The 56,409-nt window shown below is 74.0% G+C and carries 48 protein-coding genes, 2 tRNA genes, 2 pseudogenes and 1 riboswitch (2 of these 53 running past the window's edge); of the genes and pseudogenes, 26 read left to right on the forward strand and 26 right to left on the reverse strand.

Translation table 11 applies throughout. The features are described from left to right. The 4 genes from ACVUH9_RS15665 to ACVUH9_RS15680 all read left to right on the forward strand — a co-directional run. Positions 1–242, forward strand: partial view of a peptidoglycan-binding protein gene (locus ACVUH9_RS15665; RefSeq protein WP_475758530.1) — the final stretch only. 1,024 nt of this gene lie to the left of the window's left edge; 242 of the gene's 1,266 nt are visible here — the last part of the coding sequence; its start codon lies off the left edge, out of view; it ends in the stop codon at positions 240–242. Then, positions 232–915, forward strand: coding sequence for an ABC transporter ATP-binding protein (locus tag ACVUH9_RS15670; protein WP_475758532.1), 684 nt, complete (start codon positions 232–234; stop codon positions 913–915). The genes ACVUH9_RS15665 and ACVUH9_RS15670 overlap by 11 nt, the downstream gene beginning before the upstream one ends. Then, positions 912–2,108 carry an ABC transporter permease gene (locus ACVUH9_RS15675; RefSeq protein ID WP_475758534.1) on the forward strand — a complete coding sequence of 399 codons (1,197 nt, stop codon included), beginning with the start codon at positions 912–914 and terminating at the stop codon, positions 2,106–2,108. Before ACVUH9_RS15670 ends, ACVUH9_RS15675 begins: the two co-directional genes overlap by 4 nt. A 365-nt stretch (positions 2,109–2,473) precedes the next feature. Beyond that, positions 2,474–2,627: riboswitch (cyclic di-AMP (ydaO/yuaA leader) on the forward strand. Positions 2,628–2,632: 5 nt separating this feature from the next. After that, positions 2,633–4,849 carry a peptidoglycan DD-metalloendopeptidase family protein gene (locus tag ACVUH9_RS15680; RefSeq protein ID WP_475758536.1) on the forward strand — a complete coding sequence of 739 codons (2,217 nt, stop codon included), beginning with the start codon at positions 2,633–2,635 and terminating at the stop codon, positions 4,847–4,849. 12 nt (positions 4,850–4,861) lie between these two features. Here ACVUH9_RS15680 and ACVUH9_RS15685 read toward each other — a convergent pair whose 3' ends face one another. The 3 genes from ACVUH9_RS15685 to ACVUH9_RS15695 form a co-directional block, all read right to left on the reverse strand. After that, positions 4,862–6,433 (reverse strand): metallophosphoesterase family protein, encoded by a 1,572-nt coding sequence (locus ACVUH9_RS15685; protein ID WP_475758538.1) that lies wholly within the window; start codon positions 6,431–6,433, stop codon positions 4,862–4,864. 3 nt (positions 6,434–6,436) lie between these two features. Next, positions 6,437–8,743 (reverse strand): FtsX-like permease family protein, encoded by a 2,307-nt coding sequence (locus ACVUH9_RS15690; RefSeq protein WP_475758540.1) that lies wholly within the window; start codon positions 8,741–8,743, stop codon positions 6,437–6,439. A 105-nt stretch (positions 8,744–8,848) separates the two neighbouring features. Further along, complete coding sequence (locus ACVUH9_RS15695) at positions 8,849–9,511, reverse strand: ABC transporter ATP-binding protein (RefSeq protein ID WP_475758542.1); 663 nt, start codon at positions 9,509–9,511, stop codon at positions 8,849–8,851. 167 nt (positions 9,512–9,678) lie between these two features. Here ACVUH9_RS15695 and ACVUH9_RS15700 point away from each other — a divergent pair, with 167 nt between their 5' ends. Continuing rightward, positions 9,679–10,710 carry a zinc-dependent alcohol dehydrogenase family protein gene (locus tag ACVUH9_RS15700; RefSeq protein WP_475758544.1) on the forward strand — a complete coding sequence of 344 codons (1,032 nt, stop codon included), beginning with the start codon at positions 9,679–9,681 and terminating at the stop codon, positions 10,708–10,710. A gap of 280 nt (positions 10,711–10,990) precedes the next feature. Here the strand turns inward: ACVUH9_RS15700 and ACVUH9_RS15705 are convergent. Both ACVUH9_RS15705 and trhA read right to left on the reverse strand, forming a co-directional pair. Beyond that, positions 10,991–11,080: transfer RNA gene (locus ACVUH9_RS15705), tRNA-Ser, on the reverse strand. Positions 11,081–11,206: 126 nt separating this feature from the next. Then, positions 11,207–11,890, reverse strand: coding sequence for a PAQR family membrane homeostasis protein TrhA (trhA, locus tag ACVUH9_RS15710; RefSeq protein WP_475758546.1), 684 nt, complete (start codon positions 11,888–11,890; stop codon positions 11,207–11,209). Between the two features lie 153 nt (positions 11,891–12,043). Here trhA and msrA point away from each other — a divergent pair, with 153 nt between their 5' ends. Then, positions 12,044–12,751: a peptide-methionine (S)-S-oxide reductase MsrA gene (gene msrA, locus ACVUH9_RS15715; protein ID WP_475758548.1), complete on the forward strand. Its 708-nt coding sequence runs from the start codon at positions 12,044–12,046 to the stop codon at positions 12,749–12,751. Positions 12,752–13,135: 384 nt separating this feature from the next. Here msrA and ACVUH9_RS15720 read toward each other — a convergent pair whose 3' ends face one another. The 5 genes and pseudogenes from ACVUH9_RS15720 to ACVUH9_RS15740 form a co-directional block, all read right to left on the reverse strand. Further along, positions 13,136–13,705 carry a DUF559 domain-containing protein gene (locus tag ACVUH9_RS15720; RefSeq protein WP_475758665.1) on the reverse strand — a complete coding sequence of 190 codons (570 nt, stop codon included), beginning with the start codon at positions 13,703–13,705 and terminating at the stop codon, positions 13,136–13,138. 183 nt (positions 13,706–13,888) lie between these two features. Continuing rightward, positions 13,889–14,272: pseudogene (locus ACVUH9_RS15725) on the reverse strand (type IV toxin-antitoxin system AbiEi family antitoxin domain-containing protein); the annotation flags it as partial. Positions 14,273–14,679: 407 nt separating this feature from the next. Further along, entirely contained in the window at positions 14,680–17,694 is a 3,015-nt protein-coding gene (locus ACVUH9_RS15730; RefSeq protein WP_475758550.1) for an AAA family ATPase, read from the reverse strand. Between the two features lies 1 nt (position 17,695). Then, entirely contained in the window at positions 17,696–18,385 is a 690-nt protein-coding gene (locus tag ACVUH9_RS15735) for an exonuclease SbcCD subunit D C-terminal domain-containing protein (protein WP_475758657.1), read from the reverse strand. Positions 18,386–18,523: 138 nt separating this feature from the next. Further along, positions 18,524–19,183, reverse strand: a pseudogene (locus ACVUH9_RS15740) (metallophosphoesterase family protein); the annotation flags it as partial. 268 nt (positions 19,184–19,451) lie between these two features. Between ACVUH9_RS15740 and ACVUH9_RS15745 the strand changes: the two are divergent. The 3 genes from ACVUH9_RS15745 to ACVUH9_RS15755 all read left to right on the forward strand — a co-directional run bounded on the left by ACVUH9_RS15745 (position 19,452) and on the right by ACVUH9_RS15755 (position 21,939). After that, positions 19,452–20,264 (forward strand): DUF4393 domain-containing protein, encoded by an 813-nt coding sequence (locus tag ACVUH9_RS15745; RefSeq protein ID WP_475758552.1) that lies wholly within the window; start codon positions 19,452–19,454, stop codon positions 20,262–20,264. Next, a complete protein-coding gene (locus tag ACVUH9_RS15750) occupies positions 20,261–21,571 on the forward strand; it encodes a DUF445 domain-containing protein (protein ID WP_475758554.1) in 1,311 nt (436 codons plus the stop codon). Before ACVUH9_RS15745 ends, ACVUH9_RS15750 begins: the two co-directional genes overlap by 4 nt. A gap of 280 nt (positions 21,572–21,851) precedes the next feature. Beyond that, positions 21,852–21,939 (forward strand) — tRNA-Ser (locus ACVUH9_RS15755). A gap of 39 nt (positions 21,940–21,978) precedes the next feature. Here ACVUH9_RS15755 and ACVUH9_RS15760 read toward each other — a convergent pair. From ACVUH9_RS15760 to ACVUH9_RS15770, 3 genes are all read right to left on the reverse strand, one after another. Next, entirely contained in the window at positions 21,979–22,347 is a 369-nt protein-coding gene (locus ACVUH9_RS15760; protein ID WP_475758556.1) for a hypothetical protein, read from the reverse strand. Between the two features lie 302 nt (positions 22,348–22,649). Next, a complete protein-coding gene (locus ACVUH9_RS15765) occupies positions 22,650–23,549 on the reverse strand; it encodes a lipase family protein (protein ID WP_475758558.1) in 900 nt (299 codons plus the stop codon). Positions 23,550–23,975: 426 nt separating this feature from the next. Beyond that, positions 23,976–24,599 (reverse strand): TetR/AcrR family transcriptional regulator, encoded by a 624-nt coding sequence (locus ACVUH9_RS15770; protein ID WP_475758560.1) that lies wholly within the window; start codon positions 24,597–24,599, stop codon positions 23,976–23,978. A 109-nt stretch (positions 24,600–24,708) separates the two neighbouring features. On the opposite strand from ACVUH9_RS15770, the gene ACVUH9_RS15775 reads away from it, so the two are divergent. Next, a complete protein-coding gene (locus tag ACVUH9_RS15775) occupies positions 24,709–26,343 on the forward strand; it encodes a lamin tail domain-containing protein (RefSeq protein WP_475758562.1) in 1,635 nt (544 codons plus the stop codon). An 88-nt stretch (positions 26,344–26,431) separates the two neighbouring features. Here ACVUH9_RS15775 and ACVUH9_RS15780 read toward each other — a convergent pair whose 3' ends face one another. From ACVUH9_RS15780 to ACVUH9_RS15815, 8 genes are all read right to left on the reverse strand, one after another. Beyond that, positions 26,432–28,021 (reverse strand): class I adenylate-forming enzyme family protein, encoded by a 1,590-nt coding sequence (locus ACVUH9_RS15780; protein WP_475758564.1) that lies wholly within the window; start codon positions 28,019–28,021, stop codon positions 26,432–26,434. 20 nt (positions 28,022–28,041) lie between these two features. Continuing rightward, positions 28,042–29,637, reverse strand: coding sequence for an acetate--CoA ligase (locus tag ACVUH9_RS15785; RefSeq protein WP_475758566.1), 1,596 nt, complete (start codon positions 29,635–29,637; stop codon positions 28,042–28,044). An 11-nt stretch (positions 29,638–29,648) separates the two neighbouring features. After that, entirely contained in the window at positions 29,649–30,194 is a 546-nt protein-coding gene (locus ACVUH9_RS15790; RefSeq protein WP_475758568.1) for a GlcG/HbpS family heme-binding protein, read from the reverse strand. After that, entirely contained in the window at positions 30,191–30,607 is a 417-nt protein-coding gene (locus tag ACVUH9_RS15795; protein WP_475758570.1) for a glycerol dehydratase reactivase beta/small subunit family protein, read from the reverse strand. Before ACVUH9_RS15795 ends, ACVUH9_RS15790 begins: the two co-directional genes overlap by 4 nt. Further along, the gene (locus ACVUH9_RS15800) at positions 30,604–32,568 is read right to left on the reverse strand and encodes a diol dehydratase reactivase subunit alpha (RefSeq protein ID WP_475758659.1); all 1,965 of its coding nucleotides are present in this window, start codon (positions 32,566–32,568) and stop codon (positions 30,604–30,606) included. The genes ACVUH9_RS15795 and ACVUH9_RS15800 overlap by 4 nt, the downstream gene beginning before the upstream one ends. Before the next feature lie 64 nt (positions 32,569–32,632). After that, positions 32,633–33,229: a propanediol/glycerol family dehydratase medium subunit gene (locus ACVUH9_RS15805; RefSeq protein WP_475758572.1), complete on the reverse strand. Its 597-nt coding sequence runs from the start codon at positions 33,227–33,229 to the stop codon at positions 32,633–32,635. A gap of 23 nt (positions 33,230–33,252) precedes the next feature. Next, positions 33,253–34,971, reverse strand: coding sequence for a propanediol/glycerol family dehydratase large subunit (locus ACVUH9_RS15810; protein WP_475758574.1), 1,719 nt, complete (start codon positions 34,969–34,971; stop codon positions 33,253–33,255). A gap of 27 nt (positions 34,972–34,998) precedes the next feature. Continuing rightward, positions 34,999–35,430 carry a diol dehydratase small subunit gene (locus ACVUH9_RS15815; protein WP_475758661.1) on the reverse strand — a complete coding sequence of 144 codons (432 nt, stop codon included), beginning with the start codon at positions 35,428–35,430 and terminating at the stop codon, positions 34,999–35,001. A gap of 187 nt (positions 35,431–35,617) precedes the next feature. Between ACVUH9_RS15815 and ACVUH9_RS15820 the strand changes: the two genes are divergently transcribed. The 5 genes from ACVUH9_RS15820 (at position 35,618) to ACVUH9_RS15840 (ending at position 40,902) form a co-directional block, all read left to right on the forward strand. After that, complete coding sequence (locus tag ACVUH9_RS15820; RefSeq protein WP_475758576.1) at positions 35,618–36,991, forward strand: GAF domain-containing protein; 1,374 nt, start codon at positions 35,618–35,620, stop codon at positions 36,989–36,991. Between the two features lie 140 nt (positions 36,992–37,131). Further along, positions 37,132–38,208, forward strand: a complete 1,077-nt coding sequence (locus ACVUH9_RS15825) for an MIP/aquaporin family protein (protein ID WP_475758578.1) — start codon at positions 37,132–37,134, stop codon at positions 38,206–38,208. Positions 38,209–38,299: 91 nt separating this feature from the next. Continuing rightward, complete coding sequence (locus ACVUH9_RS15830) at positions 38,300–38,653, forward strand: DUF3817 domain-containing protein (RefSeq protein ID WP_475758580.1); 354 nt, start codon at positions 38,300–38,302, stop codon at positions 38,651–38,653. 82 nt (positions 38,654–38,735) lie between these two features. Then, positions 38,736–39,425 (forward strand): response regulator transcription factor, encoded by a 690-nt coding sequence (locus tag ACVUH9_RS15835; RefSeq protein ID WP_475758582.1) that lies wholly within the window; start codon positions 38,736–38,738, stop codon positions 39,423–39,425. Positions 39,426–39,489: 64 nt separating this feature from the next. Then, a complete protein-coding gene (locus tag ACVUH9_RS15840) occupies positions 39,490–40,902 on the forward strand; it encodes a sensor histidine kinase (protein ID WP_475758584.1) in 1,413 nt (470 codons plus the stop codon). Positions 40,903–40,919: 17 nt separating this feature from the next. Here ACVUH9_RS15840 and ACVUH9_RS15845 read toward each other — a convergent pair whose 3' ends face one another. From ACVUH9_RS15845 to serS, 3 genes are all read right to left on the reverse strand, one after another. Beyond that, positions 40,920–41,516, reverse strand: coding sequence for a phosphatase PAP2 family protein (locus ACVUH9_RS15845; RefSeq protein ID WP_475758586.1), 597 nt, complete (start codon positions 41,514–41,516; stop codon positions 40,920–40,922). Between the two features lie 106 nt (positions 41,517–41,622). Beyond that, on the reverse strand, positions 41,623–42,459 hold the full coding sequence (locus tag ACVUH9_RS15850; RefSeq protein WP_475758588.1) for a DMT family transporter: 837 nt from the start codon (positions 42,457–42,459) through the stop codon (positions 41,623–41,625). Between the two features lie 52 nt (positions 42,460–42,511). Next, entirely contained in the window at positions 42,512–43,879 is a 1,368-nt protein-coding gene (serS, locus tag ACVUH9_RS15855; RefSeq protein ID WP_475758590.1) for a serine--tRNA ligase, read from the reverse strand. Between the two features lie 178 nt (positions 43,880–44,057). On the opposite strand from serS, the gene ACVUH9_RS15860 reads away from it, so the two are divergent. Beyond that, positions 44,058–44,828 (forward strand): TrmH family RNA methyltransferase, encoded by a 771-nt coding sequence (locus ACVUH9_RS15860; RefSeq protein ID WP_475758592.1) that lies wholly within the window; start codon positions 44,058–44,060, stop codon positions 44,826–44,828. Positions 44,829–44,957: 129 nt separating this feature from the next. On the opposite strand, the gene ACVUH9_RS15865 is transcribed toward ACVUH9_RS15860, so the two are convergent. Beyond that, complete coding sequence (locus tag ACVUH9_RS15865; RefSeq protein WP_475758594.1) at positions 44,958–45,440, reverse strand: c-type cytochrome; 483 nt, start codon at positions 45,438–45,440, stop codon at positions 44,958–44,960. Between the two features lie 625 nt (positions 45,441–46,065). Between ACVUH9_RS15865 and ACVUH9_RS15870 the strand changes: the two genes are divergently transcribed. Beyond that, positions 46,066–46,575 (forward strand): flavin reductase family protein, encoded by a 510-nt coding sequence (locus ACVUH9_RS15870; RefSeq protein WP_475758596.1) that lies wholly within the window; start codon positions 46,066–46,068, stop codon positions 46,573–46,575. Positions 46,576–46,704: 129 nt separating this feature from the next. On the opposite strand, the gene ACVUH9_RS15875 is transcribed toward ACVUH9_RS15870, so the two are convergent. Next, the gene (locus ACVUH9_RS15875; RefSeq protein ID WP_475758598.1) at positions 46,705–47,157 is read right to left on the reverse strand and encodes a hypothetical protein; all 453 of its coding nucleotides are present in this window, start codon (positions 47,155–47,157) and stop codon (positions 46,705–46,707) included. A gap of 223 nt (positions 47,158–47,380) precedes the next feature. Here ACVUH9_RS15875 and ACVUH9_RS15880 point away from each other — a divergent pair, with 223 nt between their 5' ends. The 9 genes from ACVUH9_RS15880 to nuoI form a co-directional block, all read left to right on the forward strand. Beyond that, entirely contained in the window at positions 47,381–47,713 is a 333-nt protein-coding gene (locus ACVUH9_RS15880) for an NADH-quinone oxidoreductase subunit A (RefSeq protein WP_475758600.1), read from the forward strand. Then, entirely contained in the window at positions 47,704–48,432 is a 729-nt protein-coding gene (locus tag ACVUH9_RS15885) for an NADH-quinone oxidoreductase subunit B (RefSeq protein ID WP_475758602.1), read from the forward strand. The genes ACVUH9_RS15880 and ACVUH9_RS15885 overlap by 10 nt, the downstream gene beginning before the upstream one ends. Then, positions 48,425–48,934 carry an NADH-quinone oxidoreductase subunit C gene (locus ACVUH9_RS15890; protein ID WP_475758604.1) on the forward strand — a complete coding sequence of 170 codons (510 nt, stop codon included), beginning with the start codon at positions 48,425–48,427 and terminating at the stop codon, positions 48,932–48,934. Before ACVUH9_RS15885 ends, ACVUH9_RS15890 begins: the two co-directional genes overlap by 8 nt. Before the next feature lie 215 nt (positions 48,935–49,149). Continuing rightward, positions 49,150–50,415, forward strand: coding sequence for an NADH dehydrogenase (quinone) subunit D (gene nuoD, locus ACVUH9_RS15895; protein WP_475758663.1), 1,266 nt, complete (start codon positions 49,150–49,152; stop codon positions 50,413–50,415). Continuing rightward, a complete protein-coding gene (locus ACVUH9_RS15900) occupies positions 50,412–51,278 on the forward strand; it encodes an NADH-quinone oxidoreductase subunit NuoE family protein (protein ID WP_475758606.1) in 867 nt (288 codons plus the stop codon). Before nuoD ends, ACVUH9_RS15900 begins: the two co-directional genes overlap by 4 nt. Then, positions 51,275–52,606, forward strand: a complete 1,332-nt coding sequence (nuoF, locus tag ACVUH9_RS15905; protein ID WP_475758608.1) for an NADH-quinone oxidoreductase subunit NuoF — start codon at positions 51,275–51,277, stop codon at positions 52,604–52,606. Before ACVUH9_RS15900 ends, nuoF begins: the two co-directional genes overlap by 4 nt. Then, on the forward strand, positions 52,606–55,134 hold the full coding sequence (nuoG, locus tag ACVUH9_RS15910) for an NADH-quinone oxidoreductase subunit NuoG (RefSeq protein ID WP_475758610.1): 2,529 nt from the start codon (positions 52,606–52,608) through the stop codon (positions 55,132–55,134). Before nuoF ends, nuoG begins: the two co-directional genes overlap by 1 nt. Continuing rightward, a complete protein-coding gene (gene nuoH, locus ACVUH9_RS15915; RefSeq protein ID WP_475758612.1) occupies positions 55,131–56,183 on the forward strand; it encodes an NADH-quinone oxidoreductase subunit NuoH in 1,053 nt (350 codons plus the stop codon). Before nuoG ends, nuoH begins: the two co-directional genes overlap by 4 nt. 21 nt (positions 56,184–56,204) lie before the next feature. Beyond that, positions 56,205–56,409, forward strand: the 5' portion of a protein-coding gene (gene nuoI / locus ACVUH9_RS15920; protein WP_475758614.1) for an NADH-quinone oxidoreductase subunit NuoI. 329 nt of this gene lie beyond the right edge of the window; only the first 205 of its 534 coding nucleotides appear in the window; it begins with the start codon at positions 56,205–56,207; its stop codon lies beyond the right edge, outside the window.

Below are 56,409 nucleotides of genomic sequence, written 5' to 3' on the forward strand. Positions count from 1 at the left end.
GGCGGCTCGACCACGCGCCGGTCAGCGTTGCGCTCACGCGCGAGATCCGGCGGCGGGCGCTCGCGGTCCCCGTGACCGCGCTGGTCGCACACCGTGGCGGGGAGTACGCGCTACGCGTGGTCCGCGGGGCCACGACCACGGTCGTGCCGGTCCGCGTCGGGATGTTCTCCGATGGCCTCGCCGAGGTCTCCGGGCCCGGAGTCCACGAGGGCGACCGGGTGGCGGTGCCGGATGTCGCATGACGACGAGCTGCTGCTCCTGTGCGGCGTGACCAAGACCTACGGCGGCGACACGACGGTGCTCGACCGGCTCGACCTGACCGTCGGCCGCGGCGAGCTGCTGGCGATCGTCGGCCCGTCGGGCTCGGGCAAGTCGACGCTGCTGCACGTGATGGGGACGCTCGACCGGCCGACCAGCGGCACGGTCCGGATCGCCGGCCACGACGTGACCACGATGCGCGACCGCCAGCTGGCCGGTCTCCGCGCGCGAGAGATCGGCTTCGTGTTCCAGCAGTTCCACCTGCTGCCCGGGATCAGCGCGACCGACAACGTCGCCCAGGGACTGCTCTACGCCGGGGTCGTGCGCCGCGAGCGGCGACGGCGAGCCGCCGCGGCCCTGGCTGACGTCGGCCTCGGGCACCGGACCAGCCACCGGGCCAACGAGCTCTCCGGCGGTGAGCGCCAACGGGTGGCGATCGCCCGCGCGCTGCTCGCGCGGCCGAGCATCGTCTTCGCCGACGAGCCGACCGGCAACCTCGACACCCGCTCCGGCGAGCGGATCGTGGCGCTCCTGCGCGAGCTGCACGAGCGCGGGACGACCGTGGTCGTGATCACCCACGATCGCGAGCTGGCCGGGGCGATGCCGCGGCAGGTCGAGATCCGCGACGGCCGGATCGTCGGGGACGAGCGGCGATGAGCGTCGTCACCGAGGGCTCGCGGCTGCGGCCGCTCGACGTCCTCCGCGTCGGTACCGAGGGCCTGCGCAGCCGGCGGCTGCGGACCGCGTTGGCGGGGCTCGGGATCGCGATCGGGATCGCGGCGATCGTGACGATCCTCGGCCTCAGCGCGTCGAGCCAGGCGAACCTGCTCGCGCGGCTGGACCGGATCGGCACCAACCTGCTCACGGTGCAGCCGGGGCAGGACATGTTCGGGAGCGAGGCGCGGCTGCCGTCGACCGCGCGGGCCGGTGCGGCCGGGATCGAGAGCGTGACCGGCGCGTCGGCCGTCGCCCTGATCGACGACGCGGTCGTCCGCAGCTCGCCCTACGTCCCGAGCACCGACACCGGTGGGCTCGCGGTCGCGGCGGCGGATCCGAACCTGGCCCGGACGCTCGGCGTCGACCTGGCGGCGGGTCGGTTCCTCGACCCGGCCAGCGCGCGCACGCCGTCGGTGGTGCTCGGCGTGACCGCCGCGCGTCGGCTGGGGGTGACGGCGCCCGGCGCCCAGGTCTACGCCGCCGACCGCTGGCTGACGGTCGTCGGGATCATGCGACCGGTCCTGCTCGATCCCGCCCTCGACGCGACCGCGCTGATCGGCTATCCGTTCGCGCGGACCTTCACGCGCGTGGTGCGATCGCCGACGACGGTCTACGTCCGGACCGTCGCCGACGACGTCGCGCAGGTTCGGGAGCTGCTGGCGCCGTCGGTCAAGCCGCAGGCACCGGACGAGGTCCAGATCAGTCGGCCGTCCGACGCGATCGCGGCCCGGGCCGAGGCCAAGAGCGCGTTCACGGGGCTGTTCCTCGGGCTCGGGGCGGTCGCGCTGCTCGTCGGCGGGGTCGGGATCGCCAACGTGATGGTGATCTCGGTGCTCGAGCGCCGGGGCGAGATCGGCCTGCGACGAGCGATCGGGGCGACCCGTCGCCATATCGCCGTCCAGTTCGTCTGCGAGTCACTGCTGCTGTCGCTGCTCGGCGGCCTCGCCGGGAGCGCACTGGGGGCGGCGGGAACGGTCGCCTTCGCGGTCAGTCGCGGCTGGGGGATCGTGATCCCGGTCGACGCGCTGGCGGCCGGGGTCGGGGCGTCGGTCGCGATCGGCGCGATCGCCGGGGCCTATCCGGCGCTGCGGGCGGCACGCCTGCCGCCGACCGAGGCGCTGCGGAGCGCGTAGGTGGGGGAGGTCGGTGGGTGGGGGCCGGGGCCGGGGCCGGGCGGGGTGGCCGGCGGAGGCGGGGGCGAGGTGGGCCGGGTGGCCGGCGGGCGCGCGGGGGTGGCCGAGGTCCGCCGGTCGGGCGCGCGGCGGAGGCCGGCGGGGGTGGCGCTGGGAGCGCGATGTGTTGTCCACCTCCACGGTGGCGAACACATCGCGGAGCGGCGCCGGTCGCCCTGCGCCTCCGTCCGACCTCCGCTCGGTCCGACCTCCGCCTCGTCACGGGCCTCCGCCCGACCCCTCCCTGCACCCCTCCTCGCGCGCCCCGGGCAGGGCGACATAACCCACCGGCGCCGCCGACGGTGGGCGTTCGCTACGGTGTTCTGCGGAGTACAAGGCCGAGCCCTGCGTCAGATGCGCGGGGGCGGGGGAACCACTTGCGGCCGGAAGGTCGCCGGGGCGAATCGCCGGTACCGGCGTAGCGCAACTCCTGAAGCGCGAGCCCGTCAGCTCACCTCGTAGGCCTCCAACAGGAGGTAGCCGGTATGTCCGGACAGCACCGTGATCACGGGGTCGGCGACGCGTCGCCGCTCGTGCGATCTTTCCCGTACACCACTGGCGTCAGTGGTCGGGACCTGGCCGATCCGTCGATCTGGCAGCGCTCGACCGCCTGGGCGAGCGAGCGTCGGATCAGCGTCCCCGTCCAGCGCGCCCGCGACCGTCGCCGTCGCAAGATGGCGATGGCGATGAGCGTGGCGATGGTCGGCGGTAGCGCCGCGCCGATCGCTAGCAGCGCCTCTGCCGCGAGCAGCGGCGACACCGCGACGACGACCGACGACGGGTCCACCGGCGCCGGCGTGACCGCGAGCTTCGCCGCCGTCAGCGACGACGCGCGCTCGCACGCGATGCTGGCCGCCGGGGCGACCGGCGAGGACGTCCGCAACGTCCAGGGCCGGCTCGGGATCACCGTCGACGGCACCTACGGCGGCCGGACCCAGAGCGCCGTCGAGCGCTTCCAGCGCCAGCGTCAGCTGGTCGTCGACGGGGTCGTCGGTCCGGAGACCTGGACCGCGCTGCTCGCGACCCAGGGCGCGACGACCCGCGGGGTCTCGCTCTCCGGCAACGGCAGCGTGCCGAAGCTGAAGGTGGTCTCGGCCAAGACCCGCACCGACGGCAGCCAGGACCTGGTGCTGGTCGGGGCGAAGGCCGCCAGCGACCGGACCGCGGCAGCCGGGAGCGGACAGGGCGGCGCCGAGACGACCTCCGCGCGCACCACCCAGGTGTCCACGGGGGCGGACGAGGGCGGCGACGCCACGACCGACCCGGGCTCCGCCACGAGCGACAACGGCAGCGCGACCGGCGACGGTGCGGCCGGCGACGCGTCGGCGGCCGCGGGCAGCTCCTCCGGCTCGTCCTCCTCCGGCTCGTCCTCCTCCTCCGGCTCGTCCTCGGCCGGCGGCGCTTCGGCGCCGGCCCCGGCGCTGACCCCGACCCCGGAGCCCGACACGGGCACGTCGGATTCGGGCACGGCCAAGCCGATCAGCGGGACGATGAGCTCGCCGTACGGTCCGCGCGGCGGCCGGATCCACGCGGGGATGGACATCGCTGCGCCGATCGGGACGGCGATCAAGTCGTACGCGGCCGGGACCGTCGCGTTCTCGGGCAGCCAGAGTGGCTACGGCAACCTGGTCTGCGTCGATCACGCCAACGGTCTCCAGACGTGTTACGCCCACATGTCGCGCAACGCGGTCCAGAAGGGCGCCAAGGTCAAGGCCGGCGACGTCGTCGGCTACGTCGGGATGACCGGTCGGACGTCCGGTCCGCACCTCCACTTCGAGGTCCGCCGCAACGGCAAGGCGATCAACCCGGCGCCCTACTACAGCGGTGCGGGCAAGGCGAGCGCCTCGACCCGGTCGCTGGCCACGACGGCGAAGAAGGTCACGAAGACGACGAAGGCGACGACGAAGGCCAAGGCCACGTCCCGCAGCAGCAGCCTGTCGACCAGCGGGGCCAGCGTCGGGACGGCGTCGGCCCAGGCCGGCGCCGCCGTCGCGGCGGCGCCCGAAGCAGTTGCGACCCCGGCTGCGGTCCCGGTCGAGCCGGCTCCGGAGCAGGCCCCGACCCCGGTTGCGGAGCAGTCGGCCGCACCCGAGCAGGCCCCGGCGACGACCAGCGCACCGGTCGAGTCGACCGCGGCGGCCACGCCTGAGACGTCGGCCGGCGAATCCGCATCGACGGCCGAGACCGCCGCGCCCGAGGCCACGACGACCGAGCAGGCTCCGGTCAGCGAGGCCCCGGCCACGGAGGAGACCTCCGCGACTGAGGCGACCGCCGAGGCCGCGAGCAGCGAGCCGTCGACGGAGGCCGAGCAGGCCCCGGCGAGCGAGACGGCCAGCCCCGATCCGGAGCCGGTCGCCGAGGCTCCCGCACCGGATCCGGAGCCGACCCCGGAGGCGAGCGCCGAGCCCGCCGCGGAGGAGGCCCCGGTCGCCGAGGCTCCGGCACCGGATCCCGAGCCCACCCCCGAGCCCGTCGCGGAGGAGGCCCCGGTCGCCGAGGCCCCGGCACCGGATCCGGAGCCGACCCCCGAGCCCACCCCCGAGGCGAGCGCCGAGCCTGCCGCGGAGGAGGCCCCGGCGGCGGACACGAGCAGCGCGCCGACGCCCGACGAGACGCCGGCTGCCGACGTCAGCGCGGGGTCGTCCTCTGACGACGGCGCGGCCGCCGACACCGGCTCCGAGTCGTCCGGCGACGCCGGCTGAGCGGGGCGCCGTTCACCGCAGCGGCGGCTTGAACAGCCGCACGTTGCGGTCCCGCGCGGTCCCGCCGTTGCCGCCCGGCCGGCCGCCCTGCGCGTCGAGGTAGGCCAGCTCACGGGCGCGGTCGGCGAGCGGATCCGGGGCGGTGTCGAGCTTCCAGGTCTCGAGCACCGCGCCGCCGCCGGCGGTCGCCCGGACCCGCAGCGCGCGTCCCTGCTGCGGCCAGTCGGCGAGCGCGGTCGTGGTCAGGCTCCAGTAGCCGCCGGCCGGGGTCGGCACCGGCGCGATCCGGTCGCGGTGGGTGTCGCCGCCGATCGTGGCCAGGACCCGGGGGGCACGGGCCAGCCGCGCCCGGATCGCGCGCCCGTTGGCGGTCCGGGCGAGCGGGTCGTGGAAGCCGACCAGGATCCAGCGGGAGCCGGCGGTGGTCAGCGCCCGATCGAGGAACGCCTGCTGGGCGGGATCGACCGCGCCGACGTCGGCCCCGCCGCGGGGGACGTCGTCGAGCAGGACCACCCGCACCCCGGAGCCGAGATCGCGGACGCTGTCGGCCCGCCCGTCGCGGTCGTCGGCGAGGCCGGCGGCGTGCAGACGGGCGACGACCGCCCGGGCGTCGAGCAGCCGCCGCGACGGGTCGGCGCGGACCGGCGCGGTGGTGCCGGGGAGGCGGCCGGACGCCAGCAGCCGGTGGACCGCCGCCTGGGCCGCGGCCCCCTCGCGCGGGATCGTGCGGGCGAAGGCGGGATCGGGGGCGACCAGCCGCCGGCCGCCGATCGCGACCGCCTGGAGGGCCGGGGTCGCGAGCACCTCGCCGCCGACCAGCAGGTCGTGGTTGCCGGGCACGACCGCGACCGGCCCCGGCAGACCGGGGGCGACGAACGGCCGCGCGGCGCGCTCCAGCAGCCCCGGAACGCGCGGGGGATCGACGTCGGGCCGGTAGTAGAACGGGTCGGGGTTGCTCGCGCCCTGGAGCAGGCGAGCGTCGAATGGCCGCACCCGGCCGCCGCGCAGGACCGCGATCGCGGCGTCGAGCTCGTTCTGCTGGTCGTTGTCGGCGAGGTCGCCGGTGACCACGGTCAGGTCGGGCCGCAGCGCGGCGACCGAGCGGGTGGCCGCAGCCAGCACCGCCAGCGTCAGCGGCTCCTGGGGCCGGAAGACGGGGGTGAAGGGTGGGCCGAGCCGGTCGAGGAACGGGATCCGCGCGGGGGAGGCGGTGTCGCGCACGTGGCTGTCGGTCAGCTGGGCGACGGTCGCCAACGTCGTGCCCGGGGCCGGCGCCCGACCGCCGCCGAGCAGCTCGGTGCGGTCGCGCAGCGGGGCCGCGGGGCCCCGCGTCAGGATGCCGCTGCCGGTCGGATCGCCGATCGTGGCGACGAGCGTCGACCCGCTCCCGGAGGCCGTCGCGGAACCGGAGTCGCCGTCCCCGCGCCCGACGAGGACCCCGACGGCCAACGTGACCAGCGCCAGCAGCGTGAGCGCTCCGGCCCGGCAGCGGACGTTGCGGGCGCGTCGGTCGCCCGCGGGAGTCCTGTGGTCCAGCGCGTCCGGGATCGCGCCGGGTACCACGCGCTCGTGACCGTTGCGCACCCGTCAGCCCTCCCGCAGCCCGTCGACCGGCGGCTCGGCCACCACGCGCCGCGCGACCCAGGCCGCAGCCAGGGCCGCGAAGGCCGCGAAGCCGACCGAGACCGCGAGCACCGCGCCGGTCGAAGCGGCGGTGTCGAGCTCGGCGTAGCCGGCGGCGAGCCCGGAGACCAGCGGCGCGAAGACGAGCCGCTCGACCACGATCGCCAGCAGCGCCCCGGGCACCGCCAGCACCAGCCCGGCCCCGAGCAGGACCGCGACGACCGTGCCGGTGCCCGCTCCCTGGGCCCGCAGCAGCGCCAGCGTCGGCCGGCGTTCGCGGGCGGTCAGGGCGAGGGCCTGGATCAGCGCGTAGAGGCAGACCAGCGCGTCGAGCGCGGCGACCACCTGGAGCACGGTCGCGAGCGTGCCGAGGAAGGCCCGGTTGCTGGTCGTCGCCCCGCCGACCGCGGTCGGCGGGGCCCCGATCTCCGCCAGCCGCTGGCCGACCCGGTCGCGGTCGCCGGCGTCGTCGAGCCGCACGGCGACGTCCGAGGGCAGGCCCGGAGCCGCCGCCAGCAGCCGCTCCGGCCGCGTGTAGGCAACGCGCCCGTCGGCCTCCAGCGCCCGGACGGTGCCGACGACCCGGAAGCGAGCCTCGCCGCCGCTCGGGAGCTGGACGGCGAGCGTGCCGCCGACCCCGATCCCGAGCGCGGTCGCGAGGCCGGTCCCGATCTCGGCCTCGTCCGGCGCCCGGACCCGCCGGCCGGCGTCGAGAGGCGGATCGACGAAGGTCGCCGGGTCGCCGGCGAAGGCGGTGATCGAGACCGGCTCGCCGAGCGCGAACGAGTCCGCGGCCCGGACCTTGTACCGCCGCGCGGCCGCCGCGACCCCCGGCACCGCCTGGACGGCGGCGACCCCACCGGCGGGCTCGCCGACGGTCAGCTGGTAGCGGGTGCCGACGGCGCTCGGGTCGCTGCGCAGCGCGGTCAGCAGCGAGGCGAGCCCGAGCATCAGCAGGATCACCGCGCCGGACGCGGTCAGGACCGTGATCGTCGCGGCGGCGCGACCCGGCCGGGCCAGCGAGAGCCGGGCGCCGAGGCCGACGAAGCCTGCCCGCGGCGACCGGCGGCGAACGCCCCGGCGGCCGCCGCGGCGACGGACGAGCCCGCCCCCGCGCAGCAGCGCGACCGGCGAGCGTCCGGCGGCCCGCCAGGCCGGCCACCCCGCGGCGGTGGCGGCGATCAGCGCGAGCAGCAGCACGAGCCCGACCAGCGGCAGCACCAGCGCGGCTCCCGGCGGCTGGCCGTTGAGGGCGGCGAGCAGGTCGCCGCTCGGGCCACGCACGACCAGCGCCCCGGCGGCGACCCCGATCCCGCCCGCGATCAGGCCGATCAGCCCCGCCGCCAGCGCCTGCTCTCCGGCCACCATCCCGCGGGGCACGCCGATCGCCCGTTGGACCCCGATCACCGGCAGCCGCCGCCCGACCTCCGACGCCGACTGCGCGACCAGCATCGTCGTCGCCGCGATCAGGGCCACCAACGAGAACGCGACCAGCAGCGCGACGACCACGCCCGCCGCCTGGTCGATCAGGACCCGGACGCCGGTGCGGGTGATGAAGCGCAGGTCCCCGATCCCGTAGGTCGTCGCCCGTGCCTGCTGCAGGGTCACGTCGGTGCGCGAGCGGTCGTGGGTCCAGACGAGCGCCTGGTTGACCCGCAGCGGCCGTCCGATCCGGCGGGCCAGGGCGGTCCCCGAGAGCGAGACCCGGGGTGCGCTCGCGAGCGGGAAGGCGACGTTGTCGGGTGCGACCGAGATCCCCACGATCGGCAGCGAGGGGCCGCCGCCGACCTCGATCCGGTCGCCGACGTCGAGCTCCCACTCGCGCGCCAGCCCCTGCTCGACCAGCACCTCGTCCGGCCCTTCGAGGTCGCGTCCGGCCACGATCGCGTAGCCGCGGCGGGCGTCGGTGTCGACCAACTGGACGGCGCCCTTGCCGCTGGTGCGGTCGCCCGCCCGCAACGGGACGTTGCCGATCTCGGTCCGCGGGGCGTAGGCGGCGACGTTCGGCAGCGCGAGGATCCGTTCGCGGATCTGCTCCGGCGGCTGCTCGGAGAAGCGCGCGACGATGTCGGGCAGGTCGGCCCGCGCCGCCGAGCGGTCGAAGCCGGTCGAGAGCCCGAGCGAGACGGTCAGCGCCGCGCCCGCCATCGCCCCGGCGACGAGCACGCCGAGCGCGGCGAGCAGGGTCCGGCGGCGTCCGCTCCGCAGCAGCGACGCGGCCCCGCGCAGCAGGGTCGCCACGACCGTCCCGGTCCGGCCGCCGCGGCTCACCGGACCGGCCGGGCTCGCCCTCGCGACCCGGTCCCGGATCACCGGCCCCGCCGATCGCTGGACCGGACCAGGGGCCGCCGGCCGCTCACGTGGGCCGCCGATCGCTCATGCGGCGACCAGCTGGCCGTCGCGGAGGGCCAGGACCCGGTCGGCGGTCGCGCTGGTCCGCGGCTCGTGCGTGACGACCACGACCGCGCGGTCGGCCGTCGCCGCCGCCCGCAGCAGCTCCAGCACGATCAGGCCGGACTGCTCGTCGAGGTTGCCGGTCGGCTCGTCGGCGAGCAGGACCGGGGGATCGAGGATCAGGGCGCGGGCGACGGCGAGCCGCTGCTGCTCGCCGCCCGACAGCTCGTGCGGGCGGCGGCGGGCGGCCTCGGTCAGCCCGAGCCGCTCGATCAGCGCCCGGCCGTGCGCGACCGCGCTGCGCGGGACGCCCGGCAGGCGGGCCGGGAGCAGCACGTTCTCCTCGCCGGTCAGCTCGGGCACGAGGTGGAAGAACTGGAAGACGAAGCCGATCCGCTGGCGGCGGAAGCGGCTCAGCTCGCGCTCGTGGCGACCGTCGATCCGCTCCCCGGCGACCTCGATCGTCCCCGCCTCGGGCCGGTCGAGCGCGCCGACGAGGTGCAGCAGCGTGCTCTTGCCGGTCCCGGACCGGCCGACGATCGCGACCACCTCGCCGGCGGCAACGTCGAGGTCGGTGCCGTCGAGGACCCGCCGCGCCGCACGGCCGACGCCGTAGGTCTTGACGAGTCCCCGCGCGACGATCATCGCCACGCACGCTAGGCGACGTATGTCGTGTAAGCGTCAGGTCGCCGGCGGGGCGGACGGATCGACGAGGGACGTCCGGCCAGCCGCTTCCGCGCGGCGCCCGGTTCGTGATGAACTGGGCCGCGGCCCGCAGTGGCGGGCTTCCATCCCCACCAGGAGGCAGCACCGTGCGCGCGACGCTCATGCACCAGGCCGGCGACGTCCGGATCGAGGAGGTCCCCGACCCGACGATCGTCGAGCCGACCGACGCGCTCGTGCGGGTCACCCACGCCTGCATCTGCGGCAGCGACCTCTGGCCGTACAAGCAGCTGGGGCCGGTCGAGGGCGGGCAGCGGATGGGCCACGAGTTCCTCGGCGTGATCGAGGACGTCGGCGCCGAGGTGCAGCGGCTGAAGCGCGGCGACGTCGTGATCGCTCCGTTCGTCGTCTCCGACGGCACCTGCGAGTTCTGCCAGGAGGGGCTCCAGACCTCCTGCCGCAACGGGGCGATGTGGGGCGGACCGGGGATCGACGGCGGCCAGGGCGAGGCGGTCCGGGTGCCGCAGGCCGACGGGACCCTGTTCGCGCTGCCGTTCGCGGCCGACGAGGCGCTGATGCCGTCGCTGCTGACGCTCTCCGACGTCTTCGGCACCGGCCACCACGCGGCGGTCTCGGCCCGGGTCCGGCCCGGCCACACCGTCGCGGTGATCGGCGACGGCGCCGTCGGCCTCTGCGGCGTGATGGCCGCCAAGCGGCTGGGCGCGGAGCAGATCGTGCTGCTCGGGCGGCACCAGGACCGGACCGACCTGGGCCGCGAGTTCGGGGCCACCGACGTCGTCGCCGAGCGCGGCAAGGAGGGGGTCCAGCGGGTCCGCGAGCTGACCGGCGACGGCGCGCACTCGGTGCTGGAGTGCGTCGGGACGGAGGACTCGGCGCGGATGGCGGTCTCGCTCGCCCGTCCCGGCGGCACCGTGGGCCGGGTCGGGGTGCCGCAGGAGGCGTCGATCCCCAGCAGCCGCAACGCCTTCATGCGCAACGTGACGATCAGCGGCGGCGTCGCCCCGGTCCGTGCCTACATCGAGGAGCTGCTGCCCGACGTCCTCGAGGGGCGGCTCGAGCCGGGCCGGGTGCTCGACCGGACCGTCGATCTCGACGGCGTCCCGGACGGCTACCGCGCGATGAACGACCGCGAGGCGATCAAGGTGATGATCCGGCCGTAGGTCTGGAGGCCGGCTGAGGCCGGCTGAGGCCGGCGGAGGTCGGCTGAGGCTCGAGGCCGGCCGAGGCCCGCCGGGGCCAGGCGCAGGGGTTCCGAGGCCTGTCGGGACCCGCGCCGTGGGGACAGAGCCCGACGAGACCGGGCCGTCACCGGGCGGGGCGCAACGGGCGGCGACGTGGGCCAGGACGGCTGCGTGCCGCCCGCCGGTGTCGAGGACCCAGCCCGCTGGAGATCGCCCTCGAAACGACGAAACCCCCGCGGTGGCGGGGGTTCCGTTGAGGCGGAGCGAGGGGGATTCGAACCCCCGAGGGAGCTATCAACCCCCAACTCGCTTAGCAGGCGAGCGCCTTAAGCCTCTCGGCCATCGCTCCGTGAGCGGCGAGTCTAGCGAGCCGCGCGCAGGTCCGAGGTGCCGCCTGTCCCGGGCATCGACCGGACGTCCGGACGCGGTGTGTCCCGAACGCGCTTCGAGCAGCGTCCGAGCGCCGCGAAACGGCTCAGCCCTGAGGGACGACGGCGAGCGCGACGACGAGGAAGTGGGCCAGCGCGGCGACGATCACCAGCGCGTGGAAGATCTCGTGGTAGCCGAAGATCCGGGGCAGCGGATCGGGCTTCTTGGTCGCGTAGATGACCGCGCCGGCGGTGTAGAGGATGCCGCCGCCGATCAGGCCGACGGCGGGCCAGGGGCCGAGGTCGCCGACGAGCTTCGGGAAGATCGCCATCCCGGCCCAGCCCATGCCGACGTAGATCGCGGCGCTCAGCCACTTCGGCGCGCCGATCCAGAGCAGCTTGATCGTGATCCCGATCCCGGCCATGCCCCAGGCGACGCTGAGCACGATCGTGCGCCAGCTGCCGTCAAGCACGAGCGCGGCGATCGGGGTGACGGTCCCGGCGACCATCACGAAGATCATCGAGTGGTCGAGCCGCCGCATCCACTGGCGGGCGCTGGGCTTCGTCCAGTTGACGCGGTGGTAGATCGCGCTGACCGTGAACAGGCCGACGATCGAGACCGCGTAGATCGCGCAGGCGAGCCGGGCGTTGCCGGTCGGGGCGGAGGCGATCAGGTAGCCGCCCGCGAGCGCGGCGACCAAGGCGGCCCACTGGTGGAGCACGCCGCGGAGCCGCGGTTTGAGCGCAGGGATCGGGGCCACCAGGGAGGAGGTCGATGCGCCGTTGCTCACAGGCGCATGGTACGCCTTCAGACGATCAGTGACCACCTGTTCACCGAGGAGCCACGCGCGGGACCGACGGAGCCGGGCGAACGCCGCCCCTGCGGAACGGATCCCGCCGGTCGCTACGCTCGATGGAGTCCCCGCGACGCGAAGGCTCCCACGATGCTGTTCCGCCAGAACCCCCCTGCCCTGCTCGACCCGAGCGAGACCCTGCCCGGCCGCGACAGCCTGATGCCGATCGACGGCGTCCACCCGGTGCTCGCGCGGCCGATCGTTCCGCCGTTCCCGGAGGGCAGCCAGCACGCCTTCGTCGGGATGGGCTGCTTCTGGGGCGCCGAGCGCGGCTTCTGGCAGACCCCGGGCGTGCTCGTGACCGCCGTCGGCTACCAGGGCGGCGAGACCCCGAATCCGACCTACGGCGAGGTCTGCAGCGGTCAGACGAACCACACCGAGGCCGTGCTCGTCGTATGGGATCCCGCCCACCCGAGCGCGATCGACTTCGAGGCGATCCTGCGGATCTTCTGGGAGGGCCACGACCCGACCCAGGGGATGCGCCAGGGCAACGACGTCGGCACCCAGTACCGGTCGGCGATCTACACGACCAGCGACGAGCAGCTGGCGCAGGCGGAGATGTCGCGCGTCAACTACCAGCGGTCGCTGAGCGCGGCCGGGCACGGCGAGATCACGACCGAGATCCGCCCCGCCAGCGACGGCCCCGGCGTCTTCGGCGGCGCCCTGGTCGGCGGCACGATCCCGTTCTTCTACGCCGAGCCGGACCACCAGGCGTACCTGCACAAGGTCCCCAACGGCTACTGCGGCCACGGCGAGACCGGCGTCAGCTGCCCGATCGGGCTGGTCAGCGCGGGGTAGGCGGCGGCCCCGGGTCTTCGTCGCTCGTCAGCTCGGCGATGTCGGCGAGGTCCTTGGGGCGCGCGCTCGCGCGTTGGTAGGCGGGCTGGACGGGGTCGGGCGGGCGGCGGTGCCGAGTGGCGGGGCCGGCGGACGGTAGGTGGTCGTTTCTCCACCGTGGGGGTGGAGAACACATCGCGAAGCACGGCGAGCTACGCCGCCCAGACAGCGTCGTCGTTTCTCCACCGTGGAGGTGGCGAACACATCGCGAAGCGGGGAAGGTACGTCGGCGGCAGTCGAACAGGCACCTTGGTGCGTGTCGGCTCGCCCCGTCCTCCCAACCCAGCCCGCCCCGCCCCGCCGGCCCGCCCCGGCCCGCCGCCCCGCCCCGCCGACCCGACCCGGTCAGGCCCGACGACGAAGGACCGCCCCTAGCGTCTCGGTGACGAAGCGCCCTTCGTCGGCGGTGACCTGACGGTAGGTGAAGGCGAGGAACGTCCAGCCAGCAGCGACCAGGCGCGCCCGGCGCTCGTGATCGGCCTCCCACTGCGTTCGGCCGGCGTGGAACCGGCGACCGTCCAGCTCGACGGCTACGCCGTGATCGGGGAACAGCGCATCGACCTCGATGCCCTGGACCGTGCTGTTCATGATCGGCAGTGGCAGGCCATGGCGGGCGCAGACGCCGGGAAAGGCCTCCTCCAGGGCGCTTCTGATGCGGGGCGGGGTGGTCCAGCGAGCGAGCGTGGCGGAGAGCGGGCGGGTGCCGCGGTGGCGGCGATGCCGCTCGAGCAACGGCTCGATCGCGCGCAGGTCGAACAGCCCGAGCGTCTCGGCCTGGCCGATCGCGCGGCGGAGCTGGCCCGCGGAGACCACCGACGCCAGGTCGAGCAGGGTGCGGGCGACGCTGGTCACCGCGATTCCCTGGTGGACGGTGATCTCGTTGGGGTCGAGGTCGGGGTGACGGTGGATCGTCACGCCGGCGCGGAGGCAACGGCTGTCACGTGGGAGGACGGTCTCGATCGTTGCGGCCGAAGACGGGCGGAGAGACCAGAGGGCGGCGGCGGATCGGTAGCCGAGGCCGGCACCGGGACCGCAGGCCAGGACGGCGGCCGACCAGAGTCCGAGTGCCGAGAGACGAGGGTGCCCGACGGCGAACACCCCGCGATGCACCCGGTGCAGCCGACCGGTACGCAACCCGCCGTCGATCTGACGATCGGACAGCCCGAGCGTCTGGAGCTGCCGCCGCGATACGGCGCCGTGCTGCCGGGTCGCGAGTGGCGCGACGCCGGACCAGGCCGATGTCGTGGATGGGGTCCGGGCGGGTTCGTGGTGGGTGGGGACCCCGGCGTCGAGCTGGGCCGTGGCGCTCGAACGTGGCATGACGACAGCCTGTCGAAGAAGACGTGCCCGGTGGCGCACCAAGAGTGCCGATGCTGCACCGACTTCGTGTCGAAGACGGTTGGGTGGCGAGGGAGCGGGGCCGGAGGTGGCGGCAACGGGGGGCGGTGACGGAGCGGGGCCGGAGGTGGCGAGACGGGGCATGACGGAAGCGGGGACGAGGCAGGCGTTGCTTCGCGATGTGTTTGCCACCGTAGAGGTGGACAACACGTCGAGCACGAGGCGAACCGGCTGCCGCGTGCGCGCGGCCACGTTGTGCGATGTGTTTGCGACCTCGGAGGTGGAGAACACATCGCGGACCCCGGGCGGACCACGCGACCCGCCGCCTCCGTGTCACCGCCGCGTCTTGCTTCCGCTCCTCGCCCCCCGGCCCTTGTTCTGCCCGCCCCGGCCTCGTGTTCTGCGCTCGCCTGGCCCTGCGCTCGCCCCGGCCCCCCGGCCCCGGCCAACACGCACCGAACTCCGCATGCGGTCCCAACCCCGCGCCCGCGCCCGGCCCCCCGCGCCCGGCCCCCCGCGCCCGGCCCCCGCGCGGCAGGCCAACCCCTCCCTCAGGCCACCGCGGCCGTGCCCTGCCGCAGGGTCGAGCCGTCGCGGGCCTTCTCGACCACCAGCTGGACCGGGACCCGCTGCTTCAGCTCGGGCACGTGCGAGACGATCCCGACCGCGCGGCCGCCGTCGCGGAGGTTGTCGAGCACGCCCAGGACCTCGTCGAGGGTCTGCTCGTCGAGCGAGCCGAAGCCCTCGTCGATGAACAGGGTGCCGAGGTCGAGCCCGCCAGCCTCGGCGCTGACCGTCTCCGCCAGGCCGAGCGCCAGCGACAGCGAGGCGAAGAACGACTCGCCGCCGGAGAGGGTGGTGGTGTCGCGCTCCTCGCCGGTCCAGCCGTCGTGCACGCGCAGGCCGAGGCCGGCGTTGCCCTTGCCGCGGCCGCTGGCCGCCTCCTCGTGCAGGACCAGCCGGTAGCGCCCGGCCGACATCTCCAGCAGGTGGACGGTCGCCGCGGCGGCGACCTGCTCCAGGCGGGCGGCGAGCACCCACGACGAGAGCTGGATCTTGCGGCGGTTGCCGGCCCCGCCCCGGGCCAGCTCGGAGAGCTCGCGGGCACGGTCGGCGGCGGCCGAGAGCGGACCGAGCGCGTCGAGCGCGGCGAGCAGGGCGTCGCGCTGGCCCTCCAGGGCGGCGACGCAGGCGGCGGCCGCGGCGGCCTCGGTCGTGGCCCGCGTGGCGGCCTCCCGGACGACGCCGTGGGCGGCGGTCGCCCCGTCGACGTCGGCCGCCGGATCGAGCGCGACGGTCGCGATCTCCGGCTGCGCGAGGACGGCCCGGGCGCCGGCCTCGGACTCGTCGAAGGCGGCGACCTTGCGTTCGATCTCCTGCGCTCGGGCGGGGGTGACGACCGCGCCGATCGCGTCCTCGGCGGTCCCGAAGCTGCTGTCGGCGAGCGCCGCGCGCAGCTGCTCCGCGGCCTGTTCGGCGGCCTGGCGGGCGTCGGCGTCCTTGGTCAGCGCCGTGGCCGCGCCGTCGAGCCGCTTCTCGGCGTCGCGCAGCTGGTAGATCCGGGCAGCGACGGTCGGCGCGTCGCCGCGGGCCTCGCCGATCCGGTCGCGGACCTGGGCCAGCTCCGTCTGCCGGGCGGCCAGCTCCGCGCTCGACTTGGCGTGCGCGTTCCCGGCCTCGCTGGCGGCGGTGCGGGCGGCCGTGATCCGGCCCTCGAGCCCCGTGATCCGCTGGCGCAGCTCGTCCAGCGCCCGCGCCTCGGCCTCGGCCTCGGCGACCTGCTGACGGGCCTGGTCGCGGGCGGCGGCGAGCGCGCCGGTCGGCTGCTCGCCCGCGGTGGCGCGGGCGGCGGCGAGGGAGCGGTCGAGCTCGGCGACGGCGGCCTCGGCTCGCTCGCGCAGCGCGGCGGCGGCTCGCTCGGCCTCCGCCGCACCCGCGACGTCCTCGGCCGTGACCGGCGGCGCCTCGCTGTGGGCGGGGGCGGGGTGGGTGGTCGACCCGCAGACCGCACACGGTGCGTCGGCCACGAGCGTGGCGGCGAGCTCGGCCGCGTAGCCGTCGAGTCGCCGCTGGGTCAGCGCCTGGACGCCGTCGCGGGCGGCCTGGTGGGCGTCGATCGCGGTTCGGGCGGCGTCGCGGGCGGCGGTCAGGCGCTCGGCCAACCGGTCGCGCTCGGCACCGGCGGCCAGCGCCGCCTCGGCCCGGTTCAGGGTCTCGCCGAGCGACGCCGACGCACCGGCTCGGTGGAGGCGCTGGTCACGCTCGGCGGTCGCCGTCCGCAGCTCGTCCTCGCCGGTCGCGATCGCGGCCGTGGCCGTCGCGGCCTGCCGCTGGTGCTCGGCCGCGGCCTGCTCCTGCCGCGCCAGCTCGCGCTCGCGTCCGGCCAGGCCCTCCTCGAGCTGGCGGACGTCCTCGAGGCCGGCGGCCTGCTCGCCGTAGCCGCGCGAGGTGGAGGCCCAGCGGCTCGGGTCCGCGAGCAGCGCGGGCTGCTCCAGCTGCTCGACGTAGCGGCGGGCCTTGCCGAGCTCGGTCGCCGCGTCCTCGGCGGCGGCACGGGCGGCCCGGTCGCTGCTCAGGTAGGGGATCAGCGGCGCGGCGGTGCGGTGCGCGGCCAGCTCGGCGGCGAGCCGGTCGCGGCCCTGGCGGTGCTCCTCGACCTTGCGCAGGTCGGCCTCGGCGGCGCGTCGACGGGCCTGGCGGTCGGCGAGCTCCCGGGCCTCGCGCAGGCTGGCCTCGGCCGCGTGCAGCTGGCTCTCGGCGGTGCTCCGGCGGGCGTCGGCCTCGGCCTGGAGCTGCGCCGTCCGGGCGCGTTCGGCGGCGATCCACGCGCGGACCTCGTCGATCGTCGCGCCGGGGGAGCCATCGAGCCGGGGGACCTCGTCCGTCGCGGACCAGGCCCCGGCGGCGCCGGCGAGCCCCCGGTCGGCGTCGATCTGGGCCTGCTGGACGGCGTTCTTCGCGTCACGCGCGCGGTCCTGGAGCCAGAGCTCGATCTTCGAGAAGCGGCCGGCGTCGAACAGCCGCTCCAACACCTGCTGGCGGGCCTTGGCGTCGGCGCGGAGGAAGGTCGCGAACGCGCCCTGGGGCAGCATCACCACCTGCAGGAACTGCTCGGCGGTCATCCCCAGCAGCGGGTCGAGCTCGCGGCGGACCTCGGGCACCTTCGAGGCGACCGCTCGCCACGAGCCGTCGGCGTCGCGCAGCTCGAGCGTGGCCGAGGCGATCTCGTCGACGAGCGCCCCGTCGCGACCGCCACGCTTCGGCGGCCGGGTGTGGGCGGGCACCCGGGCGACCCGGATCCGTCGCCCCCCGACGGTCGCCTCGAGCACGACCCGCGGCTGCGCGTCGGGCTCGCGGTGGTCGCTGGCGAGCCGGTTCGCGTCGTCGCGAGCCCCGGCGACCTCGCCGAAGAGCGCGAAGCAGACGGCGTCGAGCACGCTGGTCTTGCCGGCGCCGGTCGGGCCGGAGAGCAGGAACAGCCCCGAGTCGGCGAGCGCGTCGAAGTCGACCTCTTCGTGGCCGGCGAAGGGGCCGAAGGCGTCGATCTCCAGGCGGTGGAGGCGCATCTCAGCGGGCCCCCGGATCGCGGGTCACGTACTCGACGGCCTCGCGCAGGAGTGGCGTCTCGTCGTCGGCGGCGGCGAGCCCACGGACGTCCTCGACGAACCGCTCGAGGACCTCGAGGTCGGTCCGGCCCTGGACCCGGGCGGCGGCGATCGTGGCCGGGGCGAGCTCGCCGTCGGGCTCGTGCTGGAGCACCAGGACGAGCGGGAACCGCCGCCGCAGCCGCTCCATCGGGCGGGCCGGCAGGCGGGCGTCGGTGAGGGTCACCTCGAGCCAGTGGTCCTCGCGCTCGTGCTCGGTCAGCGCGTCGTCGGCCAGCAGCTCGTCGAGCGTGCCCCGCAGGCGGACGAGCCGGAACGGGACGGGCACCGGCACGGTGCGGACGCTGACCGCACCGTCGCCGTCGAGGTCGACGATCGCGGTCGTCTTCTCGGCGTCGGCCTCGGTGAACGAGTAGGGCAGCGGCGAACCGGCGTAGCGAACGGTCGAGGGGCCGTCGGCCGGCGGGGTCGGGCCGGCTGCGATCGGGGCCTCCCGGGCGAGCACCGCGACGGCACCGGCGGGTTCGTCGGATCCGATCGGCCCGTCGGATGCGATCGTCCCGACGGATCCGATCGACCCGGCGGCGGAGGCCGGCGCGAGGTCGAACAGCGACGGCGCGTCGTCGTCCTCGAACAGGCTGACCTGCGGCACCGCGTCGCGGGCGTCGGCGTCGGTTCCGTCGTCGAGGCGATCGCGGAGCAGCTCGTCCGCGTCGTCCGCGTCCGTTGCGGTCGCCTTGCCCGTGCCGTCGCTCGCCGCCGCCTCGCCGGCGCCGACGACGTGCGGGCGGTGGAGGTGGCCGAGCGCGGTGTAGGCGATCCCGTCGAACAGCCGCGGCGGGACGGTCTGGGCGCCACCGATCGAGATGTCGCGCTCGGACTCGGACGCTTCTCCGCCCTGGACGAACGCGTGGGCGACGACGACCGCTCGCGGCGCCCGTCCGTCGGCGCCGGTTCGCCCGCTGAGGTCGGCGCGGACGCGCGCCATCGCGGCCCCGAGCACCGCCTCGTGCGAGCGCTCCTCGACGCCGAGCGGGCCGCGGGCCAGATCGGGGTCGAGGTAGGGCAGGCCGTAGAACGCGACCGGACCGTCGGCGTCCTCCAGCAGCACCGGCTCGTGACAGCGGGCCGGGTCCGTCCGCAGGTGCACGCCGCCGGCGGCGATCAGGTCGGCCGCGAAGCCGAGCCGCTGGGCCGAGTCGTGGTTGCCGCTGATCGCGATCACCGGTGCGACCTCGGCCAGCCGCCGCAGCGCCTCGCCCGCGAGCTGGACCGCTTCGACCGGCGGCAGCGCGCGGTCGAAGACGTCGCCGGCGAGCACGATCGCGTCGACCTGCTCGGCGCGCGCGAGGGCCACCAGGTGGTCGATCACGGCCGCCTGCGCGTCCAGCAGCGGGACTCGATGGAGCAGACGCCCCAGGTGCCAATCGGCGGTGTGCAACAGACGCATCCGGTCATCGACGGTACGCATCGGATCGGATGGCGGGCGGCCCGCCCCCGGCCGGCCGCCGTTACGGGACATTGGTCACACTCCGCGACCGTCGTGCGCGCCGGTTGGCCGTGCCCCGCTCGGGATCCGCTGCGCCGCTCGCGGGAGCCCACCCCGGCGTGCCGGCCCCAGGTTGCGACCGTCGGTCCGATTCGCCTACGATCGCGCGATCGTCACCCCCGCGGACAACGACCACGACAGCGCCGAAGCACCGCGGGAGCCACACCCGTTGGACGCGTTGCCGGGAGTCGTCCGGATCGCCACCAGCAGCGGACTACGAGCCGCGGCCTGGGGCGCCGGAAGCTCGCTGAAGACCGGGGTCAAGGTCGCCCGTCGGCTGCCGTTCGGCGGGCTCGCGGTCCGCGCCGTCGAGGAGGCCGCCGGCCAGGCTCGCCGCGGCGCCCGTCAGCTGCTCGGCGTCGAGGACGTCGAGGAGAAGCTCCGGCGGCTGGTCCCCGAGCAGACGGGGGACGGGCGGCGCCCCGGCGATCCGGCCGCACGCCCCGTCGAGCCCGACCTGACCGCGGTGCTCCAGGAACGCGGCGCGGGGCTGCTCGCCCAGGCCGCCGACGTCCGGTTCGAGGAGGAGACGCATCCGGCCTACCTGCGGATCCTCGACGAGCTGAGCCCCGACGAGGCCCGGATCCTGCGGCTGCTCACGACCAAGGGGCCGCAGCCCGCGGTCGACGTCCGCACCGGCCGGCCGCTGCGGATCGGCTCGGAGCTGGTGGCGGCGGGGCTGACCGTGCTCGGCGCCGAGGCCGGCTGTCGCTACGGCGAGCGGGTCCCGGCCTACCTCAACAACCTCTTCCGGCTCGGCCTGATCTGGTTCTCGCACGAGGAGCTGCACGACCTCCGCGGCTACCAGGTGCTCGAGGCCCAGCCGGAGATCAAGGAGGCTCGGGCCCGCGCCGGTCGCGCGGCCCGGGTCATCCGCCGGAGCATCGTGCTGACGCCGTTCGGCGAGGACTTCTGCCGGGTCTGCCTGCCGCTCGGCGACGTCATCGCGCGGCCGCCGGCACGCCGCGTGAACGACCGATGAGCCCCCTGACCCTGGTCGCGAGCATCCACGTGCTCGGACTGGAGCTGCACCTCCAGGAGCTGATCAGCGTCCCGCTGTTCATGGGCGCGATCGGCTACATCACGAACTGGTCCGCGGTCTGGATGCTGTTCTACCCGCTCGAGTTCAAGGGCATGAAGATCCCGGGGCTGTGGTTCTTCGTGCGGCTCGCGCCGCGCAAGGTCCAGCAGATCCCGGGGGTGATGCACGGCGGGGTGGGGTGGCAGGGGATCATCCCCTCGCGGGCGGCGAAGATGGGCTCGATCGCGGTCGACAAGGGGATCGCCAAGCTCGGCAGCCCGGCCGAGTTCTACCGCCAGCTGGAGCCGGAGAAGATCGCCGAGCACATGATCGCCTCGGTCCAGGACGAGCTGCGCGGGATCGTCGAGCGGATCATGGAGCGCGAGCACCCGCGGCTCTGGCATGACCTGCCGCCGCAGGTCCGCGAGGCGGTCCACGGGCGCGTCCGCAGCCAGCTGCCGGAGATCGTCCACGACGTCACCGAGCAGATCGGCGAGCACATCGACCAGCTGCTCGACGTCAAGCTGATGGTGATCCGGCACCTCGAGGCGAACCCCGAGCTGGCCAACCGGATCTTCCGCGACGTCGGCCGGAAGGAGCTGCGGTTCATGGTGAACTTCGGCTTCTTCTTCGCCTTCCTGCTCGGCTTCCCGGTGGTCCTGATCACCGCCGCGATCCCGTACTGGTTCGTGCTGCCGGTGATGGGCACGTTCGTCGGCTGGGCCACCAACCTGGTCGGGATCTGGATGATCTTCGAGCCGATCGAGGAGCGGCGGATCTTCGGGATCAAGTTCCAGGGGCTGTTCCTGAGGCGGCAGAACGAAGCGGCCGACATCTACTCGAAGGTGATCTCGGAGAACGTCCTGACCCTGGCCAACATCGGCGACGAGCTGCTCCACGGACCGAGCTCGGACCGGACCCGGCTGATGCTCGAGAACGCGCTGCGGCCCGCCGTCGACCGGGCGACCGGCCCGGCTCGCTCGGCGGTCCGGCTGCTGATGGGCGGGCAGAGCTACGACACGATCCGTGACTCGGTGGCGCTGGAGGCGGTCCAGTACACGATGACCCCGCTCTCGGACCCGGAGTTCAACCGCGTCCAGGGCGAGCGGATCCGGATCCTCGTCCGCGACCGGCTGCGGGAGATGTCGCCGGCGGACTTCGTCGAGATGCTGCGGACGGCGATGAAGGAGGACGAGTGGCTGCTCTTCCTCCATGGGGCCGTGCTCGGCTTCGGGGCGGGGCTGCTGCACCTGGCGATCTTCGGCTAGTCCGGCGTGCGAGGATCCGGGCCCCGTGCCGGCCGAGGCTCCGAACGCGTTCGTCGTACACGCGATGCACGGTCTGGATTCCCACCGGACCGATACGGTCACGTTCGCGTCGGGACGGTGGGGACGGTGTGGTCGCCAACCGGTCGTTCGTCCGTTGGTGTTCCGTTGAACCGGCCGAAGCCGTACGCTTTCCCGGTTCACCACGGTGCGTGTCGTGGAAGCCGATCCGTCACGTCAGTGACCGCCGTGCCGGGGAGAGACAGCCCCGCAGGCACACCCCGGAGGGGTGGCAGAGTGGACGAATGCGCCAGTCTTGAAAACTGGAGACCGGTAACCCCGGTCCGCGGGTTCGAATCCCGCCCCCTCCGCTGTTCTCGAGGTCGCCGACGAGCCTCGCCCGTCGCCGCTCAGCGCGGGCGGTCAGCGACCAGCGTGGAGACGATGATCGCGCCGGACGTGAGCATCGCCAGCGCTGCCGCGCTGCGGGGCACCGCGCGGGTCTTCCAGGCGTGGGCGAAGACGAGTTGGTCGACCGCCTGGACGGGAAGGAACAGGCTCCGCGCACCCTCGTTCGCCCGCAGCGCGCTGACGCCCGTCACGAGGTTGCGGACGGCGAACAGCCGCCACCCGAAGGCGCCCGCTCCGGTCAGCTCCCGGCGATCGACGCCGTAGAGGCGCAGGAGCGCGCGCGGCGAGACGAACGCCAGTCCGCCGACGGCCAGGGCGATCGCGGCGGGGGCGTGGGCGACGACGTTGCGTCTACGGTCGGCGGGCATCGCTCGAGGGTACTCGCGGCTACCCGGAGTGCCACTCCCGCTGCATCCGGCGGAAGGAGGGAAAGAGGGAGGCTTGCTCGTAGTCGAGGTGGGCGCGGAGGTGGCCCTCGAGGGTGGCCAGCGCTTGGCGGGTGCGTTCGATCGTCGCGGGGCGCGGTCGAGGGCGGCGGCCGCCACGAGGTGGAGGCAGTGCGGCTCGCAGTTGGTCTTCCGCCGCCAGAGCGCGTCAGCGGTGGGCGCGCGCCGAGCGGCCCGTCGCCCGCTTGCCCGTTCGTGGGGCGCGGGCGACGGGGCGGTGGTCCTCAGCAGGGCGTGCTCAGGAACGCCAGCGCACGGTTGATCGCCGGGACGTTGTTGACGATCCCGTGATCCACGCCCTGGCCGGTGATGTAGTAGGGAGCCCAGCCGGGCGCGCCCTTGTGCATCGCCCCTTCGCCGCGAGCGCCCTCGCCGAAGAAGGTGTCGCGATCGCCGACCTGGTCGTAGTAGCAGATGCTGTCGACGTGGTCGCGGCCGTCCTCGCCGTTGGTCGTGCCGGGCAGCGCGTCACGCCAGTAGGCCTGGCTGATCAGGTCGGAGAAGTAGAAGCCTCCGGCCGGCATCACGCCCACGTAGAAGAGGTTGATCCGGCCGGTCCCGACCGGCCGCTCACCGATGAACGGGAACCAGACGTAGGTGTGGATGTCGACGATCGGGCGGATCAGCCCGGCGAGGCTGACCTGGTGCCGGACGCGCGGAGCGAGCCCGTGCAGCGTCGCGTAGTTGGCGACCTGGCCGCCCTCGGAGAAGCCGATCAGGTCGACCTTGCCGGGGATGCCCTTCTCGGTCATCAGCTGGCCGAGGCCGTTGGCCGAGGCGGCGAGGGCCCCGAGCCCGACGCTGCCGCCGACCAGTGGCTCCGAGTAGCGGTAGACCCACACGCACGGCTTCGGTGCGCTGTTGATCGTGTAGCCGACGACGGCGTTGGTCCGCGAGATGTCCTCGGTGCTGTCACCGCCGCCGGCGATGAAGCCGGGGAGGTAGATCACGTGCTGGACGCCGGGGCGGTTGCACTGCTGGGCGTTGACGCTGGTCATCCAGTCGCCGCGGGCCTGCTCCAGCGTCGGCGGTGAGGCGCTCGCGCTCGCGGGCAAGGCGACGCTGAGGCTGATGAGGGCGGCGCCGGCGATCAGTGCGCGGCGCAGGCGTTCGGTACGAGACATGTCCTGCTCCTTCTTCGGGAACCTGGCTGCGGCTCGAACGGAACTTCCCGGGGCGCCGCAATGTACAGCTCTGTACACTAGGGCGAACGGGTCGGCGCCGTCAACCGGGCTGGCGTCGACCCGTGTCTCTCGCGAGGCCCGTAGTCGCTGACGTGGGGGCGTCGGCGGCTCGGGGCCGCGATATGTACGTCGTTGTACGGACGCCGTGGTACGGCGTCGTCGTGTGGACGCTCGAGGCGCCGAGGGCGGCCGATGCGGATTGTGGTTCGCATAGGCCTCAAATCCGCATCAGTCGGGTCGGAGTCGGCAGCTGATGCGGATTGTGGTTCGCATAGGCCTCAAATCCGCATCAGTCGCTCTGGGCTTCCGCCGCCCCGCGCCCCGGCCTTCGGGCCCCGCGCGCCGACCGCCGCGGTGAGGGGGTGGCTACCGCGCGCCGAGCGCGGCCATCAGCGACTCGAGCTGGCCGATCACCCGGTCGACGGGGTAGGCCTCCGGGTCGCGCAGGTGCAGGCGCGCGCCCTCGCGGATCATCGCCTGGAGCATCCGGGCGGCGATCTCGCCGTCGAGCGCGTCGAGTCCGTGGCTGCGGAGGCCGCGCGTGACCACCGGCTGCAGCATCCGGACGACCAGCTCGCGCCCGGACTCGAGGCGGGCGGCGAAGGCCGGCGGCAGGCCCTCCGGGGCCATGAAGATCATCCGCCACATGTCGGGATCGTTGGCCAGCTCGGAGAAGAGGCCGCGGAGGGCGTCGACCAGCAGCTGGTCGACGTCGACGCCGGAGAGCGAGGTGTTGCGGATCGCGGCCGCGGGGATCAGGCCGGCGACCCGCTGGACCGCCCGTCGCTCGCTGCGGGCGATCAGGGCGTCGATCATCGCGTCGAGCGATTCGAACTGGGCGTAGACCACGGTGCGGGCGACGCCGGCCTCGCGGGCGACGCGGTCGATCGAGACCGCGTGCGCGCCCTCGGTGGCGACGACGTGCAGGAGGCTGTCGAGCAGCTGCTCGCGTCGTTCGGCGCCGGGCATCCGCTGTCGGGGAGGGGGCATCACCGGCAGACTCTGTCAGCAGTGGGAGCGATTCCGTCGCGGGACGGCCGATCGGGCCAGATGTGGATGGTGTATGCATAGGTGTACGACTTACGCGTAGTCTGCGCGCATGATCCGTACTCTCCTTCGCGCCGCGCTCCTCGCCGGCCTCGCCTCGGCCGCGGCCGCCGCGCCAGCCAACGCCCTGGTCATCGGCGAACTTCGCGTCCGAGGTCCAGCGGGGGCCAACGACGAGTTCGTCGAGCTGGTCAACGAGAGCGACGCTCCGGTGACGGTAAGCACGTCGGACGGCTCGCCGGGCTGGGCGGTTGCGACGGCGGGCGGCGTCGTGCGCTTCGTCGTACCCAACGGCACGACGATCCCGCCGCTGGGGCACTACCTCGGCGTCAACGCGGGCGGGTTCCCGCCCGCCCTCGCCACCGCCGACACGACCTGGGCGGCGGACATCCCGGACAACGCCGGCGTCGCCCTGTTCCGGACCGCGACCCCGGCGAACTTCGGCCTCGCGACCCGGCTCGACGCGATCGGCTCGACCTCCGAGGTCAACACGCTCTACCGCGAGGGAGCCGGCTATCCGGCGCTGGTCCCGTTCTCGATCGACTACTCCTTCGGGCGCGACCTGCGCACGGGAGGCCTCCCGCGGGACACGGGCAACAACGGGGCCGACGTCGTCTTCGTGGACGCCAACGGCACCAGCGCGGGGGCGGGGCAGCGTCTGGGGGTGCCCAGTCCGCAGGGCACCACCACCCCGTACGGGAAGCACACCCGGAACCTGGAGATCACGCCGATCGATTCCTCCGCCGGCCCCGGAGAAGTGCCGAACCTGGTCTACGACCTGACGTCGATCCCGGCCCAGAACGCAACCTTCGGCCGGTTGTACCTCCGTCGCTACGTGCGCAACCTGACGACCGACCCGATCCACACCCTCCAGTTCCAGGTCGCCGATCTCTCGACCTTCCCGTCCCCCTCGGGGACCGCGGACCTGCGCCCGTCGTCGGCCCCGGACGCGGTGGTCGCGACCTCGGGCGGGGGCGTGAGCGTGGTCGGCGCCCAGCTCAAGCAGCCGCCGGCGCAGATCAACGGCGGCGGAATCGGCTCGATCCTGCGGGTCCCGCTCGCGCAGCCGCTGGCCCCGGGCGGGCGGGTCGCGGTGCAGTTCCTGGCGGGCGTCCAGCAGACCGGCGGCTGGCGGCTGTGCCTCAACGCGGCGGGCCTCCCCGCGGCCGGGGTGACGCTCTCCGCCGTCGGTGCCGTGGGCGCCGGGACGGCACCGACCGCGCAGTGCTCCGAGGTGCCGGAGCCGCAGCCGCCGGTGCCCGGGGGCGGGTCGACCCCGGATCCGCCGGCCGGCCCCGCCGGTCCCGCCGGCCCGGGCGTCCCGGTCCCGCCGGTCACCCCGACCGTCACCCCGATCCGGACCGCGCCGAGAGTCGGGCTGGCGCTCACCCGCGGGTCGACGGCGCGAAGGATCTCGGTCGTCCTCACGTGCCCGGCCGGCCTGCCGGGCACCTGCCGAGGGACCCTGCGCGCGAGCGGCAAGGCCGGCAAGCGCCGGCTGAAGCTCGGCAGCGCCGGCTTCACGGTCGCCTCCGGGCGCTCGCGGACCCTGGTCCTGCGGCCGTCGTCGAAGGCACGGAAGGCGCTCGCCCGGAAGAAGCGGGCGCGGATCACGCTGACCGCGGTCACCCTCGGCGACGCCGGCGGTTCGCGCACGACGACCGCCGCCGTGCGCCTGCGCCGCTGAACGACGTCCGGACGGCGCCGATGATGGCGTCGTCCGGTTCGGTGGCCCCGGACGACTCGCCCACAGGCAGGCCGGTGGGCGACCGGGGTCAGACGACCTCGGTCGCCGTCCCGTCTGCGATTCGGGCGACCAGCGCGGCCCGCAGCAGCTTGCCGCGCGGGTTGCGGGGCAGCGCGTCGACGGTGAAGACCCGTCGCGGCCGGCTCGGCTGGGGCAGCCGGTCGCGGACGTGCCCGCGGACGGCGGCACGGTCCGGGAGCGTCCCGTTCGCGGGCACCAGCACGGCGACGGGGATCGCGCCCCAGCGCTCGTCGGGCAGGCCGACGCAGGCGACCTCGGCGACCCCGGGCAGGTCGCTGAGGGCGTGCTCGACCTCGCCCGGCTCGACGTTGAGTCCACCGCTGACGATCGTGTCGCTGCGACGGCCGGCGATCGAGAGCCGCTCGTCGTGGAGCGTGCCGAGATCGCCGACCGTCGTCCAGCCCTCGGCGTCGGGACCACCGGACGGGCCGTCCACGGTCAGGTAGCCGGAGAAGAGCATGTCGCTGCGGACGTGGATCTCGCCCTGCTCGCCGTCGGCCAGCGGGGTCCCGTCCTCGGGATCGCGGATCTCGATCTCGACGCCCGCGAACGCCCGCCCGACGTCGCCCGAGGCCGTCTCCCCGGGACGAGCCCGGTCGAGTGCGACGAAGCTCAGCTCGGAGGCGCCGTAGAAGTGGCAGAGCGTCGCGGCGGGCAGCAGCCGCGCGAGCCGCTCGCGCGCGGCGGCGGGCCAGGCGGCGGACGACGAGAGCACCTCGCGGAGGCCCGGGCGCGGGATCCCGCCGAGCGTCTCCACCAGCGAGACCGCGAGCGTCGGGACCAGGTAGACGTGGGTCGGCGAGGCGGCCTCCACCGACGAGGCGGTGCCGCCGAACGCGGCCCCGAGCGGCCGCAGGTCGGCCGTCGCCCCACGGGTCAGGGCGTGCAGCGCGCCGTAGAGGAAGTGGGTGTGGTCGAGCGGCCCCGGCAGCGAGACCACGTCGTTCGGTCCGACGGCGAAGGCGGCGTCGGAGCGGTCGAGCGTCGCCGCCCACGAGCCCTGGTCGCGGACGAACAGCTTCGGCAGGCCGCTGGTCCCCGAGGTCAGCCCGACCAGCAGCTCGTCGCTCGCCGGCGGCAGCGGGTCGCCGTCGGTCGTGCCGTCGGAAACGGCGTCGGACACGCCGTCGGGACCGGCGGGGGCCGTGGCCTCCCCGGGCTCGGCGGTCGCGCGCGGTGCAGCGGCCGGCGCCTCTGGGGCCTCCCCGGGACCACGCTCGCCGTCGGCGACCAGCGCCTCCGGCGTCCGCAGCCGCTCGGCCGGGACCGCGGCGAGCACCCCCGGGCGTCGCTCGCCGCCGGCGACGACCAGCGCCGGGTCGGCGAGCGTCAGCACCGCGTCCAGCTGCGCGGCCGTCAGGTGCCGGTGCAGCAGCACGACGCTGGTGCCGGCGGCCATCGCCCCGAGCACCGTCGCCAGCGAGGCGGCGTCGGAGCGGGGGAGGAGCGCGATCCGGCGGTGCCCGGCGACCGCCCGCGCGACGGCGTCGGCCTGGGCCAGCAACGCGCCGTAGCTGGTCTCGCCGGGCACGTCCCGGACAGCGACCGCTTCCGGTCGGCGGGCGGCCTGGTTCGCGAAGCGGTCGGCGAGCAGCACCGGCCGGAGGCTATCGCCGCTCAGGCCTTCGCCCGTTCGTCCTCGAGCTTGCGCAGCTCGATCCGGCGGATCTTGCCGGTGAGGGTCTTGGGCAGGTCGTCGACGAACTCGATCTCGCGCGGGTAGGCGTAGGCGGAGTGGGTGTCGCGGACGTACTGCGAGATCTCCTTCGCGAGCGCGTCGCTGGGCTCGTGGCCGTCCGCCACCACGACGAAGGCCTTGACGATCCATCCACGCCGCTGATCCGGCTTGGCGACCGCGGCGGCCTCGGCCACCGCCGGGTGCTCGAGGCAGGCGGACTCGACCTCGAACGGGCCGACCCGGTAGCCGGCGGTCAGGATCACGTCGTCGGCCCGACCCTCGAACCAGACGTAGCCGTCGGCGTCGATCCGGGCCGCGTCCTTGGAGTGGAACCACTCGCCGCCGAAGGTCGCCTCGGTCGCCTCCGGGTTGCGCCAGAAGCCGAGCGGCCAGGTCGGGCTGCTGCCCTTCCGCCAGCAGATCTCGCCGCGCTCGTCGACGCCGACCGGCCGCTCGTCCTCGTCGAGGATCTGGACGTCCCAGCCCGGCATGACCCTGCCCATCGAGCCCTCGCGGACCTCCATGAACGGGAAGTTCGCGCACAGCGGGTAGCCCTCGGAGAGCCCGTAGAAGTCGAGCACCGTGACCCCGAACTGCTCGCGGAACCACTTGATCGCCTCGGGGTTCAGCGGCTCGCCCGCCGAGCAGGCCCGGCGCAGCGGGATCGGGAACCGCTCGCCGGCGTCCTCGACCGCCATCAGCGAGCGCATCGCCGTCGGGGTCGTGAAGAGGTTGGTGATCCGGTGGCGGCTGAGGAACTCCAGCTCGCCCTGGGGCGAGAAGCCGCCCTTGCGCTGGTGCACGTACTGGACGGCCCCGGTCCGCCAGGCGCCGAGCAGCGGGTTGAGCCCGGCCGCCCACGCCCACTCGCTCATCGAGCGGAAGCGCTCGCCGTCCTCGATCTCGTGGCAGTACTCGAACTCCTGGTGGCCGAGCACGTAGCGGTGGGCGTGCAGGATCCCCTTGGCCAGCCCGGTCGTGCCCGAGGTGTAGAAGAGCTGCGCCGGGTCGTCGCTGGAGGTGTCGACGGTCTCGAACTCGGGCGAGGCGGCGGCCAGCAGCTCGGGCGTGAGGACCAGCAGCGTCCGCTCCTCGGCCCCGTCGAGACCCTCGATCGCGCGGGCGATCTGGTCGCGGTGGGCCTCGTCGGTGACGACCAGCTTCGCCTGGCTGTCGTTGACCCGGTGACGGATCCCCTCGTCGCCGTAGAGGACCGACATCGAGAGCAGGATCGCGGCGGCCTTGTAGGTGCCGAGGAAGGCGGCGGCGGTCTCCGGGGTCGGCGGCAGCAGCATCGCGACGACGTCGCCGCGGCCGATGCCGTGGGCGGTGGCGACGTTGGCGAAGCGGTTGGCCAACCCGCGGATCTCGCCCCAGCTCAGCTCGCGGATCGCGCCGTCGGGATCCTCGTGGACCATCGCGGGCTTCTCGTCGGGGTGCTTGTCGCAGACGTCGGCGGCGATGTTGTATCGCTCGGGGACGTTCCAGGAGTGCTGGGCGACGAGCTCGTCGTAGGACTTCGCGGGGGCGACCATGGTGGGTTCCATCATGCCGCCGGGAGGCCCGCGACGCCAGCCTCGGCCACCTGCTGGTCCTGCTCGACGCTGCCGGCGCTGACGCCGATCGCCCCGAGCGGCTCGCCGTCCGGTCCGGGCAGCGGAATGCCCCCGGCGAAGGTCACCAGCCCGCCGCTCAGGAGCTCGAGACCGTAGAGCGGGGCCCCGGGCTGGGTGGCCTCGGTCAGGTCCTTCGTCTGGCACTTCATCGCGGCCGACGTGTAGGCCTTGCGCTGGGAGATGTCGATCGACGCGAAGATCGCCCCGTCCATCCGCGCGAAGGCGACCAGGTGGCCTCCGGCGTCGACGACGGCGATGTTCATCGGCTGGCCGATCGCCTCCGCCTCGGTCCGGGCGGCGGCGACCACCGCATCGGCGGCGGCGAGCGTCAGGCGGGCCGGGCCGGCGGCGACCGCGGTCTTCGCCGGCGTCGCCTTCGCGCTCCTGGCGGTCGTCTTCGTGGGCTTCGCGGCGCGCGGCGCGGCGGCCGCCGTGCGGCGGTGCGCGCGGGTCTGGGTGCTCGTCTCGGGACTCATCGGGGGCTCCGGTCGGTCGTCGGGTCGGTCGGGGAAGGGGTCAGTGGCACGGCCTTGACGAGCCGCGCGGCGTCCTGGCCGAGGCGGCGCAGCTGCTCCGGGCCGGGGGCCGTCCGGCGCAGCAGCGGCGGCGCCTCGGCGGGCAGCGCCGCGAGCTGGACGCAGGCCTCGGTGGCGGCGACGGCGACGCCGACGCGGAGGGTCGCGACGCGGGCGGCGTCGTGGGCGGCCCGTCCGACGTCGTGCGCGGACCGGGGCTCGATCGGCCGGACGGTCACGGGCACGCCCTCCTCCTCGACCCCGGCGAGCAGCTCGCGGACGGCGGCGTCGCTCGCCCCGGGCAGCCGCACGACCCGGATCGAGGGGCCCGCCGGCTCCTCGCCCCGCCGGTGGCCGCGGCGCAGCGCGCTCACGCGACCACCGCGCCGTCGGCGGTCGCGGGGCGGGCCCTGGCGTGCTCGGCCGCCGCCGCGTCGGCGGATCCCGTGGTCCCGGCGGATCCCGTGATCCCGGCGGAGCCGGTGGGCTCGGTAGGGCCGGCAGACCCGTCGGCCTCGGCGTGGCCGGCGACGAGGCCGGTCGCGACCGCGTTGCGCGGCCCCTCGCTGCCGCGGACGTTGCCGGTCCCGCAGACGATCCCGAACTCGGCGGTCGCCTCGGCGACCATCTCCGGGATCTCGAAGTCGAGCGACGAGCCGCCGAGCAGGACGACGAAGTCGAGCCGCCGGATCGCTCCGTCGGGCGCGACCTGCTCGAGCGCCCGCAGCGCGTTGACGACGAAGACCCGGCGCTTGGCCTCGCGGCGGATCCGCCGGATCGCGTCGAGCGACGCCTTGACCGGGACGGGGGTCAGCCGTCCGTCGTCGCCGAGGGTGACGACGCGGGCGAAGACCTCGGCCGGCAGCGGCGCGTCGAAGAACGTCACCGACCCGTCCTCCAGCCGCAGCTGGAACAGCGACTCGACCTTCGCCAGCGGCAGCCGCTTGACCTGCTCGGCGACCTCGCGGTCCTCGAGCCCGAGCTCGGACTGGATCAGCTTGGTCACCAGGTCGCCCGCGCCGGAGACGTGGACCGTGCGGACGCCGCCGGAGCGGTCGGCGAGCGCGGCGTCGGTCGACCCGCCGCCGAGGTCGAGCACGGCCAGCGGGCGGTCGGTTCCCGGGGTCGTCAGCGCCCCGCGGACGGCCATGTCGGCCTCGACGCCGCCGATCTCGACCGCGCACCCGAGCTGCTCGCGGAGGGCCGCGGCCAGCCGCTCCATCGCGGTCCGGCCGGTCCGCACCATCGCGGCGAGCGCGACCGCGTTCTCCAGCGCGAACTCGCCGGCGAGGCCGCCACGGACGGCCTGCGGGACGAAGGTGTCGACGGCCAGGACGTCGCGGATCCGCACCTCGCCGGGGTCGTCCTCGGTCAGCGCGGCCATCGTGTCGCGGACGCCGGCGAGCATCCCGCCGACGTTCGTGCCCGCCGCGCCGGTCGCGTCGACCAGCGGGCGCACCGCCCGCAGCGCGCGCATGATCTCCTCCGCCCCGGCGTCGACGTCGACGCTGCGGCGGGAGCGCTCGCCGACCAGCTCGAGGGCCCCGGCCGGGATCCGGCGGTCGCTGATCTCCCCGCTCGGGGTGCGGACGACGACCGCCGAGCGGTTGCCGATCAGGGCTCGGGCGACGGGCGCGATCAGCCGCGTCTCCTCGCTGTCGAGGCCGAAGATCGTGGCCAGTCCGTAGGAGTTCGAGAGCGTCGAGATCGTGTGGCCGGGCGCGGCGACCTCGACGGCCGCGTCCATCTCCAGCGGCACCCGCTCGACGAGGGTGACCTCGTCGACGATCGGCAGCGGGGCGGAGAGCCGGTTGGCGATCAGGCGCGCGTCGTCGCGCTGGACGATCGCGCCGCGCACGTCGACCCCGCGGGCCCGGGCCCGCTCGATCCCCCGCGCGGCGTCCTCGAAGTCGATCGCGCGTGGCACCACGACCAGCACCGCGTCGCTCTCGGGGACGCCGGCGAGCGCGGAGAAGGCGACGGTCCGCCCGACGCCGAGCCCTTCGCCGCCGGGCGTCGACGGGTCGTGGCCGATCATCGTCGACTCGGTGATGATCGTCTCGGTGATGGTCTCCATCGCCATCCCGGAGATCACCGGGGTCGCCTCGTTGAGCAGGACGACGGAGACCTCGCCGAGCGTCCGGCCGCAGCCCCGCAGCACGCCGTGCACCGCCTCGACGACCCCGGCCACGTTCTGGCTCGTGCCCTTGACGCCGCTGGTCCGGGCCAGGTGCCCGCCGAGCCAGCGGATCCCGTCGCCGGTCAGCTCCGCGGCGCACGACTCGGTCGTCGAGTTGCCGACGTCGACGCCGACGACGAGCCGCGGGGCGGGCACGTGGCGCGCGGCCCCGAGGTCCGCGGTCGGCGCGTCCGCTGCGGTCGGCACCGGGCCCCGATCCTCAGGAGATCCGGACATCGAGCTCGACCGGTGCGCGCCCCGCCTCGACGAACTCCGTCTCCTTGATGTGGAGCACGGCCGCCTTCGCCTGGTACCGGGGGCGGGCCATGAAGTCGTTGCGGGTCGGGACCGGCTCCGGGGCCTCGCCCTTGGCGTAGCCCGCGGCGTTGCGGCCGATCGCCCGGAAGGCCTCGGCGTCGAGCAACGGCGCCTGCGGGAACAGCTCCAGGTTCGAGAGCCGCGGCAGGTCGCGCTGGTGGATCATCGTCGTCCCGCGCGACAGGATCCCGATCGAGACGCCGGAACCCGAGAGCTTGGCCCCGGCGTGCGCGATCCGGGCGAGGTCGGCACCCGCGAAGAACCGGACGACCCGGGCCGAGACGCCCTCCTCCTCGATCCCGGCCAGGGTCTCGCGCAGCACGTCCGCGAGCGACAGGTCGACGATCGTCTTGCGGAAGAACGTCCCGAACGCGGGCGAGAGCGCGAGCACGACCTCGTCGCCGCGGGTGCCGAGCATGGCCGGCCGCGTCTCGATCAGCTCGAGGGTCCGGGGCGCGCCTTCCGCGGCGGTGGTGGGGGTCTGGGGGGTGGTGATCATGGTGCGGGCTCCGTGCTCGGCCGTCAGGCCTCGGGGTGGTCGGCGTTGGTGACGAAGCGCAGGCGCTTCATCTCCTCCCAGCGCTCGCCGCTCGGCCGGTAGCCGGTCCCGGGACCGGCGTAGTCGTTCTTGTCGTTGACCGCCGAGAGCGTGTTGCCCTGGCGGTCGATGATCGCCGCGGTCTGCAGCAGGTCGCCGGCGACGCGCTGGCGCAGCAGGTCGAAGAGCCCGGCGGCGAGATCGGGGAACCCGCCCGCGTTGAGCGCACGGACGACGTCGAGGCCGGTGACGCCGTCGTCGGTCATCCGCTGGGCCGCCTTGAGGTCCTCGACCACGTCGCGGCGGGGCAGGTCCTCGGAGCCGTGGCCGTAGACCACCGCCTGGATCTCCTCCTCGCTGATCGCCGGGAACCCGAGCTGCTCGAACACGGCCTGGAGCGCGCGGCCGGCCTTCTCGCGGGCGGCCAGCAGCTCGTCCTCCTCGACGTGGCGGAGGCCGCCGTCGATCTTGAGGTCGCGCTGGATCACGTTCCAGTCGTCGAAGTCGGCCGCGTCCCAGTTCGAGCCGGCGAACATGTTGTCCGAGTTCGGCACCGCCGAGTAGCCGGAGCAGACGAAGTCGGTGCCGGGCAGCATCTGCATCAGCGAGCGCGAGACGCGCCGCATGTCCGAGTGGCTGAAGCTCTGGTCGTTGCCCGACGCGCACTCGAGGTCGGCCATCGCCGCGATCAGGTTCTCGGCCAGCACCGCGCGGATCCCCGACGGGACCGCGCCGGGAACGCCGATGCAGGAGATCGAGCCGTTCTGGAGGCCCTGCACGCCGCCGCCGCGGGTGACGAGGATGCAGCGGATCTCGAGGTAGAGCATCGAGCGGCCCTCGGCGTTGCCCATCTGGACCTCCGAGCCGGTGCCGGACGTGAACCGCATCTTGATCCCGCGCGAGGCGTAGGCGGAGGCGAGGAAGGCCTTCGACCACGGCGTGTCGTCGCCGTCCTTGAAGACCGCCTCGGTGCCGTAGACGGAGATCGTCTCGGCGTAGGTCGTCAGCCCGCGCATGCCGAGCGAGAGCTCGGTCGCCTCCTCGAGCGCGCACTGGGTCAGGATCCCCGGGCGCCCGGCCTGGGCGCCGACCAGCAGCCCGAGGGCGACGAGCGGGGCGTAGCGGACGATCCCGAGGGTCGTCTCGAGCTCGTCGAAGCCACGGCGGGCGGCCTCGGCGGCGTCGGCGGCGACCTGCAACGGGTTGTCGCGGGCGCTCGTGCAGTGGGCCTGGTTCGACGGGGTCCGCCGGGACCGCATCTTCTGCATCGCCATCATCATCTCGACGACGTTCATCGTCTTGACGACCTCGAGCAGCGCCGCCGGGGTCAGGCCCGACGCGATCCGGATCACGTCGGCCCGCGGGGTCCGTGGGTCGACCAGCATGTGGGCGATCTCGACCGGCTCGATCGCCATCGCCTCCTCGGCGACGGCCGGGTCGATCGCGCGGTCGGCGATGAACGTGTCGAGGAAGTCGAACTGCTCGCGGGTGCGGCCGTCCATCTCGACGATCCGGCCGTCCTCGACCCGCACGCTCGGGGTCGGATCGCCGTCGTGCTCCATCGCGATCAGGCCGACCTCGGGCCACTCGTCGACGAAGCCGTCGCGGTTGACGGGCCGCGCCTCGAGCAGCTCGGTCCGGCGGGAGCGGCGCGGGGCATCGCCGGCGCCGGGCGTGGCGGGGTGGTTCAGGGTGCTCGACATGGGGCTCGTCTCTCGTCCGTTCCGGGGTCAGTCGGCCAGGCAGTCGCGGCGCGCGTAGACCGCCGCGGCGTCGCGCACGAGCGCGGCGTTGATCGGCGCCGAGTAGGTCGCCTCGAGCTCGTCGGCGATCGCCAGCAGCTCGTCCTTCGTCGATGCGTTCGGCCGCAGGGCGGCGTAGATCTGGAGCACTCGCTCGTCGGGGACGGCGGTCAGCTCCGCCGCGCGACGGAAGTTCTCCGCCAGCTGCGGGCGGTGCGCGGCCTCGGCGACCTGGGCCTGGAGCCCGAGCGTCCGCGGGGTGATCCGGAGGTCCTCCGCGGTCACGTCACCGCCGAGCGCCCGTTCGAGCGTGAGGTCGTCGAGGGTCTTGCCGGTCGGGGTCCGCAGCAGGTCGGGGCGGTGCTGCCCCAGCGGGTAGTCGCGCTGCGGATCGAGCGTCGTGGTGCCGTCGACGTCCATCGTCGTCTCCTCGGGTGCGGGCGGGAACTCACGCGGACCCCCCGGTCGTCGCTTGTCGGACGGGCCGGTGGCGTGCATGATGTGACGACCATCACGCTCCCGCGCCGGCGTTGCAACGCGGGGCGGGGGTAGCAACGACGTTGCTCCGTCCGTGGAGCGGCGGTCCGGTAGGACACGTGACGCACTCATGCAGAACCCCTGGCTCGGCATCTCACCCGGGATCGACCCGGTCGGTCTCGCCCGTCTCCTGACCAAGGCGCACGAGCGGGCCGCCGCGGGGCGTCCCGTCTCACCGCTGGTCCGCGACGTGATCTCGTCGTCGTGGGCGAGGGCGGCGGAGGCCGGGATCGACCCCGGCGCGCACGACGTCCCGATGGTCCTGGACTACGGCGACGCGATGGCGCGCTGGTCCGAGCACCCACTCAGCCGCTTCGGGACGGTGATCGAGAACGTGCTCGGGGAGGTCGCCCACGACGTCCAGCACCTCGTCACCGCCGCCGACGTCGACGGCACGATGCTGTGGTCGATGGGCCACCCGCGGGTGCTCGCCGCCTCCGAGTCGATCCGCTTCGTCCCCGGCCACCTGTGGGACGAGGACGTCGCGGGGACCAACGGGATCGGCACGGCGCTGAAGGTCGATCACGCGGTCCAGGTCTTCTCGGCCGAGCACTACGCCCGCCGGTACCACCAGTGGTGCTGCACCGGCGCACCGGTCCACGACCCGGAGACCGGGCGGGCGATCGGCGCGCTCTGCCTCTCGACCGGGATCAAGGGCGCCCACCCCTACGCGCTCTCGCTGGTCCAGAGCGCGGCGAGCACGATCGAGGCGCTGCTGGGCGGCGAGCTGGCGATGCGGAGCGAGGCGCTGAAGTCCCGCTACTACGAGGTCGCGGCGCACCGGCCGGGCACGCCGAGCGCGCTCGTCGACCGCGCCGGTCGGGTGCTCGCCTGCCAGCCCGTCGGCTGGCTCCGCGGCCCGCTCGTACGCGTCGACGGCGGTGGATGGATCGGCAGCGGCGCCCGTGCGGTGCTCGTCTCCGAACCGCTGACCGACGGGGCGACCGTGGTCTGGAAGACCGCGGCGCCCTCGACGCGGCCGCTGGCGCCGGAGGAGCCGCTCGAGATCGAGGTCCTCGGCCGCTCGTCGGCACGGATCCGCGTCCAGGGCCACGAGATCGTGCTGCCGCCTCGGCGGTCCGAGGTCCTGCTGCTGCTGGCGCTCTCGCCCGCCGGAATGAGCGCCCGCGACCTCGCCCGGGAGCTGTACGGGACCGAGGACGCGCTGGTCACCGTCCGCGCCGAGGTCTCGCGGCTGCGGCGTCAGCTCGGGGGATTGCTGGGGACGAAGCCGTACCGGCTGGTCGGGCCGGTCCGGCTCGATCTGCTCGAGCTCGAGGCCCGGCTCCACGAGCACGGACCGGACGCCCTCGCGACCGAGGACGCCGGCACCGACCCGCTGCCGGGCGCGGCCAGCCCGATCGTCCTGGCCGCGCGCGACCGCCTCGATGCGCTGCGCCGTCCGGAGGCGCCACCCGCGCTGCCGATGGTCGGAGCGGCCTGAAGCCTGGCCGAGCCGCCGCTACCCGTAGCGCGCCGCAACCTCGCTGCAACCTGGTCGTCCGGAGGAGCCCGGACGAGGATCACGGCATCGGACAGCCGACGCCCGGACGGGCGCGGCGACCCTGAGGAGGGGGATGCTTCGTGAGCACGGGAGACGACGGCTTCGCGCCGGTCGGCGCCGCGGCAGCAGCGGGATCGCTGCGCGCTTCAGGAGGGCTGGTCGCGCACGCCGCGGTGACGACCGGCGACGCACCGGCGCGGGAGGCGGACGCGACCCGCCGGGAGCGCCCGCCGGAGACCGCCGGTGGAGGCCGCCGCGACGGGACCCGGCGGCGCTGGCGATGGCAGCGGACGCTGCCCGGCGAGCTGGCGTCGGAGTTCCTCGGGACCTTCGTCCTGATCCTGCTCGGCAACGGCGTGACGGCGATGTCGATCGCCGCCCTCAACCAGTCCGGACGCGGGGCGGAGGCGTTCGCCGCCAGCGGCGACTGGCTGCTGCTCGCGATCGGCTGGGGGTTGGCGGTGATGTTCGCCGTCTACATCGCGGGCGGCGTCAGCGGGGCGCACCTCAACCCGGCGATCTCGGTGCTGCTCGCGGCCCGCCGCGGGTTCCCGTGGCGCAAGGTCCCGGCCTACTCGGCCGCCCAGGTGCTCGGCGCGTTCTGCGGGGCGGCGGTCGTCTTCCTCAACTACAAGGGGGCGATCGTCAGCATGGAGACGACCGCCGACATGACCCGCGGCGCGCCCGACTCGCTGCCCGGGTTCGCGATCTTCGCCACCGCACCCGCGCCCTACTTCGACTCGTGGGTCGGCCCGTTCGTCGACCAGGTGATCGGCACGGCGCTGCTGGCGGGGCTGCTGTTCGCGGTCACCGAGCAGCTCAACCCGGCGGTCCGGGCGACGCTCGGGCCGATGCTGATCGGGCTGATCGTCGTCGCGATCGGTGTCTCGATGGGGGCCAACGCCGGCTACGCGATCAACCCGGCGCGTGACCTCGGGCCTCGCGTGCTGGCCTGGGTCGCCGGCTGGGGCGACCTGGCGCTGCCCGGCGACTACGGCAAGGTCAACGGCTACATGTGGGTGCCGATCGTCGGCCCGATCCTCGGGGGACTGCTCGGGGGCGTGCTCTACGACAAGCTGATCGGCGGCCCGCTGAAGGCCCGCGCGGAGGCGGAGCAGGAGACGGCCGTCGGGCGGGTCAGCCCCGACGGGGCCTGAGCGCCGGACGGGTTGGGGTGAGCGGGACGGCGCCACGATGTGAGACGCGCGGCACCGTCTTTATGTCCCCGGATCCGTACCCTTGGGCCGCATGTCCGCTGTCTCGACCCCCGCCGCCGCCGCGACGCCCGACGTGGCCCGTACGCGCAAGCTGCTCAACATCATCGCGGTCCTCGCCATCGCCGACTTCATCCTGCTGATCCCGCTGGTGCTCGGGGCGATCGACGTGATCGACACCGGCTCGCTGAAGATGGCGCTCGGGATGATCCACGGCGTCGGCTACGTCGGGCTGCTGTACCTGACGGCCAAGGGTGCCGGCGAGCGTCGCTGGGGCTGGTGGTTCCCGGGGATCACGCTGATCACCGGTGGCCCGGTCGGCTCGCTGATCGGCGACGTCATCATCCGCCGCCAGCTCGACCGGGCCGCGGCCGCGCCCGCCAGCTGAGCGGCACGGCGGCCGCCCGCCGCGGCCGCCGGAGCGTCGCCGTTCAGGCGACGTTCATCCGGCAGGCGATACTGCTCCTGCGATGGAGCCCGCCCGCCTGCTCGTCGTCGAGGACGACACCGACCTGCGTTCGCTGCTGCGGCGCGGCCTCGGCGAGGAGGGCTTCGCGGTCACGACCGCGGCCGACGGGGCCTCCGCCCTGGCCGCGGTCCGCACGTCGCCCGACGCCCTGGTGATCGACATCGGGCTGCCGGACGCCGACGGCCGCGACCTCTGCCAGGCGCTCCGGGCCCGGGGGATCGACGCTCCGGTGCTGTTCCTGACCGCGCGCGACGCGGTCACCGACCGGCTCTCCGGCTTCAGCGCCGGAGGCGACGACTACCTGACCAAGCCGTTCCACTTCGGGGAGCTCGTCGCGCGGCTGCGGTCGCTGCTGCGGCGGTCGGGGACGGGGCCGACCGGCGGCGCGCCGGAGGACCAGCCGACGACGGTCGGCGGCCTCGTCCTCGACCCGGTCGCCCACGCCGTCCGCCACGGCGAGCGACGTGCGCCGCTGACGCCGACCGAGTTCCGCCTGCTGGCGGCGCTCGCCGCCCGCCCCGACGCGGTCGTCCGCCGGCTCGAGCTGGTCCGCGCGGGCTGGCCGGACGGGGCGATCGTGCGCGACAACACGCTCGACCAGTACGTCGCCCGGCTCCGCCGCAAGCTCCGCGAGCTCGACGTCGACGCGGAGATCGCGACCGTCCACGGCGTCGGCTACCAGCTGCGATGAGCGGCGACCGGAGCGGGCGGGAGCGGCCCGCCGGCGCGCGCCGACCGCGCGGGCGGGACGGCTGGTGCTGATCCGCTTCCGGACCCTGCGCGGGCGCCTGACCGCGCTGGCGCTGGCCGCCGCGACGGTCGTGGTGGTCGTCGTGGTGGCCGGGTTCAACCTGGTCCTGGCCGACAGCCTCGACCGCGACGTGACCAGCCGGCTGCGGACGCAGGCGGCCGCCGTGGCGACCACGGTCAGCGTGGTCGACGGGGTCGTTCGCGTGCGCGAGTCGCCCGACGACGAGGCGATCGACGCGCAGGTCTGGGTCTTCCAGGGCCGCCGCGCGGTGGTCCGGCCCCCGGTCGGGGCGACGGTCCAGCGGGCCGCCGAGACGCTCGCGGTGCGCGGCTCCGGGACCACGACGGTCGGCGATCCCGGGGTCCGTCTGCACGCGCTGCCGATCACCCGCGGCGGCCGACAGGTGGGGACGGTCGTCGCCGGCCAGTCGCTCGCCGCCTACGACCGCACGACCGACGTCGCGTTGGTCGCCAGCACCGCGCTCGCCCTCGTCCTGCTCGCGGGGGTCTACCTCGTGACCTGGCTGACGATCGGTCGTGCGCTCGCGCCGGTCCGCGAGATGACCCGCTCGGCGGCGGCGTGGAGCGAGCACGACCGCGAGCGCCGCTTCGGCCCGGCCGAGCGGCCCGACGAGCTGGGCGAGCTGGCGGAGACCTTCGACGCGCTGCTCGATCGGCTCGCCGCCAGCCTCCGTCACGAGCAGCGGCTGTCGGCCGAGCTGTCGCACGAGCTGCGGACCCCGCTCGCCCGGATCGTGGCCGAGGTCGAGCTGCTCCGCCGCCGCGAGCGCTCGCCCGAGGAACGCGACGCTGCCTACGCGGTGGTCGAACGCAGCGCCCAGCAGATGCGCCGGATCCTCGAGACGCTGATGACCGCGGCCCGTACGGAGGCCGGAGGCGGCCAGGGCCGCAGCGTCCTCGATCGGACCCTCGACGCGCTCGAGCGCGAGTGGTGGGACGGCGACGGGCACGACACGGGCGGGGGCCAGGACGCGCGGGCGGACGGCGACGGCCAGGACGCGCGGACGGACGACGACGAACGCGACGTCCGGCTGGAGGTGGTGCGCCCGGAGGTGCCGCTGGCGGTCGGCGTCGACGCCGAGGTCGTCGAGCGGATCCTCTCGCCGCTGCTGGACAACGCTCGCCGGCACGCCGTCTCGCGGGTGGTCGTCGACGCCGAGCGGGCCGGTGGCCGGGTCATCGTGCGGGTGCGCGATGACGGGCCCGGGGTCGCGTTCGCGGAGCGCGAGGCGATCTTCCTGCCCGGACGCCAGGCGTCGGTGGTTCGCGGCCACGACGGTGCCGGCCTCGGTCTGGCGCTCGCCCGGCGGCTGGCCCGGACCGCGGGCGGCGACGTCGTGGTGGCGGACGCCGACGACGGTCACGGCAGCGTCTTCGTCGTCGACCTGCCGGGTTGAGCCGGCCGGCGCTTCGCTCAGCCACCCGCGCTCGGGCGCAGCACCGGCCACCGCCGCGCGAGGCCGTCGGCCGGACCGGTGACCCACGGGCGGGCCGCGACCGCGCAGACGGCGGCGGCGACCAGCAGCCCGAGCACCGCGCCGGCGAGCACGTCGCTCGGGTAGTGGAGGCCGATCACGACGCGGCTGACGGCGAGCGCCCCGGCGGCGACGAGGATCGGCGTGGTCCGCAGCCCGTGGCGGAGCAGCAGGACTCCGGCGATCGCGAACGCCGCGGTCGCGTGGTCGCTCGGGAAGCCGGCGTCGGACCCGTGCGCGAGGAACGCGTGGATCTGCGGGTGGGCGACGAACGGCCGCGGCCGGTCGGCGATCGCCGAGAGCACTCCGGCGAGCAGCAGAGCGGCGCCGCTCGCCAGCCCGGCGAGCAGTCCGGTGGCGAGGATCCGCGGCCGCCGCAGCACCAGGCCGGCGGCGATCAGGAGCAGCACGCCCGCGAGGAACAGCGGCTCGGAGATCTGGGCGTAGGTCCGCGCGGCGTCCTCCCAGCCGTCGTGGTGGCTCGCGAAGCGGTTGGCGTGCTCGGTGAGGCTGAGGTCGGTTCCGGCGACGGACATCGCCCCAGCGTCGCGCGGGCGACCTGAACCGCTCCTGAACGGCGCGCCGGCGGTCGGCGCGCGACCGGGAGCGTCGTCGACGGGCAGGGCATCGCGCCCTGGTGCATCAGGCGCTGACCGCGACGACCGCCACGCCGAGCAGGGTCAGGATCGCCCCGATCGCCTGCACGCGGGAGAGCCGCTCGTCGTGCAGCGCGCGGGCGAGGACGACGGTCACCACCGGGTACAGCGACGAGAGCACGGCGACGACGGGCAGCAGCCCGGAGCGGGTCGCGAGGCTGAAGCAGACGATCGCCGTCATGTCGATCAGCCCCGCGAACGGCAGCAGCCCCGGCTTGCGGAGCTTGGCGCCGATCGTCCGCGGGCTCCAGGCGAGGGCGACCGCGATCACCAGCACCTCGACCGCGCGCTCGACCATCACCGCGCTGAGGGCCGCGTCGACCGAGGCCTCCTTCAGCAGCGCGAGGCCGAGCCCGAGCCCGACCGCGGCGGCGACCGCGAAGAGCACGCCGCGCGGGTCGGTGGCCGCCCCGTCGGTCCCGGGCGAGCGGGCGGCGAGGATCGAGCCGGCGACGGCGAGCGCCAGCCCGGCGAACGCGACCGCTCCGGGGGTCTCCCCGTGGACGATCCCCCACAGCACCGGCACGATCGCGCTGGTGGCGAAGATCGGGGCGACGACCGACATCGGGCCGATCGCCAGCGCCCGGTAGAGGCAGAGCATCCCGCCGAGCATCGTGACCCCGGCGAGCGCGGCGATCGGCCAGCGGTCGCCGACCCAGGGTGCGGAGGTCGCGAGGACCAGCACCACGATCGCGGCCAGGCCCATCGCCCGCATCAGGGCGAGCACGCCGAGGACGGGACGCCCGCGGCTGGCGGTTCCGCCGACGAAGTCGCTCGTGCCCCACGCCGTCGAGGCGAGCAGGGCCAGCAGGATCGCGGTCATCGGGAGGCGCCGGGTCCGACGACGGCCGAGCGTCGCCGGGCCCAGCGACGGGTCATCGTGCGGCGGGCAGGACCGCGGGGGCGCCGAATGGCGTCAGGCAGGCGGGCAGGACGATCGTGCCGTCCTCCTGCTGGCCGTGCTCCATCAGCGCGATCAGCGTGCGTCCGACGGCGACTGCCGTCCCGTTGAGCGTCGCCAGCGTCTCCGGCTTGCGCGGGGGCGTCGCGTGCGTGTCCTTGATCCGGACGTGCAGCCGGCGCGCCTGGTACTCGGTGGTGTTCGAGGTCGACGTCAGCTCGCGGTACTGCTGCTGCGACGGCAGCCACGCCTCGCAGTCGAACTTGCGCGCGGCCGAGGCCCCGAGATCGTCGACCGCGATGTCGACCACCTGGTAGGGGATGCCGAGCTCGGAGAGGATCTCCTCCTCGATCGCCAGCAGCCGGGCGTGCTCCGCCTCGGCCTGCTCCGGCGGCACGAAGCTGAACATCTCGACCTTGTCGAACTGGTGGACGCGGAAGAGCCCGCGGTCGCTGGCGCCCGCGGCCCCGGCCTCGCGCCGGAAGCAGGGCGAGAAGCCGGCGTAGCGCAGCGGCAGCTCGGCGGCCTCGAGGATCTCGCCCGCGTGCATCGAGGCGAGCGCGACCTCGCTGGTGCCGACGAGGTAGAGGTCGTCGTCGGGCAGCGTGTAGATCTGCTGCTCGGTGTCGGGCAGGAAGCCGGTGCCGTAGAGGGCCTCCTCGCGCACGAGCACGGGCGGGACGACCGGCTCGTGGCCGTGACCGCGGAGCTTGGCCAGCGCCCACTGGACGAGCGCCAGCTCGACGAACACGAGATCGCCGCGGAGGTACGCGAAGCGCGAGCCCGAGAGCCGCGCGCCGCGTTCCATGTCGACGCGGTCGGGGCCGGCCAGCTCGAGGTGGTCCTTGGCCTCGGCGGCGGGGACGAAGGGGCTGACGTGGCCGGTCGCGGTCGGCAGCCCGGCGCCGGTGCCGGCGGCGGCCCGCAGCCCGAGCCCGTCGATCCGCGGCTCGCCGACGGTCCGCACGACGGTGTCCTTCGGCGGCGCGTCGGGGTGGGGGAGGTTCGGCAGCCGGGCCTGGCTGTCGTTGAGCTCGGTCTCGGCCGTGGCCAGCTCCTCCTGGAGCGCCTTCGCGCGGGCCGAGACGTCGCGCATGTGCGCGAGCGCGGCGTCGGCGGCGGTGCTGTCGCCGGTCTCCTTGGCCGCCTTCTTGGCGGCCGCGATCGCCTGGTTGGCGCCGTTCTGCTCGGCCCGCAGCGCTTCGAGCTGGGGCAGGATCTCGCGCCGCCGCTCGTCGAGGGCGAGGACCCGGTCGAACGCCTCGGCGTCGTTCCCGCCGCGGCGGGCGAGCGCGGCACGGGCGGCGTCTGGATCGCGGCGCAGGGCCTTCAGGTCGAGCATCGCTACGGAGGGTATCTGCGCCCGGCCGCTGGCGGTGTTCGACGGACGGATTCACCGGCTGCGGTGCGTCCGTTCCGGTGCGCGGACGGGCGCTCCGCGGTGTCCGTGCGACCCGGACGCTGGCGAACCCGTCGGGGAGCGCGGTCCGCGGCCCGCGCGGGCTCTACCCTGTCCCGCGATGGCCTCGCCGATCGATCCCCGCCAGCGGCGTGACCGCTGCATCACCGTCTACGGCCGCCGCGCGGTCCTCGAAGCGCTGCGCGACCCGCAGCTCGAGGTCGCCGGGGTGACGATCGTCGAGATGGGCGGTGCGGTCACCAGCGAGGTCAAGAAGTCGGCCACCGAGCGCGGGGTCGAGCTGCGCGAGACGACCGCCCACCGCGTCTCGCTGATCTCCGGCAACGGGCGCCAGGACCAGGGCGTCGTCGCCGACGTGATCGCGCCCGAGATGACCGGGCTGACCGAGCGCCTGGCCGAGCTGGAGCGCGATCCCGCCCGCAAGCAGCGGCTGCTGCTGGTCGACGGCGTGACCACCCCCGGCAACCTCGGGCTGATCATCCGCTCCGCGACCGCGGCCGGGGTCGACGGGATCGTGGTGCCGCGGCGCGGCACCGCCACGATCGGCCCGCAGGTCGTCAAGGCGTCGGCCGGGACGGCCTTCCGTTCGCCGATCCTGCGCACCTCGGACGCCCCCGGCGCGCTCTCCGAGCTGACCGACGCCGGCTTCCAGATCGTCGGCCTCGACGCGGGGGCGCCGACCTCGCTGTGGGAGCTGCCGCTCTCCGACCGGATCGTCTTCCTGGTCGGCGGCGAGCACGACGGCGCGTCGGCCGAGGCGGCCGCCTTCGCGCACTCGTGGGTGGCGGTGCCGATGCCGGGCGAGGTCGAGTCGTTGAACGTGGCCTGCGCGACGACGCTGGTCGCCTTCGAGATCGCCCGCCGCGGCTGAGCGCCGGGCCCCGGAACGCAGAACGCCCGCTGCGAGGACGCAACGGGCGGGTGGGGGAGCCCGACGCCGCGGGGCGACGGGGCGGGGAGACGTCCCCGGCCGACCGAGGTCGACCGGAGTCGCGGGCGCCTAGCTGGTGGGCGGCCCGGTCTCCTTGCAACGCTCTTCGGGCGGCGTGATCTTGTTCGGGCTGGCCGGCGCCTTGGCCTTCAGGCCGGAGTACTTGCAGAGGAACGCGGCGATCGCGTCGGCGTCCTCGCCGACGGCGATGTTCTGCGGCATGATCGCGCCGGAGAAGCCACCGTTGCGAAGGGCGTAGAGCACGGAGCCGGTGGTCTCGGCGCGGAGGTTGAAGTCCGGGCCGTCGGTGCGCTCGCGGTCCTTGATCCCCCTTGCGCCCGGCTTGGCGCCGCCCTGCGTGCCGGCGGCCGCGAGGGTGTGGCACCCGGCGCATCGCTCGGAGAAGAGGTTGGCGCCGCGGAGCACGACTGGATCCTTCTCACCCTTGAGTGGTCCGTGCTCGATGCTGGTTTGGACCGACTCGGACCCGCACGAGGCAAGGGCGAAGGTCGCCGCCAGGGCAGCCAGGGTCGTGACGGTTCGACGCTGCATATCGCGGGGAATCCTAGACGACGACCCCGTCGTCGAGGCGCGCGACCGTGCTGGGCCTCTCGCCGCCCCGCAGAAACGCCGCCTGCTGCGGGGTTTCGGGCCCGGAAAGCGATCGTCTCCAACGCTCGGACGAACGTCCATGTACCTGGTGCGGGGGGTTAGATCCGCGCCGTGGTGGCTGGGGACGGGGGATGAAGCGGGTTGGGACGGGGGACGGTTCCCGGTGCGGTTCGGCCGCGGCCGCCCGATCAGACTCAGCGGCGTTCGCAACGCGCGGGTGGGCCGCATTGGCGACGGCCGTCCGCGGTTCTCGGGCCCCGGGACGGCGGTCGACGCAGGGGGTCGACGCCCCACCGCCGGTGCCGCCGCGGGCGGGTCGATGGGTGCTGCGCCCCGCCGGCGGCGGATCGCCGTCGCCGGCCGATCGAGAAAGTTCGCGATCGCGAGAAGGAGTGGCCCGAGCGGGAGCGAACAACGGATGCGCCCCCGGTACTGGCCACGAAGACCCTCTCGCATCTGCACTTGATGCCCGCGACTGGTCTTTCGACGGCGGCAACCATTTGGCCGGTGCCGGGGGTGTTCGATGTCGCGGGGAATCCGGGCGACGGTCGGTAGCGTGTCGGCGATGGCCGACGAACCGTTCGACCCACTGGTCTTCCGGCAGGTGATCGGTCGGTTCGCGACCGGCGTGGCTGTGGTGACCTGCGTCGGCGAGGACGGCCCGGCGGGCCTGACGACCAACGCGATCAGCTCGCTCTCGCTCGATCCGACGCTGCTGCTGGTCTGCTTCGACAACAACAGTCGAACGCTGCCCGCCGTCCGCCACGCGGGCGCCTTCGCGGTCAGCGTCCTGCGCGCCGGGCAGGAGGACGTCGCCCGCGTCTTCGCGAGCAAGCGGACCGGCCCCGACAAGCTGGCGGCGGTCCTGCACCGCTGGCATCACGGCGTGCCGGTGGTCGACGACGCTGCCGCCTGGGTCGTCTGCGAGCTCCAGGAGCTGCTCCCGGGCGGCGACCACACGATCGGGATCGGGCGGGTCGTCGACGCGGGCGAGGGCGCCGACGGGCCGCCGCTGCTCTTCCACCGGGGCGCCTTCGGTCCGCTCCCGGAGGCACCCGCCCGCGCGGACGCCTGAGGAAGCCTGGACCGACACTCGGCCCTCCACGCCGACGCTCAGCCGACCATCGGTTGACCCGGGCCGAGGCCGGGCCTTCGCGGACCCCCCCCGGTCGGCGGGTTTACGCAGTCTCGCCGGGCGGATCGCTCAGAGGCCGCCGCGTTCGACGGTCACGCGCAGCGCGAGGAAGGCGATCACGAGCGCGGCGGTCGTCATCAGGCCGATCTCGCGCCGGACGATCTCGCGCACGACCGCGCGCTGGCCGGCGGCGTCGAGCTCGGCGACCTGCGCCGAGCCCTCCAGGCCGCGCCGCTCGAGCACCTGCTCGGCGGCCACGATCCGCAGCTGCTCGGCGACCATCGAGACGCAGATCGGCAGCAGCGCGTAGAGCCAGAAGAGCCAGCTGGCGGGCTGATCGCCTGCCACCCACACGATCCCGGCCAGGATGGCGAGCAGCAGCGCGCCCACCTGGGTCGCGCGGATCGCGATCCAGTAGCGGTTCTCGGCGGTGAATCGCCACCACAGCCAGACGCCCCAGAGGCCGCTGGCCAGGGCGACCGCGGCGACGAGCAGGGAGAGGATCAGGGCGGCGGTGGCCATCGGCGCTCGATGGTCGCACGTAGGGCCCTCTCGTGGCACTCCGCACGGGCCATTCGTGGCACCGCGCACCGGCGCTCGTGCGCCCTGCAACGATCTTTCGAGAAGTTCGTGTGAACCGGCACGAATCGCTGCAAAATTAGGGCAATAGGACACGCTTGGGCGGGGTGCCGGACTGATAGAACAGACAACGGTGCTGCGGTCTTATCTGCCGATCTTGATCTTCGTGTTGCTGTCGACGGGCGTCGGTGCGCTCTTCGTCGCTGCCAACTCGTTCCTAGGCCCGCGCTTCAAGCGCCGCCCTACGGAGTTCAACGAGGACGCCTACGAGTGCGGACTGCCCTCCGAGGTGCAGCACGGCTTCCGCTTCGGGATCAGCTTCTACCTGATCGCGATGCTGTTCCTGCTGTTCGACATCGAGGTCGTGTTCCTCTACCCGATCGCGGTCGAGCTGCAGGCCTTCGGCACCTTCGCGCTGATCGAGACGGCGGTCTTCATCGTCCTGCTGCTGATCGCGCTGATCTACGTCTGGCGTCGAGGAGCCTTGGAATGGAAGTAATCCGACACGGCAGGAACCCGGTCGAGGGCGCCGAGCCCTCCGCCGAGCTGACCGCCGCCGACAAGGACGCCTTCCGCGCCCGCCAGGCCCGTGCCCGCGACCTCCTGCGCGGCGACCTCGACGGCCAGGCCGTCCAGGACCAGGTCGACCAGAGCGTGCTCACGACGACGCTCGACAAGGCCGCCAAGTGGGCGCAGGGCAACTCGATCTTCCCGCTGACCTTCGGGCTCGCGTGCTGCTCGATCGACATGATCAACCTCGTCGGCTCGCGGATGGACATCTCGCGGTTCGGCAGCGAGGCGATGCGCGGGACCCCGCGCCAGGCCGACCTGATCATCCTCGCCGGCCGCGTCTCGATGAAGATGGCGCCGGTCGTCCGACGCGTCTACGACCAGATGCTCGAGCCGAAGTACTCGATCGCGATGGGCGCCTGCTCGTCGTCGATGGGCGTCTTCAACAACTACGCGATCGTCCCCGCGGACAAGTTCATGCCGGTCGACGTGCACGTCCCCGGCTGCCCGCCGCGGACCGAGGCGCTCGTCTACGGGATCCTCAAGCTCCGCCGGATGATCCAGGACGACCCCGAGATGGGCTGGCGCGACCGCTACCGGGCCCACGGGACCGAGGAGAACGGCGGCATCATGTCGCTCGACGAGCTGGAGACGCGGGCCGCCGAGGCCGCCGAGCGCGCGCGGACCGGTGGGCGTCCCGGTGCTTGAGGTCGAGGAGCTGGAGCGCCTGGCCGGTACGGTCGCGGCGCAGGGCGAGGGCGTGGTCCTCGCGACCGTCCGCACCGCCCGCCGGGCCGAGATCCAGGTCCGCCCGGACACCGTGGTCGAGACGCTCGAGCGTCTTCGCGGTGAGGGCTACGGGATGCTGATGTCGGTCCACGGCGTCGACTACTACCCGGACGAGCCGCGGATCGGCGTCGTCTACGAGCTGCTGTCCTTCGCCCACCAGGCGCGTCTGACCATCAAGGTCCGCGTCCCGCTGGACGACCTGCGGGTGCCGTCGGTGACCCCGACCTGGCCGACCGCGGACTTCCACGAGCGCGAGGTCTTCGACATGTTCGGCGTCGTCTTCGACGGCCACCCGGACATGCGGCGGATCCTGCTGCCGGAGGACTACATCGGGCACCCGCAGCGGCGGGACTTCCCGATCGGCGGCGAGCCGGTGCTGTTCACCGGCAACGAGGAGAGCAACCCGGGGTGGTGGAAGTGAGCGACGACCGTTCCACTCCCGACGAGGGTCGGCCCGCGGACGAGACGCCGGGCGCCGGTCCCTCCCACCGCGAGCACGAGGGCGTCGGCGGTCCCGACGTCCAGCGCGAGCGCCAGCGCGGCGCCGAGTACGCGGCCGGGCTCCAGAGCCCGCCCGACGAGCCGCTCCGCCGCAGCGACGATCGCACCGCGACCAGCGAGCCGCCGGCCGCCGGCGTGACCACCGCCGAGCGTCCCGGTCCGAGCACCGGCTACCGCGCCGGCGAGGACACGATCGACTTCTCCAACCAGCTGGGCACCGTCACCACGCGTGACGAGACCGAGCTGCTGACGATCAACATGGGGCCGCACCACCCGGCCACGCACGGGGTCCTGCGGCTGCTGACCACGCTCGAGGGCGAGGTCGTCCGCGACGTCAAGCCGATCATCGGCTACCTGCACACGGGCATCGAGAAGACGGCCGAGGACAAGGCCTACTGGAAGGTCATCCCCGTCGTCGAGCGGATGGACTACCTGGCGTACTACTTCAACGCCATGGCCTACTGCGGGTCGGTCGAGGACCTGCTCGAGGTCGAGGTCCCCAAGCGCGCCCAGTACCTGCGCGTCATCCACCTCGAGCTCAACCGGATCATGAGCCACCTCGTGTGGCTCGGGACGACGATGCTCGACCTCGGCGCGATGTCGATCCTCTGGTACGGCTTCCGCGAGCGCGACACGATCCTCGACCTCTTCGAGTACTCGTCGGGGCAGCGCGTGCACACGCGCTACTTCCAGATCGGCGGGGTCATCGAGGACATCCCGGCCGGCTGGGACGTCAAGCTGCGCCGCTTCCTGGAGGAGATGCCGCGGCGTCTCGACCAGTACGAGGCGATGCTGACGCGCAACGAGATCATCCTCCAGCGCCTGCGCCACGTCGGCGTGGCGAGCGCCGAGGAGCTCCAGGCCAAGGGCGTCACCGGTCCGCTGCTGCGGGCGGCGGGCGTGCCGTGGGACCTGCGCAAGGCGATGCCGTACTCGTCGTACGAGGACTTCGACTTCAAGATCCCCGTCGGCACCAACGGCGACAACTACGACCGCTACCTCGTCCGCATCGCCGAGATGCGCGAGTCGGTCAAGATCATCCAGCAGGCGATCGACGGGCTCCCCGAGGGACCGTTCATCACCGAGGACCGGAAGATCGCGCTGCCGCCGCGCCACGAGCTGGCGACCTCGATGGAGGCGCTGATCCACCACTTCAAGCTCGTCACCGAGGGCATGCGCGTCCCGGCCGGCGAGGCGTACTACGGGATCGAGGGCCCGCGCGGCGAGCTCGGCTGCTTCGTCCGCTCCGACGGTTCGAGCAAGCCCGCCCGCGTGCACATGCGCGACCCCTCGTTCGTCAACCTGCAGGCCCTGGGCGACATGGCGCGCGGCGAGTACGTCGCCGACCTGATCGCCACCCTCGCCTGTCTCGACCCGCTGCTCGGGGGTATCGACCGATGAGCATTCGCCGCGATCCGCTCGGTCCGCTCGAGCGCGACCAGCAACGTCGCCGTCCCGTCCGCGACCTCGTCCGGCGGCCGTTCGCCGCCCGTCCGGCGGTCCCCGAGGCGACCGACGACGCGACGCTCTTCGAGCACGAGGTCCATCGCTTCCCCAACGGTTCGCGCGCGCCCGGCTGGCGCGAGGCGACCGACCTGACGAAGGATCCGTCGAGCGTCCCCGACCCCGCCCAGGTGGCGGTTCCCGCCGAGCTGCGGGCGGAGATCGAGGACTTCATGTCCCGCTACCCGGACCCGAAGTCGGCGGCGATCCCGGCGCTCGCCGCGGCCCAGCGGGTGCACGGCTGGTGCTCGCCCGAGGCCGTCGAGCAGGTCGCCTGCGTGATGCAGCTGACGCCCGCCTACCTGACGGCGGTCGTCGGCTTCTACGACATGCTGGAGGCGAAGCCGGTCGGTCGGCAGACGGTCTATGTCTGTACCAACATCTCCTGCTCGCTCCGCGGCGGCGACGAGCTGCTCGCGGCGCTGAAGGACGAGCTGGGCGACGACGCGGACGTCAACATCCGCGGCTTCGAGTGCCTCGGTGCCTGCGACATCGCGCCGATGTGCTCGGTCAACGGCACCTACGTCGGCCCGGTCGCCGACGACGAGATCCCGACGCTCGCCGGCCAGATCCGCGACGGTGGCGACCCGCTGCCGGACAAGCAGCTGGTCCGTCGTCGCGTCGCCGACGCGACGGCCAACACCGACGACGTCGTGCGCGCGTCGATCGAGACGGGAACCATCGGGCCGGTCGAGGCCGTCCCGACCCACCGGGAGTCGGCTCCCGGCCACCCCGGACGGACGGGAGGGTCCGCGGCATGACCAGCAAGCTCCTCTTCGAGAACATCGACGAGCCCGGCCTCGACACACTCGAGGTCTACCGTCGTCGCGGCGGGTACCAGATGGCCGAGCAGGCGCTGGCGATGGCCCGCGACTCGATCATCGCGTCGCTCAAGGACTCCGGCCTGCGCGGCCGTGGTGGGGCAGGCTTCCCGACCGGCCTCAAGGCTTCCTTCATCCCCCAGGGGAAGATGGACAAGTACCTCGTCTGCAACGCGGACGAGTCGGAGCCGGGCACCTTCAAGGATCGCGAGCTGATCCAGAAGAACCCGCACTCGCTGATCGAGGGCATGATCATCGCCGCGTACGCGGTCGGCGCCAACAAGGCGTTCATCTTCATCCGCGGCGAGTACGTCCAGCAGGCCGAGATCCTCGAGGCCGCGATCGCCGAGGCCAAGCAGGCCGGGCTGATCGGGCCGAACGTGATGGGTCGCGGCGTCGAGCTGGACATGTGGGTCCACCGCGGTGCGGGCGCCTACATCTGCGGTGAGGAGACCGGGCTGCTCGACGCGCTCGAGGGCCGCCGGGGCAACCCGCGCCTGAAGCCGCCGTTCCCGGCCAACCAGGGCCTCTACCAGGGGCCGACGCTGATCAACAACGTCGAGACCCTGACCGCGATCTCGTACATCATGCGGGTCGGGCCCGAGGCCTACTTCAAGATGGGTGTCGAGAAGTCCTCCGGCACCAAGCTGATCTCCGTCTCCGGCAACGTCAAGCGGCCGGGCAACTACGAGATCGAGCTCGGCATGACCGGGCGCGACATCATCTACGGCCTGGCCGGGGGGATCGAGGACGACCGCGAGGTCCTGCTCTGGTTCCCGGGCGGCAGCTCGTCGCCGGTCCTGACCAAGGACGACCTCGACGTCCCCTACGACTACGACTCGCTTGCGGGCGCCGGCACGATGCTCGGCTCCGGCGCGATCATCGTCGTCGACGACTCGAACTCGGTCGTCGACGTCGCGGTCAAGACCGCCAGCTTCTACAAGCACGAGAGCTGCGGCAAGTGCACGCCGTGCCGTGAGGGCACGAGCTGGACGACGAAGATGCTCAAGCGGATCCAGGCGGGCGAGGCCACGCCGATGGATCTCGACGTCATCAACTCGGTCTGCGAGCAGATCATGGGCAACTGCCTGTGCGTGCTGGGCGACGCGATGGCGATGCCGGTCGCGTCGATGGTCACCAAGTTCCGTCCCCACTTCGAGGACCACATCGAGCGGGCGCGGATCGCGACCGAGGCTCGACTGCTGGCCGAGCTCGACGCGACGGAACCCGTTCTGGAGGGAATCGGCGCATCGGCGTCGCACCACTAATGCCCCGCCCCGAACTCGAACAGATCAACTTCACCGTCGACGGCCGCGAGATCGAGGCCCCGGCGGGCATGATGCTCGCCGACGCGGCCAAGTTCGGCGACGTCGACATCCCGGTCTTCTGCTACGAGCCGAAGCTCGGGCAGCCGGTCGGCGCCTGCCGGATGTGCCTCGTCGAGGTCGAGGGCATCCCGAAGCTCCAGACCGCGTGCTCGACGCCGGTCCGCGACGGCATGGTCGTCAACACCGAGAGCGACCGCGTCAAGGCCGCGCAGGAGTCGGTCGTGGAGTTCCTGCTCCTCAACCATCCGCTCGACTGCCCCGTCTGCGACAAGGGCGGCGAGTGCCCGCTCCAGGACATCTCGTTCGGCTGGGGCCGCGGCGAGACCCGCTTCGTGGAGCCCAAGCGGCACTTCCAGAAGCCGGTCGAGCTGAGCCCGCTGGTCGCGATCGACCGCGAGCGCTGCATCCTCTGCTACCGCTGCGTGCGGTTCTCGCAGGAGGTCACCGAGGACTACCAGCTGATCCTCAACGAGCGTGGCGCCGACACCTTCGTCGGGACCTTCGACGGCCACCCGTACGTCGCCCCGTTCAGCGGCAACATCATCGAGCTCTGCCCGGTCGGCGCGCTGACCAGCCAGGCGTACCGCTTCCGCGCGCGTCCGTGGGACATCGAGCAGTCCGGCTCGGTCTGCAACCTCTGCCCCGGGCAGTGCAACGTCAGCTACACCGTGCGCGACGACCGCGTCGTGCGCGTGCTCAGCCGCCAGAACGACGCCGTCGACGACGGCTGGCTCTGCGACCGCGGGCGCTTCGCCTACCAGTCCAACTACGTCGACGCGCGCGTCACGCAGCCGCTGCTGCGCGACGGCGACGAGCTCGTCCCCGTCAGCTGGGATCGCGCGCTGGCCGAGGCCGCGCGGGTCCTCGGGAACGCCTCCGGCAAGGTCGGCGCGCTCGCCGGCGGGGCCACCTCCAACGAGGAGGGCTGGCTGCTGCGGCGCCTGATGACCGAGGTCCTCGACAGCCGCGACCTCGACAGCCGCCAGGCCGGCATGCTCTCGCCCGGGATCCAGGCCGCGCTCGACGCGCCCGAGGCCCAGGCGACGGTCACCGACCTCGAGTGGGCGCACGCCGTGCTCGTGCTCGACACCGAGCCGATCGACGACATGCCGGTGCTCGACCTGCGCCTGCGCAAGGGCGTCCGGCGCAACGGCGTCCGGCTCGCCGTCGCCACCAGCCGTCCGTCGAGCCTCGACTCCAACGCCGAGATCTCGGTCCGGTTCGCGCCGGGCGCGGGGGAGGCGTTCGTCTGCGCGCTCGACGCCGCGATCGGCGGCGTCGGCGACGTCGGTGGTCTCAGCCGCGCGGCCGGGGCCGATCAGCAGCAGGTCGAGGCCCTCGGCCGCTTGCTGCGCGAGGCCGGCGAGGACGTCGTCGTCGTGTGGGGTGAGCGCCTCACGCACGGCCAGCCGTCCCCGACCGACGCAGCGGGCACCGGCGACAACGCCGCCCGCGCGCTGCTGAAGGCCTCCGGGCGCCTCGGGCTGCTCGACGGCCGCGTCGGCGCGGGCCTGCTGCAGGTGCCGGCCGGGGCCAACGGCCGTGGTCTGCGCGAGATCGGCGTGCTGCCGAACGTCGGCCCCGGCTTCAGCGAGCCGGCGCGGGTCGGGCGCAGCAGCCGTGAGATCGCCCACGCGGCGATCGCCGGCGAGCTGACCACGCTCCACCTCGTCCACACCGACCCGGTCAGCAGCTTCGCCGACCGTGGTCTCTGGGAGCAGGCGCTGCGGCGTGCCGGGGCGGTCGTCGCCCACGCGTCGTTCCTGACCGAGGGCGTTCGCGACCACGCGACCGTCGTCTTCCCCGCCGAGGCCGGCGCCGAGAAGGAGGGCACCATCACGCATCCCGACGGTCGCCTCCAGCGGCTCCGCCCGGCGGTCGGCCGTCCGGCCGACACCCAGCCGACCTGGCAGGTGCTGGCGCAGCTGATCTCCGCCCTCGGCGGCCGCTCGACGGCGCTGACCTCGATGATGGTCACCTCCGAGCTGGCCGAGGCGGTCCCGTTCTACGCCGGGATCACCCACGACGAGATCGGTGGCTTCGGCGTCCGTTGGCAGGAGCGCGAGGCCGCGGCCTCGTTCCCGGCCGGGGACAGCGGCCCGTTCTCGCTCGAGGCCCCGCTCGCGGCGGCGTCGCCCAACGGCGCCCTGCGCCTGGGCAGCTTCCGGTCCGTCTGGGCCTCGCCCGAGGTCGTCAACGCTCCGGCGCTGAAGTTCCTCGCGCCGAAGCAGCGCGCCGAGCTGAACCCCGAGGACGCGCAGGAGCGGGGCATCCGCCACGGCCAGCGCGTGCGGGTCCAGGCCGGCGGCGACGGGACCACGGTCGAGGCGATCGCGCACCTGCGCGCCGCCGCGCCGCGGGGCAGCGTCTTCCTGGAGACGGGGCTCGGATCGCAGAGCGCGTCCGCGCTCACCGATCCGGACGCCCCCGGAGCATCGTTGGTCACCGTCGAGCTGGTGGGCGCATGAACTTGGTGAGTGGTCTGGTGGCGCCGGTCGCCACCATCGACTTCTACGAGCCCTGGTGGGTCCAGCTCCTGAAGACCCTGATCATCTTCGTGATCGGCTTCTCGCTGGTCCCGGTCGCGCTGCTCTACGAGCGCAAGATGCTCGGTCGCTTCCAGCAGCGGCCAGGCCCGAACCGCGTCGGCCCGTTCGGCACCCTCCAGCCGATGGCGGACATCGGCAAGCTGCTCTTCAAGGAGCAGTTCAAGCCGCGCGGGGCGATCGGCTGGCTGTTCATCCTCTCGCCGCTGATCTCGATGGTCGCGGCGCTGACGGTCTTCATGCTGATCCCGTTCAGTGGCGAGCCGCAGGACATCCTCGGCACGAAGGTCGGGCTCTACGGCCTCGACTCCGACATCGCCCTGCTGCTGTTCTTCGCCTTCAGCGCGGTCGGCTCCTACGGGATCCTGCTCGGCGGTTGGTCGTCGGCGTCGAAGTACTCGTTCCTCGGCGCGATGCGCGGGGCCGCCCAGCTGATCTCGTACGAGGCCGCGCAGGGCCTGGCCCTGCTCGGCGTCGTGATGAGCGCCGGCAGCCTCTCGCTGTCGGAGATCGTCGACCACCAGGGATCGCAGGGGATGTGGTTCGTGATCCCGCAGATCGTGGGCGCGTTCATCTTCTTCGTCGCGACCCTGGCCGAGATCAACCGGACCCCGTTCGACCTGCTCGAGGCCGACTCGGAGCTGGTCGCCGGCTTCATGACCGAGTACGGCGGCGGACGCTTCGCCCTGTACTACGTCGCGGAGTACGTGCACCTGATCATCGCCGGTGCGATGTTCTCGACGCTGTTCCTCGGCGGCTGGCTGCTGCCGTTCGGGATCGACGCACCCGGTTGGGTCGACCCGTTCGTGGTCCTCGCCAAGACCGTCGTCATCGTCACCATCATCATCTGGATCCGCGCCACGCTCCCGCGTCTGCGCTACGACCAGCTCATGTCCTTCGGCTGGAAGATCCTCCTGCCGCTCGCGACGCTCAACGCCCTCATCACCGCAATCGTCCTCGTGGCGTTCTAAGTCGGACCACGGAGCACCCTCATGCCCTGGAATCCCGGAAGCGACATCGTCGAAGTGCAGCGCGGCCCCGAGCCCGGCGGGCTCGGTGGCGCGTACCGCGTCTTCGGCGAGACCCTGCGCGGCCTGAAGACGACGTTCGGTCGCGTGGTCGAAGGCACGAAGACCGTCCAGTACCCGGAGGAGAAGACCCCGGTCTACCCCCGGTTCCGCGGGCGTCACCGCCTGC

It is taken from the genome of Patulibacter ginsengiterrae, assembly GCF_056269115.1.

Bases quoted from the DNA above. Each gene is read 5' to 3' on its own strand.
- ACVUH9_RS15670 (WP_475758532.1), top strand. From the start codon at position 232: ATGTCGCATGACGACGAGCTGCTGCTCCTGTGCGGCGTGACCAAGACC.
- ACVUH9_RS15675 (WP_475758534.1), top strand. From the start codon at position 912: ATGAGCGTCGTCACCGAGGGCTCGCGGCTGCGGCCGCTCGACGTCCTC.
- ACVUH9_RS15680 (WP_475758536.1), top strand. From the start codon at position 2,633: ATGTCCGGACAGCACCGTGATCACGGGGTCGGCGACGCGTCGCCGCTC.
- ACVUH9_RS15695 (WP_475758542.1), bottom strand. From the start codon at position 9,511: ATGATCGTCGCGCGGGGACTCGTCAAGACCTACGGCGTCGGCCGTGCG.
- msrA (WP_475758548.1), top strand. From the start codon at position 12,044: ATGCTGTTCCGCCAGAACCCCCCTGCCCTGCTCGACCCGAGCGAGACC.
- ACVUH9_RS15730 (WP_475758550.1), bottom strand. From the start codon at position 17,694: ATGCGCCTCCACCGCCTGGAGATCGACGCCTTCGGCCCCTTCGCCGGC.
- ACVUH9_RS15750 (WP_475758554.1), top strand. From the start codon at position 20,261: ATGAGCCCCCTGACCCTGGTCGCGAGCATCCACGTGCTCGGACTGGAG.
- ACVUH9_RS15760 (WP_475758556.1), bottom strand. From the start codon at position 22,347: ATGCCCGCCGACCGTAGACGCAACGTCGTCGCCCACGCCCCCGCCGCG.
- ACVUH9_RS15765 (WP_475758558.1), bottom strand. From the start codon at position 23,549: ATGTCTCGTACCGAACGCCTGCGCCGCGCACTGATCGCCGGCGCCGCC.
- ACVUH9_RS15770 (WP_475758560.1), bottom strand. From the start codon at position 24,599: ATGCCCCCTCCCCGACAGCGGATGCCCGGCGCCGAACGACGCGAGCAG.
- ACVUH9_RS15775 (WP_475758562.1), top strand. From the start codon at position 24,709: ATGATCCGTACTCTCCTTCGCGCCGCGCTCCTCGCCGGCCTCGCCTCG.
- ACVUH9_RS15785 (WP_475758566.1), bottom strand. From the start codon at position 29,637: ATGGTCGCCCCCGCGAAGTCCTACGACGAGCTCGTCGCCCAGCACTCC.
- ACVUH9_RS15790 (WP_475758568.1), bottom strand. From the start codon at position 30,194: ATGAGTCCCGAGACGAGCACCCAGACCCGCGCGCACCGCCGCACGGCG.
- ACVUH9_RS15805 (WP_475758572.1), bottom strand. From the start codon at position 33,229: ATGATCACCACCCCCCAGACCCCCACCACCGCCGCGGAAGGCGCGCCC.
- ACVUH9_RS15810 (WP_475758574.1), bottom strand. From the start codon at position 34,971: ATGTCGAGCACCCTGAACCACCCCGCCACGCCCGGCGCCGGCGATGCC.
- ACVUH9_RS15815 (WP_475758661.1), bottom strand. From the start codon at position 35,430: ATGGACGTCGACGGCACCACGACGCTCGATCCGCAGCGCGACTACCCG.
- ACVUH9_RS15820 (WP_475758576.1), top strand. From the start codon at position 35,618: ATGCAGAACCCCTGGCTCGGCATCTCACCCGGGATCGACCCGGTCGGT.
- ACVUH9_RS15830 (WP_475758580.1), top strand. From the start codon at position 38,300: ATGTCCGCTGTCTCGACCCCCGCCGCCGCCGCGACGCCCGACGTGGCC.
- ACVUH9_RS15835 (WP_475758582.1), top strand. From the start codon at position 38,736: ATGGAGCCCGCCCGCCTGCTCGTCGTCGAGGACGACACCGACCTGCGT.
- ACVUH9_RS15845 (WP_475758586.1), bottom strand. From the start codon at position 41,516: ATGTCCGTCGCCGGAACCGACCTCAGCCTCACCGAGCACGCCAACCGC.
- ACVUH9_RS15850 (WP_475758588.1), bottom strand. From the start codon at position 42,459: ATGACCGCGATCCTGCTGGCCCTGCTCGCCTCGACGGCGTGGGGCACG.
- serS (WP_475758590.1), bottom strand. From the start codon at position 43,879: ATGCTCGACCTGAAGGCCCTGCGCCGCGATCCAGACGCCGCCCGTGCC.
- ACVUH9_RS15860 (WP_475758592.1), top strand. From the start codon at position 44,058: ATGGCCTCGCCGATCGATCCCCGCCAGCGGCGTGACCGCTGCATCACC.
- ACVUH9_RS15865 (WP_475758594.1), bottom strand. From the start codon at position 45,440: ATGCAGCGTCGAACCGTCACGACCCTGGCTGCCCTGGCGGCGACCTTC.
- ACVUH9_RS15870 (WP_475758596.1), top strand. From the start codon at position 46,066: ATGGCCGACGAACCGTTCGACCCACTGGTCTTCCGGCAGGTGATCGGT.
- ACVUH9_RS15875 (WP_475758598.1), bottom strand. From the start codon at position 47,157: ATGGCCACCGCCGCCCTGATCCTCTCCCTGCTCGTCGCCGCGGTCGCC.
- ACVUH9_RS15885 (WP_475758602.1), top strand. From the start codon at position 47,704: ATGGAAGTAATCCGACACGGCAGGAACCCGGTCGAGGGCGCCGAGCCC.
- ACVUH9_RS15900 (WP_475758606.1), top strand. From the start codon at position 50,412: ATGAGCATTCGCCGCGATCCGCTCGGTCCGCTCGAGCGCGACCAGCAA.
- nuoF (WP_475758608.1), top strand. From the start codon at position 51,275: ATGACCAGCAAGCTCCTCTTCGAGAACATCGACGAGCCCGGCCTCGAC.
- nuoG (WP_475758610.1), top strand. From the start codon at position 52,606: ATGCCCCGCCCCGAACTCGAACAGATCAACTTCACCGTCGACGGCCGC.
- nuoH (WP_475758612.1), top strand. From the start codon at position 55,131: ATGAACTTGGTGAGTGGTCTGGTGGCGCCGGTCGCCACCATCGACTTC.